This is a genomic window from Flavobacterium erigeronis (assembly GCF_054075165.1).
In genome coordinates, this window is record NZ_JBSKGP010000002.1 from 115,343 (window position 1) to 173,013 (window position 57,671).

37 protein-coding genes (1 of these 37 cut by a window edge) are annotated in these 57,671 nt (G+C 42.4%); 17 read left to right on the forward strand and 20 right to left on the reverse strand.

The genetic code is table 11. The features are described 5' to 3' along the window. The 5 genes from ACWA1F_RS04600 to ACWA1F_RS04620 form a co-directional block, all read right to left on the reverse strand. A protein-coding gene (locus ACWA1F_RS04600) for a hypothetical protein (RefSeq protein ID WP_456891970.1) crosses the window boundary here: on the reverse strand, positions 1–320 show its 5' portion. Its footprint begins 70 nt before the window's first position; only the first 320 of its 390 coding nucleotides appear in the window; the start codon lies at positions 318–320; the stop codon falls past the left edge of the window. Positions 321–595: 275 nt separating this feature from the next. Continuing rightward, positions 596–2,368 carry a chloride channel protein gene (locus ACWA1F_RS04605; protein WP_456891972.1) on the reverse strand — a complete coding sequence of 591 codons (1,773 nt, stop codon included), beginning with the start codon at positions 2,366–2,368 and terminating at the stop codon, positions 596–598. Positions 2,369–2,757: 389 nt separating this feature from the next. Further along, positions 2,758–3,375 (reverse strand): outer membrane beta-barrel protein, encoded by a 618-nt coding sequence (locus tag ACWA1F_RS04610; RefSeq protein WP_091490971.1) that lies wholly within the window; start codon positions 3,373–3,375, stop codon positions 2,758–2,760. 303 nt (positions 3,376–3,678) lie between these two features. Beyond that, positions 3,679–3,804, reverse strand: coding sequence for a hypothetical protein (locus ACWA1F_RS04615; protein WP_262489164.1), 126 nt, complete (start codon positions 3,802–3,804; stop codon positions 3,679–3,681). Between the two features lie 595 nt (positions 3,805–4,399). Continuing rightward, the gene (locus tag ACWA1F_RS04620) at positions 4,400–5,449 is read right to left on the reverse strand and encodes a M14 family metallopeptidase (RefSeq protein WP_456891975.1); all 1,050 of its coding nucleotides are present in this window, start codon (positions 5,447–5,449) and stop codon (positions 4,400–4,402) included. 1,294 nt (positions 5,450–6,743) lie between these two features. On the opposite strand from ACWA1F_RS04620, the gene nhaA reads away from it, so the two are divergent. Next, a complete protein-coding gene (nhaA, locus tag ACWA1F_RS04625; RefSeq protein WP_167365382.1) occupies positions 6,744–7,925 on the forward strand; it encodes a Na+/H+ antiporter NhaA in 1,182 nt (393 codons plus the stop codon). 9 nt (positions 7,926–7,934) lie between these two features. Here nhaA and ACWA1F_RS04630 read toward each other — a convergent pair whose 3' ends face one another. Then, the gene (locus ACWA1F_RS04630) at positions 7,935–9,245 is read right to left on the reverse strand and encodes a DUF389 domain-containing protein (RefSeq protein ID WP_091491538.1); all 1,311 of its coding nucleotides are present in this window, start codon (positions 9,243–9,245) and stop codon (positions 7,935–7,937) included. 249 nt (positions 9,246–9,494) lie between these two features. On the opposite strand from ACWA1F_RS04630, the gene ACWA1F_RS04635 reads away from it, so the two are divergent. Next, positions 9,495–11,675 carry an HAD-IIB family hydrolase gene (locus tag ACWA1F_RS04635; protein ID WP_456891977.1) on the forward strand — a complete coding sequence of 727 codons (2,181 nt, stop codon included), beginning with the start codon at positions 9,495–9,497 and terminating at the stop codon, positions 11,673–11,675. A gap of 1,197 nt (positions 11,676–12,872) precedes the next feature. Here ACWA1F_RS04635 and ACWA1F_RS04640 read toward each other — a convergent pair. Continuing rightward, positions 12,873–13,253, reverse strand: a complete 381-nt coding sequence (locus ACWA1F_RS04640) for a DUF1573 domain-containing protein (protein WP_456891978.1) — start codon at positions 13,251–13,253, stop codon at positions 12,873–12,875. Between the two features lie 181 nt (positions 13,254–13,434). Here ACWA1F_RS04640 and ACWA1F_RS04645 point away from each other — a divergent pair, with 181 nt between their 5' ends. Both ACWA1F_RS04645 and ACWA1F_RS04650 read left to right on the forward strand, forming a co-directional pair. After that, entirely contained in the window at positions 13,435–13,938 is a 504-nt protein-coding gene (locus ACWA1F_RS04645) for a hypothetical protein (protein WP_091490962.1), read from the forward strand. A gap of 375 nt (positions 13,939–14,313) precedes the next feature. Then, complete coding sequence (locus tag ACWA1F_RS04650) at positions 14,314–14,553, forward strand: hypothetical protein (protein WP_244165318.1); 240 nt, start codon at positions 14,314–14,316, stop codon at positions 14,551–14,553. 226 nt (positions 14,554–14,779) lie between these two features. Here the strand turns inward: ACWA1F_RS04650 and ACWA1F_RS04655 are convergent, their stop codons facing one another. Further along, complete coding sequence (locus ACWA1F_RS04655; RefSeq protein WP_091491537.1) at positions 14,780–15,991, reverse strand: OprO/OprP family phosphate-selective porin; 1,212 nt, start codon at positions 15,989–15,991, stop codon at positions 14,780–14,782. Positions 15,992–16,576: 585 nt separating this feature from the next. Between ACWA1F_RS04655 and ACWA1F_RS04660 the strand changes: the two genes are divergently transcribed. Genes ACWA1F_RS04660 through ACWA1F_RS04670 form a run of 3 tightly spaced genes read left to right on the forward strand, consistent with a single transcriptional unit; the run spans position 16,577 to position 34,389 of the window. Then, entirely contained in the window at positions 16,577–31,501 is a 14,925-nt protein-coding gene (locus ACWA1F_RS04660; RefSeq protein WP_456891981.1) for a DUF7507 domain-containing protein, read from the forward strand. Between the two features lie 35 nt (positions 31,502–31,536). After that, positions 31,537–32,454: a PorP/SprF family type IX secretion system membrane protein gene (locus ACWA1F_RS04665; protein WP_091490957.1), complete on the forward strand. Its 918-nt coding sequence runs from the start codon at positions 31,537–31,539 to the stop codon at positions 32,452–32,454. Positions 32,455–32,466: 12 nt separating this feature from the next. Next, positions 32,467–34,389, forward strand: a complete 1,923-nt coding sequence (locus tag ACWA1F_RS04670) for an OmpA family protein (protein ID WP_091490955.1) — start codon at positions 32,467–32,469, stop codon at positions 34,387–34,389. A gap of 14 nt (positions 34,390–34,403) precedes the next feature. Here ACWA1F_RS04670 and ACWA1F_RS04675 read toward each other — a convergent pair whose 3' ends face one another. From ACWA1F_RS04675 to ACWA1F_RS04690, 4 genes are all read right to left on the reverse strand, one after another. Then, a complete protein-coding gene (locus tag ACWA1F_RS04675) occupies positions 34,404–34,976 on the reverse strand; it encodes a hypothetical protein (protein ID WP_143102039.1) in 573 nt (190 codons plus the stop codon). Between the two features lie 39 nt (positions 34,977–35,015). Next, a complete protein-coding gene (locus ACWA1F_RS04680; RefSeq protein ID WP_091490952.1) occupies positions 35,016–35,960 on the reverse strand; it encodes a hypothetical protein in 945 nt (314 codons plus the stop codon). Between the two features lie 109 nt (positions 35,961–36,069). After that, positions 36,070–38,514 (reverse strand): arylsulfatase, encoded by a 2,445-nt coding sequence (locus ACWA1F_RS04685; protein WP_208610229.1) that lies wholly within the window; start codon positions 38,512–38,514, stop codon positions 36,070–36,072. A 388-nt stretch (positions 38,515–38,902) separates the two neighbouring features. Continuing rightward, complete coding sequence (locus ACWA1F_RS04690) at positions 38,903–39,400, reverse strand: hypothetical protein (protein WP_317043561.1); 498 nt, start codon at positions 39,398–39,400, stop codon at positions 38,903–38,905. Between the two features lie 52 nt (positions 39,401–39,452). On the opposite strand from ACWA1F_RS04690, the gene ACWA1F_RS04695 reads away from it, so the two are divergent. The 7 genes from ACWA1F_RS04695 (at position 39,453) to ACWA1F_RS04725 (ending at position 45,609) form a co-directional block, all read left to right on the forward strand. Beyond that, positions 39,453–39,989, forward strand: a complete 537-nt coding sequence (locus tag ACWA1F_RS04695) for a DUF6515 family protein (RefSeq protein WP_456891985.1) — start codon at positions 39,453–39,455, stop codon at positions 39,987–39,989. A 91-nt stretch (positions 39,990–40,080) separates the two neighbouring features. Continuing rightward, the gene (locus ACWA1F_RS04700) at positions 40,081–40,500 is read left to right on the forward strand and encodes a response regulator (RefSeq protein ID WP_091490948.1); all 420 of its coding nucleotides are present in this window, start codon (positions 40,081–40,083) and stop codon (positions 40,498–40,500) included. An 80-nt stretch (positions 40,501–40,580) separates the two neighbouring features. Continuing rightward, positions 40,581–41,645 carry an HAD family hydrolase gene (locus tag ACWA1F_RS04705; protein WP_091490947.1) on the forward strand — a complete coding sequence of 355 codons (1,065 nt, stop codon included), beginning with the start codon at positions 40,581–40,583 and terminating at the stop codon, positions 41,643–41,645. Between the two features lie 151 nt (positions 41,646–41,796). After that, positions 41,797–42,603, forward strand: a complete 807-nt coding sequence (locus ACWA1F_RS04710) for a DUF2490 domain-containing protein (RefSeq protein WP_456891988.1) — start codon at positions 41,797–41,799, stop codon at positions 42,601–42,603. A gap of 54 nt (positions 42,604–42,657) precedes the next feature. After that, entirely contained in the window at positions 42,658–43,245 is a 588-nt protein-coding gene (locus tag ACWA1F_RS04715; RefSeq protein WP_091490943.1) for a hypothetical protein, read from the forward strand. Between the two features lie 129 nt (positions 43,246–43,374). Further along, a complete protein-coding gene (locus tag ACWA1F_RS04720) occupies positions 43,375–44,157 on the forward strand; it encodes a DUF2490 domain-containing protein (protein WP_091490942.1) in 783 nt (260 codons plus the stop codon). A 312-nt stretch (positions 44,158–44,469) separates the two neighbouring features. Further along, complete coding sequence (locus tag ACWA1F_RS04725; RefSeq protein WP_456891991.1) at positions 44,470–45,609, forward strand: formylglycine-generating enzyme family protein; 1,140 nt, start codon at positions 44,470–44,472, stop codon at positions 45,607–45,609. A gap of 112 nt (positions 45,610–45,721) precedes the next feature. On the opposite strand, the gene ACWA1F_RS04730 is transcribed toward ACWA1F_RS04725, so the two are convergent. Then, a complete protein-coding gene (locus ACWA1F_RS04730) occupies positions 45,722–45,922 on the reverse strand; it encodes a hypothetical protein (RefSeq protein WP_456891993.1) in 201 nt (66 codons plus the stop codon). A gap of 559 nt (positions 45,923–46,481) precedes the next feature. On the opposite strand from ACWA1F_RS04730, the gene ACWA1F_RS04735 reads away from it, so the two are divergent. Further along, a complete protein-coding gene (locus ACWA1F_RS04735; protein WP_456891995.1) occupies positions 46,482–46,994 on the forward strand; it encodes a response regulator in 513 nt (170 codons plus the stop codon). Positions 46,995–47,009: 15 nt separating this feature from the next. Here ACWA1F_RS04735 and ACWA1F_RS04740 read toward each other — a convergent pair whose 3' ends face one another. Beyond that, positions 47,010–47,228, reverse strand: a complete 219-nt coding sequence (locus ACWA1F_RS04740) for a hypothetical protein (RefSeq protein WP_143102038.1) — start codon at positions 47,226–47,228, stop codon at positions 47,010–47,012. 136 nt (positions 47,229–47,364) lie between these two features. Beyond that, a complete protein-coding gene (locus tag ACWA1F_RS04745) occupies positions 47,365–48,873 on the reverse strand; it encodes a PAS domain-containing sensor histidine kinase (RefSeq protein ID WP_456891997.1) in 1,509 nt (502 codons plus the stop codon). Positions 48,874–49,425: 552 nt separating this feature from the next. Here ACWA1F_RS04745 and ACWA1F_RS04750 point away from each other — a divergent pair. Further along, a complete protein-coding gene (locus ACWA1F_RS04750; RefSeq protein ID WP_091490931.1) occupies positions 49,426–49,608 on the forward strand; it encodes a hypothetical protein in 183 nt (60 codons plus the stop codon). Positions 49,609–49,739: 131 nt separating this feature from the next. On the opposite strand, the gene ACWA1F_RS04755 is transcribed toward ACWA1F_RS04750, so the two are convergent. The 3 genes from ACWA1F_RS04755 to ACWA1F_RS04765 all read right to left on the reverse strand — a co-directional run bounded on the left by ACWA1F_RS04755 (position 49,740) and on the right by ACWA1F_RS04765 (position 53,601). After that, the gene (locus tag ACWA1F_RS04755; protein ID WP_091490930.1) at positions 49,740–50,129 is read right to left on the reverse strand and encodes a response regulator; all 390 of its coding nucleotides are present in this window, start codon (positions 50,127–50,129) and stop codon (positions 49,740–49,742) included. 63 nt (positions 50,130–50,192) lie between these two features. Then, entirely contained in the window at positions 50,193–53,438 is a 3,246-nt protein-coding gene (locus ACWA1F_RS04760) for a PAS domain S-box protein (RefSeq protein WP_091490928.1), read from the reverse strand. Positions 53,439–53,448: 10 nt separating this feature from the next. After that, positions 53,449–53,601 (reverse strand): hypothetical protein, encoded by a 153-nt coding sequence (locus ACWA1F_RS04765; RefSeq protein ID WP_456892000.1) that lies wholly within the window; start codon positions 53,599–53,601, stop codon positions 53,449–53,451. A gap of 213 nt (positions 53,602–53,814) precedes the next feature. Here ACWA1F_RS04765 and ACWA1F_RS04770 point away from each other — a divergent pair, with 213 nt between their 5' ends. After that, positions 53,815–54,060: a hypothetical protein gene (locus ACWA1F_RS04770; RefSeq protein WP_456892599.1), complete on the forward strand. Its 246-nt coding sequence runs from the start codon at positions 53,815–53,817 to the stop codon at positions 54,058–54,060. A gap of 1,837 nt (positions 54,061–55,897) precedes the next feature. On the opposite strand, the gene ACWA1F_RS04775 is transcribed toward ACWA1F_RS04770, so the two are convergent. Together ACWA1F_RS04775 and ACWA1F_RS04780 are read right to left on the reverse strand one after the other, a co-directional pair. Further along, on the reverse strand, positions 55,898–56,350 hold the full coding sequence (locus ACWA1F_RS04775; RefSeq protein WP_091490926.1) for a carboxymuconolactone decarboxylase family protein: 453 nt from the start codon (positions 56,348–56,350) through the stop codon (positions 55,898–55,900). Positions 56,351–56,418: 68 nt separating this feature from the next. Beyond that, entirely contained in the window at positions 56,419–56,994 is a 576-nt protein-coding gene (locus ACWA1F_RS04780) for a Crp/Fnr family transcriptional regulator (protein WP_091490924.1), read from the reverse strand. Between the last annotated feature and the right edge of the window lie 677 nt (positions 56,995–57,671).

The window sequence follows — 57,671 nt, forward strand, 5'->3', positions numbered from 1 at the left end:
ACTTTTTGGGTAAAAGCAGTTGCGGAAACGGCAAAAGGACTATTGCGGTGGAAAGTTAAAAAGTAGTTGTTCTTAGCGATCTGTTTTTGGACTGTCGAAAAGTGTTCTTCATTTTCTTCGTTATCAAACAGGCACATTTTTCTTTTAAAAGTTTCAAATGAGTGGCCTGTTCCGAGTATTTGCTGATGTTCAATTCCATGAAAGGTGGCGCAGAAAGAGAGCTTCTTGTACGTAATGATAGAAGTATGTGCGTAACCGCTGCCATATCCGCTTAAAAGAATGACAATTGAAAGTAAAAGTTTGGTGCACCAGTTTTTCATAAGAGCCACAAATTTAATTAAATGATCCCATAAAAACAATGGTACGGATTTATAAATTAATAATAATCCTGTTTTATTAGTTTTGCCCTGCCATATTTTAGAATCCTGTTTTTTACGATGGTAAAAAGAGGCAATTCATTATTACTAGATGCCTTCTTCCAGGCAAATTTATCCTTAAAGACAGAAGAATATAAATGGTATTGGATACTGAGACTTCGTTGAGGCATCTGAGTGCGGTGATGCCGTTTTGCTTTCAGGTCGTGGGGCTTATTCTGCTATTCAAAAATCATCGCTTTAAGCTGGTTTCGATAAGCTTCAAGGGCTGCTCCTTTCTCTATGTAGCCGATATAGACGCTGCCTTTTACAACAGGCAGATAAGCCCTGCTGCTGTTTTCCAGCTTCTGCATGACGGTTTCCATGCTTTCATCGTAGAAGATAATATCTTTTGGAGGTGTCATTAAGTCCCGGGCGGCTATGCGGTTGTCGCTGAAAATGATCTCTTTGATGTCACTGAAATAAATCACCCCCAGCAGTTTTTCTTGTTCCGTGACGGCAAACATACCCTGATCGGAACTCTTTATTACGCTGCGCAGCTCTTCCAGATCAGTTTCTGGGGAAAGCGTTTTGGGATCTGGATTCAGTATGGAGTCCATTTTAAGTGTCCAGAGTATATTTGTATCCTTGTTGGAGGTAAATACATTTCCTTTTTTTACCAGACCCTTTACGTCAAGGGAATGCTTTTCAAATCTTTTTGAAATGGCAAAGCTTACAGAGGCCACGATCATTAGGGGAAGGATCAGGTCATAGCCTCCTGTTATCTCAGCAATAAGGAAGATAGCCGTAAGGGGTGCATGAAATAGGCCGCTTAATATGCCTGCCATGCCCACTATTGCAAAGTTGCTTACCGGCAGCTGGCTTAGTCCGGAGAGGCTTATAAGTTTTGAAAAGAAATAACCCGCATAGGATCCCAGGAAAAGCGATGGAGCGAAATTTCCTCCGTTGCCGCCGCTTCCAAGGGTTATGCCCGATGCAAAAGCTTTGAGCATCATGGAGCATCCCACAAAGGCAAGCAGCACCCATTGGCTGCTGCTGAAATCTTTAAAGAGTGTATTTTCCAGAAGCTCGCCGGGATTTCTATCTGCCAGTACTTTAATGCTCTCATATCCCTCCCCGAAAAGCGTGGGGAATATAAAAATCAGCATTCCCAACAGCGATGCGCCTATAAAAGCTTTCTGGTAAGGAGGGAAATTAAGACGGGAAAAGTAATGTTCGGTTCTCAGAAAATTACGGGAATAATATACGGAGATCATTCCGGTGAAAAGTCCCAATACAATGTAAAAAGGAATGTTATGGTAATCAAAAGTCTGTTTTCCACGAAAGGAAAGCAGGATTTCTTCATTAAGAAGCACGGTGGATACCAAGGAGCCCGTTGCAGCGGCAATCATGATGGGTGTGAAGGCAGAGATAGTTACATCTACAAGCAGCACTTCAACTGCGAACAGCACCCCAGCAATTGGAGCATTAAAGGCAGCGGAGATGCCTGCCGCTACCCCACAGCCCAGAAGCAGCGTCCGGTCCTTATAGCTAAGGCGGAACTGCTGGGCGAAATTAGATCCGAAAGCCGCGCCGGTTACCACAATTGGGCTCTCAAGACCTGCCGAACCTCCCAGACCGACTGTTAGTGAACTGGTCAGGATCTGGGCATACATTTGTTTTTTAGGTACCATGCTGGATTTTCGGGCAACCGCATAGAGGATCTGCGAGGTGCCTTTTTCAATAGAGCCTCCCAGAATTTTCTGCACTACCAGAACAGTCAGCAGTATGCCTATTACCGGAAGGATTGAGTTTATGAAGCTGAGCTTTAAAACGCTGTTGATGTATGATGCGGAATAATACACCCAGTGTGCAAAGTACTTTAAAACGATAACGGCAAATGCCGCCATGATGCCTACAAGAACACTGGAGAGAAAGATAAACTGTTTTGGAGGGAGTTTTTTTCTTCCCAGGACAAGCAGGGCTTCAATCTGTAAAATTTTTTTTCTAAACATAGGGGCAACGTAAATTATAAAGAGCTAGACTTTGGTAAATTTTTTTTTTGAAGATTTTTTTATTCTCCTTTTTACGGGAAAAGAATCTTTCTCTTGTTTTGAGTTTTTTCAAAGATACGCCGTCATATTGTTTTTTCCGCAAAATTTAACATGTATTGCGGCAGCTGTCTCCATCTGTGTATTTTATTTGAAGAATAATTGTCTCGCTGATGGCTGACTTAAAGAGATTTATGTGTTTTAATGGTTGCGTCTGGATAGTGGCTAATTTTAATTTTATCTGCAGTCTAGTATTTGTTTGAAATAATAAAATATTTAAAAGAAAGCCAGTTCCTGTTTTGCTGCAGGGACTGGCTGTTTGTTTTCTGCTCGCCTGTTATTTCTCACGTTACCTAAAAGCGGTACAGGAGTCCGAATTGAGGCTGGTCGAAGATATTTTCAAAGAGGTTTATGTTGAGCTGGAAAGTGTCCGATGAGGGGCCGTTTTCAGGAGACACGCTGTTAAAGGACAATACATTGGCCAGAATAAAGGTGACTGCAATATTTCGGGTCACAAAATAGTTCAATCCGATATTGATGTCAGCAGTAATGCTGTTGTCGGTGTTGCTGCCCAGCACTGGGGTCTCCACCTTGTTTCTTCCGTATCCCAGGCCTGCTTCCGCATAGGATTTGAAACGTTTTTTGTCCAGTTCAAGGAAATAATAACGCGCAAAGCCTCCGATGCCGAAAACATTGGTTTTAGTGCCTGTAGATTCTATTTTGTTGCTGGAGTAGTCCAGTTTTGCACCAATGGCAAATTTATCTCCCAGCAGGTAGCCAAACTTAGGGCTAAACGCGTAAAAATCCTGGTCGCCCCCAGTACTGATCTTTATGGAGCCTTCTATAAACATGTCACCGCTTTTAAAGGTGATTCCTTTAGCAGAGTCCATTTCATCGTCAATCTCCTGCTGCTGTCCGTAAACTGCCAGAATAGAAAAAAATGCCGCAATAATGGTAAATAGATTTTTCATAATAAATGAGTTTAAAGTTACACCGCATAAATATATGAAAATTATGTAAGAAAATTTGTCTTTTAATATTTTTAATTGATTAATAGTTAGATTGTTGTCTTAAATAAAAAAGGAATTTGAACATTCACGGCGCGATAAATTAGTACTTTTTCCAGTAAAAAAATGAAACAAAAAAAGCAGAAATGCCCAGAAAAGCATTAAACTGTAAAGCTTAAGTTTAGTTTCAAAAATATGGCGGAAAGTATAATGGGTCAGGAGATAAGTTAAGTCATTCCCCATCGGTTCAGCATCATGGCGGTTTATTTATAATCTCTTGAGTTCTTTCTTTCTTTCTTTCTTTCTTTCTTTCTTTCTTTCTTTCTTTCTTCTGATGTGCAGTACAGAATCGGAAACGGTTTTTAAAGATCCAGGCGCTTTATCCTCACTCATTGGTTGGAGTAGTCTCTACATTTAATAAGTAAGGATTTTATGATATTGCTGCCGAGGCTGTCTGATATAAGAATCGGACTGTGACAAAATTTTGTAATGTCCGTTTTTAGTTTCATATATACAAGTATTTGGATTAGGAAAATAGATTGGTTTAGCGCTATAAAAATAAACTGCGGTTAAGGATTAAAAAAAACAGCTGTTATCCGCCCAAGACGAATGATGAAATCTTCAGATCTTTACTATTTGCTGTTAACCGCTCTGCCTGTTTGGGAAAAAGACAGCAAACCAAAATGAAGCCTTATACGACTTTTTAACGGCTTCCGAATATCTCTTTATGCCGCCTCTCTAGGTGCGAAAGCCGTTAAGAAAAGATATGATCTTCCGTATATTCTTCCGCAATTTGAGTCAAATATTTCTTTCAGCTGTCAGATTAGGTCATCAATTATTTATATGCCGGTTTTAACAGCGGATCTAAGCATGGTCTGAATTAAATCGTTGGATTTGAAAATCAATTTCATCTTTATCAGATTTAGAACCTACCTATTTTTCGGGATCGAGAAATAGAATTAAGCAGATCGTAACTGCAAATGCTTCTTTATTTTTCTCTGCGGCCTATGTAAAATAGTATTTCGCCGTCATCAACTGCAAGTCCCATATTTTTTTTCAGTATTGTGCCGCTTAGGGGAGCAGTTATTATTCTTACGTTCCTGCCGAAAACATCAGTTATATAGCCTATTTCCTCATCTTTTGTGACAATTCCTCCAGCCTTAAAGCTGCTGTGAAATAATCCTCTGCCTGGACTGGAGACAGAAACCTGTTTCGTATATCTGTGCTTAACTGGGGAAGCTGCCGCAACCTTTTTATTTTCATACATTTTCAATTCATGCATCATACGGTAAACAGCATTTTTGGCAGACAGAATATCTGTTTTTTCATTGCTGCCCAGTTTTCCTATGGCTATGCTCAAAGCTGGTATTCCCAGCCTTACAGCCTGCTTAAAAGCCTGACGTGCAGGTTGGCCTGAAGCCTGGGTATAAGGCTGGCTGACCACCGTGCTCAGACCGCTGATTTCGCTCAGACGTGCTGCAAGCAGCGTCTGGTTCTGAAACTCTTTATTATCATAATAGCAGGCATGTGCTATAAGGTTCTCGTTGACGCCCCCGCCATGCATTTCCAGAAATATATCGGTTGCGTCGAAAATTCCTGTTGTGATAAAATCGGCAGTAACTTCAGTAATGGTGCCAGCCGGTCTTCCAGGAAAAGCCAGATTTAGATTTAATTGGTCACCAGGACTTACAAACGGTGTCCGATTGTAAAAAGACTCCAGATTCATAATGGGAATTATGATCAGGCTGCCGCTTAGCTTTTCGGGATCTATTTCCCTGCGGAGCTGCAGCAAAGATGCGATTGCCGAATACCCCATGCCGTAAATCCCCGCCGAAATGGTAAAAGTCGGGCCTTTGTGTCTGCCGCTTATTAATGTAGCAGGAATATAAGCGAGGGAACTATCGGCAGCGGTCAGACGGAATATGGTATCTGTTATTGCTGACTGTTTTTGTTCTAAAATCATTTTTAATGTTTTTTTTTGAGATTCTGCTGTCTGGCATATAAAAAAGGATAATAAATAGAAGAGTAAATGTTTCATGAACTATGTTGTTTGGATGCTGATAAACTGGAAAAAAAAGAGATGCTTGAAATTATGTTTCCCCGTTATATACTTGCTGTTTTACTATAATGAAATAAAGCTGATAAATGAATGCCTTTAAAGCCGGCAGAATAGAACCAATAATTGCAGCCACGGCATATTGCCCGCATCGAAATGCATTAGAATTTAAAGCTGTTTTTTATGTTAAATGATTATGAAATAAGACGCAGAAAAGTGGGCAGCTAATACTATAAGGATAAGAGTATGAAAAACCCCGGCCTTAAAATGCTTCCTGCTGCATATAAGAAGATCGTAAACGTCTTGCAGTCTCCTTGTCAAAAAATGAAGCAGGAATAATTTCCAAGTTCAGAAAAGATGAAAACGATATAAAAGACTGCAGCAGCCCAATGAAAAAAAGTTCTTTTTCCTAAAATATGAGGTCTTCCTTCTCTGGCTTTCTGTAACTGCGCCAAAGCGGCAATTTTCATTTGTCGGTACAAAGGCAGTTGCCTTAAATTTATTTTTCCTCTCTTGGAGGGAAGAGCTTATGCGTACTTTTTTTTTGCTGTGCGTCGCAGTAACGGATGTTGTTTCTGAATTTAGAGTTGCTAAGATTTCCAGTGCTGATCCCGTGAAAACTATTGAATAAATCTTATCAGCTTCACTTCCGTGCAGCACGCGAAGCGAGAACAGGAAAAAAATCAGTATTTTTTTTAAAAGACTCATCAGTGGGTCTGGAATCTGAATTTATTAAGTTTATTTCTAATAGAGGCCAAATATACTTCTAATATGGCAAAAAACAGCATTTAGATTTCAGAATATCGTTTAATGCATCAGACCGTCTGAAAGAAGGCCCTTCATTATTTCAAATGGCGGGTGATAAATTTTTGACTTTTGCAATTCAACCCCAGCTCAAAATATTTAAATATGGCGCTATTTTAGCGGTGTTCGCCAGACAAGCTCTTTTTAGAAATAGAAAAGGGGACCTGTAACTGAATATTTATTATTTTTCGGCTGCAGCGTCATCCATTTTTTTTTAAAAGCTGTTTCCAGGGGGTATGTAACTTTGATAAGCAGATAAAAGTCTTGGGAGTACCATCATGCTGGGCATTTAAGCCATTTTTTTAATCACCCGATTGCAGGTCCAACGAATAAAAAGTCTCGGCTGGTTACCAATTTTATGATTCTTTTAAAATTTGATTGCCTGCACTTAAGAGGGAGCATTCTGCGGTAGCAACGGGTAATTTACATGGATGTTCTTGGCTTTTCACACTGTAATGCCTATTTTTGTGAAATGGCAAAACTGATTAACCTTAAAATTTTCGCACATTTTTTTCAATCATCCTCATCGGGAGGCATACTGCTTCTGGTATGTGTTTTTGTATCGCTTTTGATAGCAAATACAGGATTGGGAACATATTTTAATGATTTGCTTGCCTACCCGCTGGGATATGAAACTGGGGAAGTGCATCTGCAGTATCCCATTCTGTTGTGGATCAATGACGGACTGATGGCTGTTTTTTTTCTGCTGGTCGGCTTGGAAATAAAAAGGGAAGTCATAGAAGGCGAGCTTTCCTCGCTGCGTCAGGCAGCCCTGCCTGTATTGGCAGCACTTGGAGGAGTTGCTGTTCCGGCGGCAATTTACTTTCTTTTTAATGGTCAAAATCCTCAGACTGCTAAAGGCTGGGGAATACCAATGGCTACCGATATTGCCTTCGCCCTTGGCATACTCTCGCTGTTAGGCGATAAAGTGCCATCTGGACTTAAAATATTTCTTGCCGCTCTGGCAATTGTGGATGATCTGATTGCCATACTGGTTATCGCTATTTTTTATTCTTCGGAGCTTCATTTTCTGTATCTGGGCTATGCGGGAGCTATATTTATTCTGCTTATGGTTTTTAACCGAATAGGGGTCAGGAATTTACTGTTTTATCTGCTTCCTGGCGCTGTAATGTGGTATTTTATCCATCATTCTGGAATTCATGCCACTATAGCAGGAGTGCTTGTGGCACTGACCCTGCCGACAAATGAAGAGGATACTGATTCGCCCCTGGAAAAACTCGAGCATGCCTTGACAAGACCGGTAAATTTTATCATTATGCCAATTTTTGCTCTGGCCAACACCAATATTGCTTTTGAACCGGAAATGCTCAAGGGGCTTACCGGAAATCTTGGTCTGGGCATAATCCTGGGGCTTTTTCTTGGAAAACCAGTTGGTATTTTTTTAATGTCGTGGTTCTCGGTAAAGATAAGGGCTGCAGACCTGCCCGCTGAAACAACATGGCTTCATGTCCTTGGGCTGGGGCTTTTGGGAGGAATCGGGTTTACCATGTCGATATTTATTGCCTTACTGTCCTTTTCCCAGCAGGCATTTCAGAATGAGGCTAAATTTGCAATCCTGATTGCTTCTATACTTGCCGGTGTATCGGGCTTTCTGCTTTTGAGCCTCTATAATAAAAAACAGCAGAAGAATTGATCTTACAGTTTACTGCCTTTTGAAAATTGCCGCATCTTTTACCGATAGGCGTGTATTGAGCCATTTTCGGAGTTTTTCATTTTCCTGCGGGGTAAGGCTCTTTGATCCGTCATAAATGACAGCGGTGATCGTTGCGGTGCTGTCCTTGTAATTTATCAGCGAGCTTTTTGCAATAGAAAGCGAATTGACATTGGGAAATAAAGTTCGTATTTCGCTTAAAATCTGTCTGCTGTCAAATTTGTTTTTTTTCAGCTCTTTTTCCAGCTGCACGATTTTTACGTCTTTCACATTCATTTCATTCTCGCTGCTCTTGATCTGGCTTAAAATATCGCCTTTTATGTCGTTGAAGCGATCCGTGCTGTCCTGCCTGATCTGAAGCTTGGTGCCCATCAGGTATTTATTGCGGTTCAGCCTGTTTTTAAGGTCTTTTATTTCTTCAGGTGAGAACCGTTTGGACAAAAAGGCGAGTTCGAGTTTTTTATTCGGAGAGTTAAAATCGGTTTTTTTATACACAACAGTATATCCCTTACTGCCGAATTCATCGTCAATAAAAAGATTCACGTTCTTTTTGAACTGCTGTTCGCGGTATAGGGAATAGGCCAGATAGCTGCTGGGCGCCAGCATTGCGGTAATTAGAAAAGCAATAGTGTATTTTACCCGTTTTTGGTGCTTCTCGTCAATTTGTTTGACTGCAGGATAGTTAAGGTATTTGATGATTAGAAAAGTAGCAATTCCGATAAAGACGCAATTGATGCAGTACAGGTAGAATGCTCCTAAAAAAAAGGACCATTGCGCGGTGGCAATTCCATACCCCGCCGTGCACAATGGAGGCATTAATGCCGTAGCGATAGCCACACCCGGAACGGGGTTGCCTTTTTCTGATCTGGTAACGGCAATAACCCCTACAACACCCCCGAAAAAAGCAATAAGGATATCATAGATATTGGGCGCCGTCCTGGCCAGCAGTTCAGACTGCACCTCCTTGAAAGGGCTCAGGTAAAAATATAAGGTCGACACCACAAGGCTTACCGCAGTGGCATTCAGAAGGTTTCGAAGCGATTTTTTAAGCAGTGAAAAATCATAAATCCCAAGAGCAAAACCAGCCCCTACTATCGGTCCCATAAGGGGGGATATGAGCATTGCGCCGATAATGACCGCAGTGGAGTTTACATTAAGCCCAACCGAGGCCACAATAATGGCGCAAGCTAAAATCCAAAGATTCGCTCCTTTAAAAGAAATGTTTTTCTTAACGGTCTCCAGGGTCTTTTCCCTATCGTCTTCCCCTTCCTTAAGATTTAGAATATCTGTAATTTTTTTCATGTTTTTTCCAATTAGCATTATCAAAGTATTGCAGGCGTCTTTTTTACTAAAGATAAAATTTATTTTTATACTGGCGGATAGTTTCAATAGAGTTTTACGATTTCCTGATCAATTCATCCTTTTTTGACAATAATAAACTCCTGACGGCTTCCAATTGACGGTATTTCAATGCCTGTTTTTACATTTTTTTCATCTTTTTACCGATCTGGCTTATTTTTTTGTATATTAAAAATCTAATCAGTAAATAAGATGATGACAAAATTACGAATTTCAATAATCAACATTCATGGACTATTAAAAGGTTCAGGCTTGGAGATTGGTAGAGATGCCGATAATGGAGGACAGACAAAATATGTATATGAGCTTGCTGAATTTTTATCACAGCACCCCAGCGTAGAACATGTTGATTTATTTACCAGAATGATAGATGATCCCAGCCTTTCACCTGAATATGCCCAAGAGGTCGAAGCTGTAAATGAAAAACTGGATATACGCAGAATTCCATTTTTAGGAAAAAGATACAGGCCGAAAGAACAGCTATGGGAAGGCCTGGACACATTTGTAACCGGTATGGTGCAGCACATTAAATTCCATGATATATTCCCCCATTGGATCCACTCGCATTACGGGGATGCTGGATATGCCGCGGCAGAATTATCGGTGATTTTGAATATTCCCTTTGCCCACACCGGACATTCCCTGGGTTTTTATAAAAGAAAAAAACTGGCAGAAAACGGTATCTCGCAGCAAGAGATGGAGAAGAAATTTAAGTTTGAAGCCAGGATTGCAGCTGAGGAAAAGACACTGGAATTGTCAGAATTTATCATTACCTCCACAGAGCAGGAAATTGAAACCTATAAGCCTTATAAAAATTTCGCAATGGCCAGATATCATGCCATTTCCCCAGGCATCGATACACGTAAATTTGCCGCCTATTACCATCAGGAACAGGATTCAGAGAAGCAGATGCAGGAAGAGCAGCGGAAATATTGGGTGGCCGAAACGATTTCTAAATTTTTGATCAATCCCCATAAGCCTTTTATCCTAGCACTTTCAAGACCCGACCGCCATAAAAACCTGCATACTTTAATAGAAGTCTATGGAAAAGACAAGGAACTTCAGGCTATGGCCAATTTGGTTATTTTTGCGGGAATCCGTAAAGATATTTCAAGAATGCCGGAATCTGAAAAAGATGTATTGACCGATCTTCTTTTATCAATGGATAAGTATGATTTGTATGGAAAAATGGCAATTCCCAAAAAGCACGATGTGGAGAATGAAGTTTCCATTATTTATCGTTATGCAGCTGAAAAGAGAGGTGTTTTTGTGAATTTGACCCTGCATGAGAATTTCGGGCTCACCGTCATTGAATCAGCAAGTTCGGGTCTGCCTGTTGTGGTAACCAAAAATGGAGGGCCATCGGAGATTATCCCAACCTGCCAGAACGGAATATTGGTGGATCCCTTGGATGCGGCCCAGATAAAGAAGGCTTTACGCACTGTACTAACCGATGAGAACCAGTGGAAATATTTTTCCAATAACGGCGCCATCAACATTCAGAAACATTACAGCTGGCTGAGCCATGTCAACCATTATGTGGATCTAATAAATGAGAATTTATCACTTTCTTCCGGCGCAGGCATTAAAAAACAGCATTATCCCAACATTAATATTTCGAGATTAAAAAGAAAAGTGGAGAATTTATTGGTTTCTGATATTGATGGGACCCTTATAGAACCTAAATTAAACAATCCGGGATTAAAGGAGCTAAAAGCCCATTTGGTAAATCGTACTGGAAAAATGGCATTTGCACTGGCATCAGGAAGAAACTTAAGGCTGATAAAAAAGGTAATTGAAGAAGAGCGTTTTCCTGTACCTGATTTTATAATTTGTTCTGTAGGAACCGAAATCTATTACACCAATGGCAAGGATTATATCTTAGACAAGGGATGGTCCACTTTTTTGTCGGGCCGGTGGAAAAGAGAAGACGTGGAAAACCGCTTAAGAACCATTTCGTGGATAAAGCTCCAGGAAGAAGAAGCGCAAAATCCTTTTAAGATCTCTTACTGCTATGATAAGGACAAATACAATTATGACCAGCTTGTTGCCGCTTTGGGAAAAGGATGGTATAAAATCAATATTATTGCCAGCCACGGACAGTTTCTGGATATTATTCCAAAGAGGGCCTCTAAAGGAAATGCCATTAAATTTTTATGCCGTAAGTGGGCAATCCCCTTATCCAAGGTAATTGCAGCGGGCGATTCAGGCAACGACATTGATATGTTCAGGGGAGCCATCAAGGGTATTATTGTAGGCAACCGAAGTACTGAATTAGAGCATTACAAGACCACCAAAAGTATTTTTGTCGCAACAAGTCCGGCTTCCTCCGGAATATTGGAAGGATTAAAACATTATAAGATAATTAAGTAAATATGGGTTCAGGATCAGATTTAAAAGCTGGGTATTTGGTGATACCAATCTTTTTTATTGAAAAAACAGGCTTCTCATTAGTTTCGCCTGATTATTTCCAATCACAATTATATTGTCCGCGAAGTCTCACGGGATGGCCTTTTATGGAAGAGTGCTAAAGACGCTTTCTCTGCAGGGATCCCGGACAGTGGAATGATAATATGCTCTAGAAGATGAATGTGAGTGAAAGCAGAGTACCGGAAAGCTATGAAACCTACTATATATCAGCCAAAAGCGCAGTGATAAAGAAATTATCCAAAAAGAGTGAAGGGCAGTTTCGCAGCCTTTGATCATTGGGCAAAGGAAAATCAGTAGGGGCTTCCTTTAAAAAGCTGGACACCATATTGTAAAAGCAAATGGAGTTTTGATGCCCAAGCGGTTATGAAGTTTTTTATTTTGAAAGACCATCCCGCGATTTTATATGGGAAGCGCTCCTGGCCATTAAAACAATGGGGAAGGCTGGATTCGCAATCAAATGTGACCAGATGGGAGCGGCCTATTATATTTCAATCGATTTGAAAATATCTGCAGTTCAGGGCATTATTTAGCGAAAAGGATTTCAGGAAGAATTTTATTTTTGAAAATATTCAGGGCAATCAGCTGAAATCGTGTAAACTAAGGAGATTTATTTTAAGATATTCTGCCATGGCAATTATTGTGCGCTGTCAATCAATGGATGGGTAAAATTGACTTTACCTGATTTTAAATGCAACGATGGAAAAATTAGCGCATATTTCTGCTCGGCAATTATATCGGCGGAGAATTCAAAAATTCACATTATCCCTGAACCGGAAAATGAATATTAACTTCAGATCCCGATAAGGCATTTGAGAAGTTCTTAAAAAGGAAATTAGCAGAGGAAGAAGCGGCAAAGAGGTAAAATTTACCGCATCATTGAGTTCACTGCTGGGTTTTTAATTTAAAGTCTTATATTTGCAGAGAATGAAACAACCCGCCTTTATTTTCTCCCTTGCGGCTTCAAGGCTTTATAAGATAAAATAAAGAAGGTCTGCAGCATTTAAAGGTTAAATTATTATATCAAAAAAATATTAGAACCCGGACATTCGCTTCGGGTTTTTTTTATTGATTCAGTAAAGACCAGCTTTTCATCAGGCAGAAAAACGCAATCCTTTAATAGCAGAACTCCATAAGGAGGTTTTATAAAACCTCTCCCTTGATTTTCAGGCCAACCCTGCCGCCGGGCTGATTTACGGCATTGCTTTCAACTATAATGGTCTTGCGGACCGGGCCTGCGGGAATATTGCTGCACTTAATGCTGATCTTTCCTTTTTTACCCGGCATAATAGCCATGGAAGGTTTAGTGACCACAATATAGCTTGCCGTGGATTCTGCCCCTGTAATGAGTAAGGGTTCATCTCCTGTATTTTTAAATTCAAATACGCCTTCTGTGATTTCTGCTTTTGAAACCTGGCCGTAATCGATAGTGTTCTCTGGGGAGGAAAACTCAATTTTAGCGCCCTTTTGGCAAAAAGCAGCTGTACTTAACAATATTAGAAAAAAAAGCATGATGTTTTTCATTTTGAAATATTTAAAGTTTTGTCAAATATACTTTTCTTAAATTAAAATCAAACTATTATTTTTTCTATGCCATTATTTTAAGATGTTTTCCTACTTTTTATTGGAAATCTTCGATTTATCGAGTCTGTTATTGAATATCAAGCAGTATTTTGAGTAAATTACAGATTTAAAAAAAAAAGCTATGAAAAAAATGCCAATAATGGTGCTTCTTATCTGTGTATGTATTTCGTGTCAAAGAAAAAAGGGGGCTGAAGGACAAAATATTGAGGAATTTGGACACTTGAAAGATTCGATATCTGGCAATTTCCAACCATTCAGGCAGCCGGATGCATCAATATTGGGGTTTTGGAACAGTGAAATGCTCTGCAGTAAAGCTGATTGCGGGCTTTATGTAATCGGAGACCGGCGAAATGAAATCTGGGAGTTTATGGAGGACTCCGCCAAGGTATATGCCCATGCGCTGCACGGCAAAAAACTGCTGACTGTGTTCAGGGCAGTCTACAATGGGGATCAAATAGTGCTTGAATCCTGCAGGGACAGCCTCTCTGAGAATACCTTAAAAATCAATATTCTTTTAGATGATCTAAAAGACAATGTCATTAAAGGCACCCAGAAAATAACCATAGAGGATAACTGCATTTCCGTATTTGACGTGGAACTTACAAGGGCAGAAAAAGGCATATAGTATTAATGATAGTGCTCCGGCTGGCAAATTAAACTGCCGTGCTGCAATAAATATTTACGTATGATTTTGATGAACTTTATTTCTTTGCATAGAAAATACCCCTTTTGGTTTGAAAAAAATGCCTGCCATATTTAATTTTGCCAATAATGCTGAAGGACTTTAGTATTTACACTCGATTTTCTGCTTATGATGCCGTTTCAGCACTTAATAATGGTCAAAGGGCTCTAAAGATTTTCAGATGACTTCATGATTGGAAAAGGAAGCAATTGTAAATATTTGTGGTTTCATTTTATAACTTGAAACCTATTTTTTAAACATAACATTTTTTGTATTTGTAATTTAGCGGCAGTAAATAACGATGTAATTTTTTCAATTATGGCTATTCCTAATGAATTATACAATGTAAAATTTGCAGAATGGAGCGAATCTATTCAGATTTTATACCTTGTGGATGATAAATTTAAAAAAATCTGTGATGATTACTGTGCTGCTAAAACTGACACAATTAAGTTTGAAAAAAGATTGGCGAGTAATTTTGACAAAAAAACTAAAAGTAAAAACTTAGAAAAGGAACTTGAGGAAGAAATATTGTTTTATCTGATAAGGAAAACGTAATGTAAATCATGCTGTTGGCAATTCAACAATCTGCTTCTTCGAAATCGGACGATTACAAACATTATCTGTAATAATATGAACTGCATCCGCAATTTAATGGGGAGAATATATTTAAAAAAGATTTTTTTCTGTTTATTTAAGTTTATGCCAAAAGGTTACGCCAATATGATTAAAATGCGCAAGGTAAATTAGTGGTAAGCTCATAGCTTTCAAATCTTTGAATTTTTTAAAATGAAATGTCCCATTGTATTCTGAACCGCCAGCCGCCCTGAAGAGGTAAGGTCTTATCTTGAAAATGGAAATTACTGACTTCGCCTGTAAGTTTGTTCTTATGGCCGTTAAAAAACCAATTGAAAGCCAGGGTTGATTCTGTTTCCAGATTTTCAGTAAGGTTTTTATCGGGTCTGTAGAGCGAGTGCCTGCCTGCGACTTCCAGTTTTTTAGGAAACCAATCGGCAATGGTATGAAAAAAATAACCGGCCTGGACATAATAGCCCATTAGTGTTGTTGTTTTATTTAAATTAAGTTTATCTATAATGCATTTGTGGTGCCATTCGCTCTGCCAGGAAAAACCTCGATACATTAAAGCAGTTTCCAAGTTGTATTGGTTTACCCTGTACTGTCCTGGATTTTCTTCTTCGAAACCATCGAGATGTCCTCCCCCTGATTGCGAAAAACGTGTATATGGGCTGCGATTTGTAACGGCGGCCAGTGCAATTATAGCAGCGGGCTTTTGATGAAATTCTAAATCACCGCCTTCAAAATCCAGCGTTCTTCCCAAAAAATTCCATTGGGCACGCCCAAAATACATTAGATTTTTATCATCGTTTAGAGTGCTTCCTCTTCCGGTTCCGGTTAAGGCCGCCAGCCAATAATTAAAATCCGCTATTCCTCTGCCTTTCAAATGGCCATAAATTTCAATCCCTATCTGCCTGTCAACGGTGAAATAGCGGTTCAATAGTGAGCGTTCCACCATTTGCTGTTCCCCGCTGCTGATAAAGCGCTCCCGGGTAAATTCAACTTTCCACTGGCCTGCTTTAAAACTCATCCATTTCCATTTCTCGACCATAATCCTAAAATCAAGCAGATTGGACTGGCTCAGTTCGTATTCCCAATAATAGCTTAGCCAGGGTTCGTATGCATGTCCTCCAACTTTAAGCCGTGCCCTGTTTATTTTGAATGTTGTTTGATTTTCCTGATTAAAATCATCATAGGTAAGAGGATCAGTATCAAAAGGACTGGAAAAGCGAAACTGCAGCCTGCTCTGCAGCTGAAGCGAGAATTTATTGTCTTTTGTCGCTAACTGGAATCCTTTCTTTCCATAACTTAAATCTATTGCTTTGGCAGTATCTTTTGGCGCTTGGCAAATGGCATTTGAAAAATAAAACAGTGCTAAAATACTTATGATAGACTTTCGAATTTTGCGGATAATTCTCATAGGAAGCAAATTAAGCATTAAAAAAAATCGATTACAAAATCAATTTTATCATATTTTTAACTAACTTAGTAAAGGTAATTCTTTCAAATTTAACTTTTTATTTTATATAAATAAATTTCTATTTCAATAAAAAGGTTGAATTGTGCGTCTGTAAAATTTAAAATGCAGCCAGAATTTAATCCGCAAAAAGCTAATTTTAGTAGTTTTTATAAAAGAACATATCTCTTTTATACGAATTGCTTTTACGGCGTTTTTGGAATTTGTCTTTTAAGAATACATCAGCAGCTATCTGTCGGAAGTTAATTGAAAACCAGAATAATAATATTTAAAAAGGCTAATAAAAAGTTTGTTTCAAATTATAACTTGCAACAAGTTCTGTGATTGTTTCGCTTGGGATTTTTATAATTTTATAAAAAAGCTGCTAGGAATGCAGCACTGCAGCTTTTGGTTAGCGCTGCGCATTTACAAGATTGATTATAAGCCATCTGCCAATATATTTCAATAGTATCTCTATTGTAAGATTACATTACGGATCAAAATTATTAATAATATCTGAGTTGTTTATACATTTAAATGAAAGGATTTATGAAATTATTTTACGCGCTATTTAATTATAAAAATCTATTCTTTTTTCTATTCTCGCTTTTGTGTCTGCTTCCGTTTTCAGGCTTCGCCCAAAACTGCACGGTAAATGCCAACGTCGACAGAATTATATGTCCAGGAGGAGAAGGCGGACTGCCCTATGATCAGTTTTTATTATTAGGAACAGCTAACGCAGATTCTGGATTAGGCTATCTGCAAAATCCCAAGTGGACACAAATATCCGGTCCGGCAGTTGTTATTGATGATCCGGGAAGCCTTCAAAGTCTGGTAAGAGGAGCCAGTGCTGGAAATACATATGGCTTTAGGCTGACTGCCCAATGTCAGGACGGTTCAACTGTCTTTGATGATTTTCAAATAACCATTAAGCCCATAACCCAGGCAAAAGCAGGAACGGACCAGACTTACTGCCAGGGCACGTACGTATTAAATGCAAATGCTGCGGGCGCATCTGAGACAGGAACCTGGACTATTCAAGGCAGTAATAATGCAGGGATATCGTTAATTAACCCCAATTCGCCAAATGCTTCAATTACAGTTTCAGGCGCTACATCCGGCACAACAACACTAAGATGGACGATAGTAAACAGCGCTTCGAGCTGTGAAAGTTTTGATGAAGTGGCAATTAGTGCTTTAGGAGGTGTTGAACCGGTAACGGCAGGTGCAGATATTACACTTTCAAACTGTTATTCCTCGACACAAAATGTTAATCTGAGCGGAAGCTTTGGCGGAAATTCTCCGGGACAGCAGCAGGGAACCTGGACGGTAGTTTCGGGACCAAATGTTCCGAATTTTTCCAACGCTAATGCCAATAATACAAATGTTAACGGTCTAATAGAAGGAACCTACGTTTTAAGATGGACTGTGGCTGGAAATTGTGCCAACGGAACTGATGAAGTAACCATTACAGTTCCAGCGCCAACTGCTGATGTAACCAACGTTCTTAATTCAAGACTAACCTATTGCGACGGCAGAACCTCAACCGTTTTACAAGGCACAATACCTTTGTACGTGAATGAAACTGTCCAATGGACTCAAACCGGTGGGCCGGTTACAGCGGTAATTGAGAATCCAACATCATCCTCTACATTAGTTACAGGAATGACAGCATTGGGTACCTATAATTTTTTATATACTTTAAGCAATACTCTAACAGGATGCAGCTCTACAGGAACTTACAGCGTTACCTTAGAGCAGACCATAGCCATCTCAGGCGGCCCGGATCAGACTTTGGGATGTAATGAATTTACAGCGACCATTCCCGTTACTGCATCAGGCAATGGGCAGATGAGCTGGCAGATTGTAAGCGGGCCTACACCTTATACGGCAACATATCCTTCATTTCCTACCCCTTTGGTTGATTTTCTGGGATCTGCTGTCACAATTGACAGTTTAAGAGTTTCAGGTATCTATGTGATCAGATTAGTGAAAGCCCCAAATCCTGAAAGCCATTGCGAAACGGTTTATGATGATGTTTCTATAGTCATTTCAGCAACGCCTTCGGCATCAAGCGGAGGGACAGTTCAGAATCTGGCCTGTAATTTAACAACAGCCCAATTGGCAGGGAATACACCGACCAGAGGACGCGGAACCTGGTCGCAGGTTTCAGGACCCTCTACAGCAGTATTTTCAGATGTTAAAAATCCTGAAACAACCGTGTCGGGTTTAATTAGCGGTAAATACAGGTTTAGGTGGACAATTTCTGGGGGTGCTGCCTGCGATATAACCCAAAGCATTGCCGAAGTTATTGTGTCCAGCGAGACGCCTACGCCCGCACAGGCAGGAAATGACCAGTCCATTTGTTTTGGCGCGCCTGTCCAGTTACAGGGAAACGCAGCACAGGCAAGTGAAACGGGAACATGGACTGTTTCTCCAAGTGCAGGAATAACGTTTAATAATGTAAACGCCCCCAATGCAATCGCTTCCGGTCTGGCGCAAAATACAACTTATACCTTTACATGGACCATTGCAAATGGCTGCGGAAGCTCCTCTGATACGGTAGATGTAACCACCAATGCATCACAAGGTGCAACAGCAGATGCTGGTCCGGATCAATGCCTTGCTGCGGGAACGACATCGATGACCTTAGCTGCAAATGATCCGTCTCCGGGAACGGGGTTATGGATACAGACATCGGGAACGGCAGCTGCAATTACCAATCCAGCCCAATACAATACAACTGTAACGGGACTCACTGACGGAAATTATCAATTTCAATGGACGGTAAGCAGCGTTGGCTGTACAGATGCGCAGGATAGTGTTGCCATAACCATAGCTCCATCCATTACAGTTGCGCAGGCAGGAAATGATCAAAATATTTGCGGATCCACAGCCACTCTTGCAGGAAATGCTCCGGCAGCAGGAGAAACAGGTCTATGGGAATTTGTAAGCGGGGGAGATGGGCCCGTAATTGCAGATCCTACCAATCCTACGACGACCATTACAGGCTTGACGCAGGGATCCTGGGTATATAAATGGACCATTTCTAAAGGTGCATGTGCTTCCTCTTCAGATTCTGTACAGCTTAATATTAGCCAGGCGCCATCAGCTGCGGCAGCAGGACCAGATCAGACGGTTTGCAATCAGACAAACGCAACACTGGGAGCTACAGCGCCAGAGGAAGGGACAAATGGTATATGGACATTAGTCAGCGGGCCAAATTCTCCCGTTTTTTCTGATGTAGATGAGCCCAACTCAGTTTTATCCGGACTGGTAACAGGAGAATATATTTTAGAATGGATAACCTATACGGGCATAAACTGCCCTGTCAGTAAAGATCAGGTAAGCATAAAAGTGACAGAAGCTGCGGCCGCAGGATCAGACTATTCTACTTGCCTAACAGGGCCGCTTTATCTGGTTGGAAATCCAACCAGTACAGGAACCTGGAGCTATGTTTCAGGAGGAATCGGAGCACCGACAATTACGCCGACAGGAAATAATAGCGCAGCGGTAACAGGTTTAGTTCCTGGAGCATATGTTTTCAGATATACAATTGCAGCACAAGGTTCGTGCCCGGAATCTTCAGATGATATTCAGGTAACAGTTAACGGCCAGGCCTCAACTGCTGATGCAGGACCGGATCAGGTTTTGTGTAGCGCTGATCTGCCGGTGCAGGAAATTCAGCTTTCTGCGGCAAATCCAATTCAGGGAACGGGATTATGGACAGTACTTTCAGGCCCTTCGGGAGGAGCTTTTGATGATGCGGCGCTTCCAAATGCCAAATACATAAATCCGGGATTTGGAACTTATGTTTTCAACTGGACAGTAAGTTCTGGAAGCTGCAGCAATTCGGATCAGGTCAGGGTTGAATATGCCGCGTCTCCATCACCTGCCATTGCAGAAGGCAATAAGGCCATTTGCGGTTCGGTAACAGAACTTGCAGCTACACCTCCAGATGTTGGAACAGGAAAGTGGGCCCAGGTTTCAGGTCCTACAACGGCTGTTTTCAGTTCTGAAATTTTACCAACAACAACAGTTTCCAATTTAACCCAGACAGGAGGCGTATATGTATTTAGCTGGACCGTTGCAAACGGGAACGTTTGTACGCCAACAGCCACTACTGTCCAGATTACGGTTACAGCAGATTTAACGGTCCCTGAAGCCGGACCGGACCAAACAATCTGCCAGTCTTCCACAGCAGCTTTAGCAGCCAACGCAATTTCAGCAGGAAGCGGGGAATGGTCGCAAGCCAGCGGACCGGCATTAGGATCTTTTTCTAATGCATCGAGTCCAACTTCTACTTTTACCCCAAACGGGGCCGGAACTTATGTTTTACGATGGACAGCCACTAATCTGTCCTGTTCCTTCTTTGATGATCTTAGCTTAACTGTTGACGCATTGCCAACAGCTTCTGCGGCGGGAGCGCCAATTTCGATATGTGAATTTCAGCCTTTAAACTTAAATGCAAATGCGCCAGTAGTAGGAACGGGGCTTTGGACACAAATTTCTGGCCCCTCAGCTGTAGTTTTTGAAACGCCATCATCTCCTGTAACCGCTGTTTTTGGCACTGTTCCTACAATCAGCGTTTTTGGACTCCCGGTAGAGGTGTATGTTTTTCGATGGACCATTTCAAACGGGTCATGTCCCCCAAGTTCCAGCACAGTATCTGTTACCATAGATCCTCTGCCTTCTTTGGCAGATGCCGGAGCTGATCAGACTATCTGTAATGCAGCTGCAGCAGTACTTTCAGGAAATGACCCCTCAGAGGGAACAGGAGAGTGGAGCTTTGTATCGAATGCAGGAAACACGGCAGTAATTACAGATCCAAACGCTTTTAACACAACAGTAACGAATATATCCATAGGTACAACAAGATTAAAATGGACCATCAGCAACGGTTCCTGCACACCATATTCAGATGAAGTGAATATCGTTCGGCCGGCAGATTTGACCACTTCCGCCTTAACAAGTGATGCTGTTATTTGTGAAGGAGGCACATTAACATTAAATACTACACCTTCAGGAAGCATTGCCCCCTATACCTATCAATGGCAGTCATCAGCAGACGGAACAACTGGCTGGGCAGATATTTCAGGACAGACCAGTCCATCATTTGCATCAGATAGTTCTTTACCCGCTGGCGAATATTATTATAGAGTAAATGTTTCCAGTACGTGCGCCCAGATAACCAGTAATGCTGTAAAACTTACCATAATTGAGGATCCAGCTGTTACCGCTCAGCCCGTAGGAAATACAATCTGTTCAGGCGGCACCCATACTATGAATGTTGCTGCGAGCACTGCAAATGCTGCTGCCGGAACAATTGCTTATCAATGGCAAAGCTCTGCGGATGGAATTTCAGGATGGACAAATGTTTCAGGAGGAAACGGGGGAACTACAGATACTTATACAACTGCTTCCTTAACTTCAAATTTATATTTTAGAGCGAGAATAACGCAAACCGGAAGCGGCTGCGAAACTTTTTCTAATGCCGCATTAGTGAGTGTGGCTGCCATCACAACGCAGCCCTCAGTTCCGCAGCCCGTTTGTGTGGGAGGCATAGTAAATTTAAGCGTTGCCGCTTCCTTAAATGGCGGTTCGGGAACATTGAGCTACCAATGGCAGAGTGATTCAGGTTCAGGATTTGTAAATGAATTGAATGCTTCGGCCACAACTCCAAATTTCACCTCAGATCCTTTAACGGGGAATACTAGTTTCAGGTGTTTGATTACCTCATCAGCAGCAAATTGCACGCTCACATCCAATGCCGTTACAGCGGCTGTTGCCGCTGATCCGTCAATTACAGTGCAGCCAGAAGGAGGATCGGTTTGTACAGGTGGAACCTTTACCTTGACAGTTGCAGCAGCTGGCGGAACTCCTGGTTTAAATTATCAATGGTTCAGCAGTTCAGATAATGTGAGTTTTGAATTAATTTCCGGAGCAACATCAAATACTTTTTCAACTCCGGCCCTTACTTCAGATACGTATTATAGAGTAGAGGTTTCGGCAGCAGGAAACGGTTGCGGTCTTACTGCATCGAATAGTGTTTTAGTTGATGTAATACCAGATCCAACTGTTACGCAGCAGCCAGTCGGAAATACGATCTGTTCGGGTGCATCCCACACCATGAATGTTACTGCTTCTGGCGATGATCAGGGAGGAACCTTAATTTATCAATGGCAGAGTTCAGCAGATGGAGCATCAGGCTGGGCAGATGTAACAGACGGGACAGGAGCTGCTACAGCTTCTTATACAACTGCGGCATTGAGTTCTACTTTATATTACAGGGTCAGAATCACCCAGGCTTTAAACGGCTGCGAGGTTTACTCAGAGACAGCTCCGGTATTTGTTGCCACCATTACAGCGCAGCCAGCCGATCCTGCGCCAATTTGCGTTGGAGGCATCGTAAATGTAACTATTTCGGCTTCCTTAAATGGAGGTGCCGGAACATTGAGCTATCAATGGCAGAGCTCGCCCGATGGTACAACCTCGTGGGCAGATGTGGACGATGGAACGGGGGCGGCTACAAACTCTTATACATCGGGAACATTGTCAGCGGATACTTTTTATCGCGCTATAGTAACTTCATCAGCAACCAATTGTACGCTAATCTCCAATGCTGTACAGGCAGCCGTGGTGGCAGATCCTGCAATAACAGTCCAGCCGGCAGGAACTACAATTTGCTCTGGCGGAAACTATACCTTATCTGTTACTGCAGCCAATGGCACACCGAATTTAACCTATCAATGGTTTAGCAGCACGGATAATAGCGCATTTAGCGCCATTTCAGGCGCTACAGCAGCAACTTACACAACACCGGCTTTAGCCCAGACCACCTATTACAGAGTTGATGTCGGTGCCGGCGGAAATGGCTGCAATACCATCACTTCTTCTGTTGCGACGGTTGTTGTTCTATCAGATATTTCGATTACGGTACAGCCCGCATTACGCACTAATATCTGCAGCGGGCAGGCGGCAGCTCTAAATGTAGCGGCAAGCGGAGGTTCAGGAAACTATACGTATCAGTGGAAAAATTCAACAGTATTGGCGGGTCCTTACACAGATATTCCTGGAGCAGATGGGGCATCTTACACAACTCCGGCTTTAACCCAAAACACTTATTATGTAGTGGCGATTTCTGAAGGAACCCAGGGCTGCGACCCGGTAACGTCAAATGTTTCGGCCGTTATTATTCCAAGCATTACAACCCAGCCAAATGTTCCGGCTCCGGTTTGTTCGGGGGGGACGGTTTCATTATCAACAGCGGCTTCTGCCAATGGAGGTTCAGCTGCATTTGCCTATCAATGGCAAAGTTCGCAAGACGGCACAACAGCATGGACGGATGTTTCTACCGGAACCGGAGGAGCAACGGCAAATTACACCACAGCACCATTATCGGCCTCAACCTATTATCGCGCTGTAATAACAACGTCAAATCCAGCCTGCACCCTTGTAAGTAATGCTGTTATGGCAGCAGTAATCCCGGACCCGGTTATTACAGCCCAGCCAGCGGGAGGAAATATTTGCGAAGGAGGAATTTTTACAATGTCATCAGGGGTTGCAGGCGGCTCTGGAAATTTCACTTACCAATGGCAAAAATCATTGGATGGAACAGCCGGATGGGCAAATGTAACCGATGGCACAGGTGCTAATTCAGCAACCTATACAACGGGCAATATCAGTATAAATACTTTTTACAGATTGCGGGTAACGGATTCAGGAGCAGGCTGCGGGATTGTTAATTCTGATGCAGCAGAAGTAAATGTTTTTGAATCTCCTCTAATAAGCACCCAGCCAATGGATGGCGAAGTTTGCATTAACCAATCCAATACTTTTACGGTGGCGGCTTCGGGAAATATCCCGCCTGGCACTATATCCTATCAATGGCAGACGGCATCAGTCTTATCCGGGCCTTATACGAATGTAACCGATGGCGGCGGCGGAACAACAGCTTCTTACACCACCCCAGAATATTCAACTGCTGGCAATAGGTATTTTAGAGTTTTAGTTTCCCAATCTCAGGCAGGCTGCCAGACGATCTCAAACACTGTAACCTTAAATGTTTTTGATATGCCTGCCGCCCCAATTGGTGCAGTAACCCAGCAGCCTTCCTGTGCAAATGCGACAGGAACCATTGCCGTTACGAATCCTGATTTAGGAACCGGTTTTGAGTACAGTAAAGATGGAATAGCTTTTCAGGCGAGTAATATCTTTAGCGGACTGCCCTCAGGAACTATAACTATATATGTGAGAAGGGTCGGGTTAAATGCCTGTATTTCTTCCGGTACGCCTTTTAGCGTTTTTAATAGAATTTGTGCTGTTGCAGAAACTTTTGCTTCAATCTCCGGCGATCTTGGAGGAAATACGGGAACGCAGACTATTTTAGACAGCGATACATTGAATGGACTTCCGGTAACTGCGTCCAATGTTCAGGTTACCATAAATTCTATTTCAAGTTATCTGGCCTTTGATTCTTTAACCAACACGATTTCTGTAGCGGCAGGAACTCCGGCAGACGATTATACTTTAACGTATACCATCTGTGAAGCCGGAAATTTAAGCAGCTGCTCAACAGCAACTGAAACTGTAGCGGTGACAACTGCTGGGATTGACGCCAGAATTGATGTTGCGGTTCCTGCTGTTAATGGTTATACGGGAGCAAATAATGTTATTAATGCTTTAACAAATGACAGACTGGCAAGCGCGCAGGCTACGCTTTCCAATGTAACGCTTTCAGTGACCAGTCCGGCATCGCCAATTGATCCTGCTGTTTTGAACGTGCCGGTTTTAGATACTGCTACAGGAAATGTAAATGTGCCGGCAGGAACTGTAAAAGGGCTTTATGAAATTAAATACAGCATATGCGAAATTGCCAGTCCTTCCAATTGCGATACGGCAAGTATTTTAGTGCAGGTTGAGACTACAATTATTGATGCTGATGATGATACAGCTCAAAATATTAATGGTTATACGGGACAGATAAACGTGGTTAACGCCTTAACCAATGATAGTTTAAATGGAGTTCCAATTACAGCTGCAAATCTTAGTGAAATAATAGTTACACAGGAAACAGCCGCGGATGAAGCATATCCTGGAGCGAATGTTCCAGTTTTTAGTCCAGCAACGGGCTGGGTAAGCGTGCCTGCAGGAACGCCGGCTGATACCTATTATATTAAATACCACATCTGTGAAAAATTAAATCCGGCTAATTGCTCGGATGCCAGTATTGCAATTGTTGTCGATCCTGCTCCAATTGCAGCAAATGACGATTTGGTGGCAGATGTCAATGGTTACGAGGGGGCGGTTAATATAATTAATGCCTACACAAGCAATGATACTTTCAACGCAGCGCCAGTAAATATTAATTTAGCGGGACTTCTTACACCTTCAATTTTAATTCCTGCAGCACCAAAAACTCCCGGAGCTCCAGTTCCGGAACTGGTTGCATCTTCCGGACGAGTTACTATTCCGCCGGGAACACCTGCAGGCCAGTATCAGATAAAATATCAAATCTGCGAAAATCTTAATACGCCAGCAGTTCCTCCAACTGCAGGAGATTCACGAACTGGCAATTGCGATGATGCCGTAATTATTATAAATGTTATTGCGCCGCCAATTGTTGCTAATGATGATTCGGCTTCTGGAATCAACAGTCATGAAGGTGCAGCAAATGTTCTGAATGCTTATGATAATGACTCCTTAAACGGAGGAACACTTGATCTTAACGATATAACAGCAGCAGTTATATCAGCTCCAGGTTCAATAGGAGGAGGTCCAATTCCTTCATTCGATCTGGCAGGCGGTTCTGTCAGTGTTCCGCCTCAAACTCCTGCAGGAGAATATAAATTTGTCTACAGGATTTGCGAAACCCTAAACCCCGCCAATTGTGATCAGGCCGCTATAACAATTACGGTTGTTCCGGCACAAATTCTGGCAGCCGATGATATTCCTTCTGCTTCGGTAAATGGATTTACAGGAAACCCAAGTGTTATTAATGCTTTGGACAATGATACTTTAGATGGTGTATTAGTAGATCCTGCAGAGGTTGAAATAAGTGTCCTAACAGCGGCAACCCCTATCAATGGAAGCCCTGTGCCGATTTTAGATGCTTCAACAGGAAATGTGAGCGTTCCGGCCGGAACAGCCGCGGGCAGCTATTCAATAACTTATCGTTTAAGAGAAATTCTAAACCTCAGCAATAGTGATACGGCAATAATTTCAATAGAAGTTATTGCTCCGGCTATTGAAGCCAATGACGATACGGCTGCTAATATTAACGGCTATCTCACCACTGCAGATGCCATAAATGTTTTAGCAAATGATAATCTTAACGGGGCCTTAACCAACCTGAATCAGGTAACAGTTACAGTTGACACCCCGGCATCTTCAATTAATGGCGGACCAGTTCCAACATTAGAACCGCTTACCGGGATGGTGAATGTTGCGGCGGGAACTCCTGCCGGCGACTATGAAATTAGATATCATATCTGCGAAAAGCTAAATGCAGCAAATTGTGATGATGCTGCAGTATTTATTAACGTAATTTCAGCCCCAATTGATGCCGTTGATGATACAGCAGGCAATATTAACGGTTTTCTGGGAGCAAACAATGTGGTTAATGCCTTAACAAATGATAAATTGAACGGAACTGCAGCCGTTCCTTCACAGGTAACAATTGGAAATATTGTTGCGGCAGCCCCAATTAATGGAGGACTGGTTCCTGTCTTAGATCCTTTAACCGGAAATGTAAATGTTCCGTCAGGCACAGCAGCAGGCAGCTATACAATTGGATATACATTAAGTGAAAACTTAAACACGGCTAATTCAGATACTGCTGAAATAACAATTATCGTAACAGCGCCAGCTATTATTGCCAATAACGATTCAGCGGGTAATATTAATGGCTTGGCTGGTGCCAATAATGTGCTAAATGCCATTGCAAACGACAGATTGAATGGTATGGATATTCAATTCAATGCAATTGATATTACCTCGGTGAGTACAGTAACGCCTGCAGGTTATGCTGCAGGAAATCCAGTACCGCTGTTAAATACTGCTGCAGGAACTGTTGATGTGCCCGCGGGAACATCAGCAGGAACCTATACAATTCATTATAGAATCTGTGAAAAACTCAATCCGTCCAATTGCAGTGAAGCTGATATTGCAATCACTGTTTTGGCTGCGGGTATTATTGCCAAAGATGATTTTGTGCAGAATATTAACGGATATGGAGGAGCAGACAATGTTGTAAATGCCCTGGCAAATGATTTGCTCAATGGCGCAGCGGTTTCATTCGCTCAGGTTAATATTGCCCATATCGGCACTACTGCCCCTGTAACTTCCACTAATGGAAATGTTCCTGTATTGAATACCATTACTGGAACTGTAGATGTCCCGCTCTTAACGCAGTCGGGTACTTATGTAATACAATATGAAATTTGCGAAAAACTGAATCCCGCCAATTGCAGCCAGGCTTCAATTTATGTTGTGGTGGACAGGCCTCAAATTGAAGCTGAAGATGATTTAATTACCAATATTGACGGATATCTTGGCGCACCAGAAGTATTGAACGCCTTCACCAGTAATGATAAATATGACGGGGGTGCTTTGACAGATATCAATTTGGTAATAAGAACGGTAGTTTCTCCGGCAGCTCCCATAGGCGGAGGGGCGGTTCCTTTCCTGCTGCCGGCAACCGGACAGGTATCTATTCCGCAGCGCACACCGGCAGGAACCTATCAAATCAGGTATATGATATGCGACAGGCTGAATCCTTTAAATTGTGACCAGGCCACTATCACTATTCTTGTTTTGGCTCCGCCAATTGCCGCCAATGATGATTTTGCAGACAACATTAACGGAAACACGGGGGCAGCCAACGTATTAAATGCTTACAGCAATGATACTTTGGATGGTTTGCCGATGGACTTTTCAGATTTCAGCGCAAAACTCATAACCCCTGCAAGCTCAATTAACGGAGCTCCGGTTCCAGTATTAAATGTTCTTACAGGAAATGTGGATGTTCCGGCCGGCACTCATGCAGGAACGTACTTTATTACCTATGAAATTTGCGGAAGCTTAAATTCAGGTAATTGCGACCAGGCAGTGATCACTGTGAGAGTTGCCGCCGCAACAATTGATGCCGTTGATGATAATGCGTCCGGAATTAATGGTTTTGCAGGCACTGCAAGCGCAATCAATGTTTTGGATAATGATACCTTAAACGGGGTTTTGGTAAATCCGGCTGAGGTTCTCATTACTAATGTTGTTCCTGCGGCTTCTATAAATGGAGGTACAGTTCCGGTATTAAATGCAGCAACAGGTGTGGTAAGCGTTGCTGCGGGCACCACAGCTGGAACCTATACCATTAGTTACAGATTAAGAGAAGCATCAACTTTATTAAATTTTGATGATGCCGTTATAACTGTTGTTGTGGATGCTCCTGAAATAGCTGCCAATGATGATGCTTTAGCCAATATCAACGGCTACATAGCTACTGCCAATGCTATTGATGTGTTAGCAAATGATACCCTTAATGGAGCAGCAGCAAGCTTAAGTAACGTTACCATTACTGTTGATGAGGCGGCAGCACCAATTAATGGCGGGCCAGTACCGACATTAGAACCCCTTACCGGAATGGTGAGTGTTGCGGCGGGAACGCCGGCAGCGGATTATGAAATTAAATATCGTATCTGTGAGAATTTAAATCCGACGAATTGCAATGATGCAGCAGTTTACATTACAGTTATCGGACCGACAATTCTTGCTGCTGATGATACGGTAGCCAATGTGAACGGTTATGCCGGTGCAGATAATGTAATAAATGCAATTGCAAATGATTTACTAAACGGCACCGCAGTTCAATTGGCTCAGGTAGCGATTACTTCGATGGGCACGGCAACGCCAGCAGATTATACTGCAGCAAACCCTGTTCCGGTACTTAATGCTGCAACAGGCAATGTTGATGTTCCGGCCGGAACTTCAGCAGGAATATATACAATCCATTATGGTATATGTGAAAAACTGAATCCAGGAAACTGCAGTGAAGCTGATATTACAGTTGAGGTAAGTGCAGCTGCCATTATTGCAAACAATGATATTAATTTAAATGTAAACGGTTATGTCGGATCGGCAAATGCATTGAATGTGCTGGATAATGACTCATTTAATGATTCATCAATAGAGGCAAAAAAAGCAAAAGCTGCCGCTATTAACATAAGTCAAATTACAATAACAGTTCTAAATCCGGCAGATCCGATCAACGGAAATCCAAATGTGCCTGTTTTGGATGCTGCAACTGGAATTATTAGTGTTCCTGCTAAGACTCCGGCTGGATTGTATACCATTCAATATCGAATTGCGGAGAACTTAAATCCATCTAATTTTGATGATGCAGCCGTATTTATTACCGTTACGGCCGCGGCAATTGAAGCCAATAATGATACCGTTTTAAATATAAATGGTTTTGATGGCCAGGCCAATATTGCAAATGCCATTGCAAACGATAATTTGAATGGAGCACCAGCGCAACTGGCAGAAATTGCCATTGCAGTGGTTACGCCTGCGGCACCGATTAATGCGGGTCCGGTGCCAGTATTGGATACTGTTTCAGGAAATGCAAGTGTTCCGACAGGGACTCCAAGCGGAACATATGCCATTCGCTATTCGATTTGTGAGAATTTAAATCCAACGAATTGCAGTGAAGCTGATATTATTGTTACGGTAATTTCCGGACCCATTATTGCCAATGACGATGCGGCAGGCGGAATCAATGGCCTGGATGGAGCATCAAATGTCGTAAATGTCTTAACCAATGACTTACTGGATAATGCCGCTCCAACTCTGGCGCAAATTAAAATAAATGTACTCTCGCCGGCTGACCCGATTGCGGCAGGAGCAGTGCCTGCGTTGGATCCAGCTACCGGATTTGTAAGTGTTCCGGCCGGCACATCATCGGGAATCTACACGATTGTTTATTCAATCTGTGAAAATCTGAATGCTCTGAATTGCGATCAGGCCGTAATTAAAATTTCAGTTTCACAGCCTGGAATTGCACTTGTTAAACGAGGAGTGTTCTCTGATACCAATGGTGACGGCTATGCGCAGCCGGGAGAGCTTATCCGCTATTCATTCCGAATCACCAATACCGGAGCAATAGACCTTGCTAATGTTACCGTTACCGATCCAAAAGCAGTAATTACCGGAAACCCAATAGCAGCATTAGCAACAGGGCAGTCAGATACAACAAGCTATACTGGAAGTTATGTCTTGACTCAGACTGACATCAATGCAGGTTTCGTAGTGAATCAGGCTTTGGTAACTGCTCAGCCAGCTGTAGGGGCTGCTATTGAGGATTTGTCTGATAGTGATGATCCAGCGCTTATCGGTGATGATGATCCAACGGTGACTCCTGTTATTCAGTTTAAAGATTTGACATTGGTGAAAGGCGGACAATTATCGGGCAGCGGCGGGGTCGGCTCTGTAATCAATTATAGTTTCACCGTTCGAAACACCGGAAATGTACCCCTTACAAATGTTGTAATAGCAGACCCGATGCTGGCAGCGGCTTCAATAGCTGTAACGCCAAGTACATTGGCTCCGGGTGCAACAGGCACCGCGACGGCATCTTATACCGTTACCGCTGCTGATGCTGCCAATGGTGCAGTAATCAATACTGCTGTGGCTATTGGTGATGATCCGCAGGGAGGCTCTGTTACAGATGTTTCTGACAGCACAGATCCGGCTTTAACCGGTGATGATGATCCGACTGTTATCGATTTAACGCTAAGGCCATCAATAGCGCTTGTTAAAACTGCAGTATTCAATGATGAAAACAAAAATGGCTATGCCGAAATAGGAGAAACCGTTACGTATCATTTTGCTGTTACCAATACCGGAAATGTTGTTTTGGTAAACACTGTAATCAAAGATCCAAAACCTGGGTTAAGCATAACCGGAGACCCAATTATTCTAAAACAAGGCGAAACGAACACTGCTGCATTTGTAGGCACCTACGTCCTTACTGCTGCAGATATTGAGGCAGGCCTTGTTGAGAATCAGGCTGAGGTTACCGCCGTAAGTCCCGATGGATTAACAGCAAGCGATCTTTCCGACGATAGTTCTACGGCAGAGAATGATCCGACAATTCTTTCTTTAAACGCTTGTAAGATAACTATTTATAATGCCGTTTCACCAAATGGCGACGGTCGAAATGAGGTCTTTAAAATTGATAACATTAAATGTTACACCGATTCTTACGTACAGATTTATGACCGCTGGGGCGTTCTGGTTTATGATGCTTACGGTTATGATAACGAATCGGTCGCCTTTAGGGGAATTTCTGAAGGAAGGGCAACGGTTAACAAGCAAAAACGACTGCCAGATGGAACTTATTTTTATGTGATCACCTATAAAACCTATCTCAATGAACCAATAAGCAAGACAGGTTATTTATATCTGTCGGGAAATTAATCTTAAAGATTCATGATTTAAATACACAATCTGCTATGGGAACTAAATTATTTGCCTTAATGACCATGCTCGTAACAGTCTGCAGCTATGCCCAGCAGGATGCCCAGTTTACGCAGTACATGTACAACACCATTACCATTAATCCCGCTTACGCGGGTTCACGCGGAGCGCTGAGCATTTTCGGCCTGTACAGAACCCAGTGGGTAGGTTTGGACGGTGCTCCTGAAACGAGCACTTTTTCCATAAATACGCCCTTAAACAGCAGCCGTTTGGGGATTGGGGTTTCGCTGATTAATGATAAAATAGGTCCGACAAATGAAAATAATTTCTCGGCGGATCTTTCCTATACGGTTCAGACCTCGGCAGATTTCAAGCTTTCCTTTGGGATCAAGGCAACGGCAAACCTGTTCAATCTGGATATTAGCAAACTCAACCCTGAAGATCAGGGTGATGCCCAGTTTCAGGATCTGGATAATAAATTTTCGCCGAATCTGGGGGCAGGAATATACTGGCATTCTGATAAGGCTTACCTAGGCTTATCGGTTCCGAATTTTATTGAGACCAATCGTTATGATGACAACGATGTAGCCATTTACAAGGATAAAATCAATTATTATCTGATGGGCGGCTATGTCTTTAATTTGGACAAGTATGAGTATTATAAATTCAAGCCTGCCGTACTGGCCAAGATGGTAGAAGGGGCGCCGCTGCAGGTTGATATTTCGGCCAATTTCATGTTCTTAGACAAATTTGTGCTGGGTGCGGCCTATAGATGGAGCGCTTCTGTGAGTGCAATGGCCGGATTCCAGATCACAGACGGCCTTTACATTGGATATGGATATGACCGGGAGACCACCAGACTCAATAATTACAATTCGGGATCCCATGAGATATTCCTGCGGTATGAATTTATCAAAAACAACAGTAAAATGACCACACCTCGTTTCTTCTAAAAACAAATGAGCATGAAAAAGCATCTATTTTTTTATACAGCCATTTTGAGCCTCTTGGGATCTGCCGGTTCTGCGCAGGAATCAAAAGTTAAGGGCGCTGATAAAAGTTACGGCAGCCTTGCCTATAAGGATGCGGCCAAATCCTATGAAAGGGCCGCAGAAAAAGGCTATAAGTCTCAAGAGATGTTTAAAAAACTGGGCAATTCGTATTATTTTAATTCAGACTATGAAGCCGCTGCAAGATGGTATGGGGAACTCTTTGCAAAGGATAGTGCAGCAGGGTCTGAATATTATTACAGATATGCCCAGTGTTTAAAATCAATTGGCGAGCTGGAGAAGGCTGGGAAAATTATGGATGAGTTTGCGGCTCTCTATAAAAATGACAGCAGGGGCAAACGCTATAAAGAAAATGCAGATTACCTCGAACAGATCAAGGCCAATTCGGGCCGTTATACGGTAGGCGATGCCGGGTTTAATTCAAAATATTCGGATTACAGCACCATAGTTCATGATAACAAAATCTATTTCGCTTCTGCCAGGGATACAGGGAATTTTGCAAAGCGGAAGCACAAATGGAATAACGAATATTTTACCAATTTATATGCGGCTGATCAGGACCCATCCGGGGCCGTAAAAATCAAATCGGTACTGAATTCAAAATTCCATGAATCCTCGCCGGTTTTTAGCAAAAACGGCCGTACGGTTTATTTTACAAGAAATAATTATGCAGAGGGGAAAAGGGGCTGGGATGAAAATAAAGTGACTTTAGTTAAGATTTACAAGGCAGAACTTGAAAATGGCAAATGGGGCAATATTGCCAGTCTTCCTTTTAACAGTGACACGTACAGCACCGCACACCCTGCCTTAAGCGATGATGGAAAGACGCTTTATTTTGCCTCGGATATGCCCGGCAGCTTTGGGCAGTCCGATATTTATAAAGTCAGCATAAACGCTAATGGAGCATACGGAATTCCCCAGAATATGGGACCAAGCATCAATACTGAAGGCAGGGAAACTTTTCCTTATGTTACCAGTGAGGATGAAATTTATTTTGCCTCTGACGGGCATCCCGGCCTTGGCGGATTAGATGTCTTTGTGGGGAAAATAGAGGACAATGGCACCATTAGCGATATCCAGAATCTCGGATCAGATATTAATTCCCCTAAAGATGATTTTGCCTATGTAATCGATCCGCTTACACGAAAAGGGTATTTCAGTTCCAATAAAGAGGGTGGGCAGGGTTCTGATGACATTTATAAGTTTACAGAAACCAGAAAACTAAAATGCATTCAAAATTTGGAAGGAATAGTAACCGATGCTCAGAGCGGTGCTTTTCTGCCCGATACAAAATTGATTCTATATGAAAAAAATGAAATCAAATTTACTGCATTCTCTGATGCGTCGGGCCTTTATAGCATACCCGCGCAGTGCGGTAAGACGTATACGATACGTGCTGAAAGGAGAACTTATGACAAAAAAGAAATAAGCGTGGCTGCAGCGGCCCTTAATGGAAAAACCAATGTTCCCATTGCCCTTAATAAAGCAGCCTGCCAGCTGGCTGTGGGCACTAATCTGGCCAAATGCTTTGGAATTAAAGTAATTTACTTTGATTTAGACAGATCCGATATTGTTGACCGGGCGGCAATGGATTTGGAAAAAATTCTGGCTGCCTTAAAGGAAAATCCCACAATGAAACTCGATATCCGCTCCCATACCGACAGCCGCGGTTCTGATAAATACAACGAATCCCTATCGCAGAGAAGAGCCAGATCAACAATGCAGTGGCTGGTTTCAAAAGGCATTGATTCCGATAGGCTGAGCGCTAAAGGATATGGGGAAAGCCAGCTAATAAATGCATGCTCGGATGGGGTGAAGTGTTCTGAAGAAGAGCATCAGGAGAATAGGCGAAGCGAATTTATTATCACTCACATCTAATTGTTTTATGATGGCTATTTTCTTCCAAAACTCTTTGCAATGCCAATTCCGATGGTCCATGTATCATAAGCATTCCATTTAAAGTCATAGCCAAAGCTTCCAAGCACTTCCCAGCCTTTCGGGAGTTCATATCCGTATTCGGCGCCTGCACGGGTGAGCAGAAAATCTTCCTCTTTGGCAAATTCACCGCCCATTCCCAGCAGAAAACTCCAATGTCCATTGAGTTTGTAAATTCCGACAAGGGCAGGAGCAATTGGATAGCTGCGCTCAATGGTTTGTTTTTCCTCACCGCCGGCAAGATTCTTCTCGACCGCAAATTTCTCAATTATAAAGTCGGTGTGCAGGCCGGCTGCCCATTTAGGGCTGAAATGATAAGTATAATCAATGCCCCAGGCAGGCAGAGAAAGCACTTCTCTTTCACCGTCCTGGTTTCTTCCTTCAAAAACATGGGCGTGGCTAAGCACTAAAGCCAGCTGGTGATGAGGGGTAAATGATTCTTCACTCTGCTGGGCCAAAGATTTGAAAGGCATTAAAAAAAGGTTTAGGCAAAAAAGAAAAAAGCCTGTTTTACTTGATTTAAAGAGCATCTGTTTTATTTTTAGGGGTTTTAAAAAAAAATGTACTGCTTACTGGAAAGGGTGCCTTGGTCCGAAGGAATATGATACGGTAAGCGAGGGTCCGTTATAGCCCCATTTAAAATACCCCTGAAGCCTTTCTTTTTGGGCATCGACCTTAAAATTCAGGCCTGTATAACCCAGAGCCAGCTCCAGATTTGGAATAACCTGATAGAGGACTGATAGATTGTAGCTGATAATCTTGCCGCTTATGTCATTTATTTTCAGCGAGAGGTAGCTCACATTTCCCGTTAAGGCCAGCTTGTCGGTAAAGGCATAGCCTCCCCATATTCCAACGTCAGGCAGGGGCGCGGTAAAATCAAATCCGTCATTATAGCCCAATTCTGCTGTGGCTCCTGCAAGGCTGATCCCGACATCGCTTCTCAGGATATGGGCACCTATCATCAGTCCAAGCTCATATTTTGGATCCAGAAGCAGGGCGTAGCCGTATGAAAAACGATAGATGCTGGTTTCAAAGAAAGAGTGTACACTGGCATCCACCGGATAGGTATGGTCCCCGAATTCAATATCCCTTTTGAGCTGGTAGGAAGTTGTTCTTTTCAGATGAAAATAACTCAGGTCAAATCTGGACCGCCGAGAGGCACGCCACTGGATGTCACTTAAAAAAGTACTCGATGATTTTCGAAAACCCAGATCATCTTCAAAATCAATCTCGGTGCCGAAGGTGCCGTTTTGGCTGCCCACCTCGATAGTGGTATTGTTGACCGGAATAAAAAGCCCGACAGTTGCCTTTATGCGTCTGGCAAACCAAGGGGGGACAGGTTTTGTTCTTTGGTATAAATAATCGTCTGCCTTACTCTGCACAGAAATGTTATTTTCGGACAAGTAAAAGCTGCTGCTGTCGGCTAAATGGTCTGTCTGCTGCGCAGCTGTTTTAAACGGCAGGAGCCACACTCCAATGAGAAGCGCACACATTGTTGCATATTTAAGTTTCATAAGTTTTCATTAATTATTACCAGTTTGAATTTTCAACACTGTCTTTATAAAAATAAAATGGAGATATTCATTGCTATTGAAATATCTCCATTTTACCCACTAACTTAATCTAGTCTCTTTTCATAGCTCTTTTTGCTTCGCTGTTTAAATCAGTATATTCGATTTTGCCCACGTTAATGCCTACTCCAAGAATTTCACCTCCTTTAAATTCTCCTGGAGTTTTATATTCGCTGCTAACGGCATCGCCGCTGTCAAATCCGACACAGAGCCCGTCTCCTGATAGCGTGAATTTACCGCTTTGGGTTCTCATTGGACCGGAAGCCACTTCTTTTCCGTCAATGTATAGTTTCATTGTTCCTAGTGATTCGCCGTTTGGGCCTGCTTTTTCACGGGTAAATTCCATACCGAAGACATGTTTTCCAGGCGTAATATCAACATTTGAAACGAATTTCTGTTCTGGCGGGATTCCTAAGAAATTGTACACATAATATAATTTTTTGTTTTTCAAAAACAGGGAGTGTCCTCCAAAACGGGATCCGTGAGCAAAAATTACTCCCGAAGCATTCGCATCTTTTACATCGACATCGGCAACAATTTTATAATTGCGGCCTCGCACATTTACCGCAACGCCTTCAGGCACCGGTGCGGTTCCAGGATAGTAAACGTACTGGTCGCGTGGAGCTTCTGAGGAAGGTCTCTCAATTCCCAAAATTTCGATGGCAGCGCGGTCATCCAATGGCAATACAAGATTTTTAGCCGCTTCTGTATTCCAGTCGGCAATCAATTCTTTTAATTTTTCAGGATTTTTCTTAGCTAAATTGTTGCTTTCAGCTCTATCGACATCGGTATTATATAGCTCCCAGACGTCATTATCAAAGTTCCCTTTTCCAACAAGCGGTGCGTGAAGGGCAACTGCTTTCCATCCGTCTTTCCATAAAGCGCGGCTTCCCAGCATAGCAAAATACTGGATGTGTTTTTGGGTTTTTGCATCGGGAGCAGCGTCAAATGTATAACGCATAGACACTCCAGATAATGGGTACTGCGGAACTCCTTTGTAGACTTTAGGCATTTCTACGCCGCAGATGTCAAGCAATGTCGGAACGATATCCGTTGAATGGTGAAATTGATTTCGGACTTCGCCTTTTGCCTTAATCCCTTTAGGCCATGAAATTACCAGCGGGTCACAAGTTCCTCCTGCATACTGGCTGTATCTTTTGAACATTTTAAAAGGAGTTGAGAAAGCGGCCGCCCATCCTGTAGGATAGTGTTCGTAAGTATCAGGACCTCCTAATTTGTCAATGAGCTTTAAATTTTCTTTCAATTCGTCCGGATATCCATTGAAGAATTTGTTCTCGTTTACAGAACCTGAAGGAGAGCCTTCTCCCGAAGCTCCATTATCTGCGGCATAAATGATAACGGTGTTTTCCAGCTGACCGGTTTTTTCCAAATAATCAATTACGCGTCCCACCTGGGCATCGGTATATTCTGAAAATCCGGCGTACACTTCAGCCAATTTTGAGAATAGTCTCTTTTCGTCGGCGCTTAATTTATTCCATTCTAGAACAGCGTCGCCTTCATTGGCAACATTCTTAGGCAGAGGATTAAATGGAGCGTACTTAGTCCCGGCAGGAATCACTCCTTTTGCTATCATACGAGGCAGAACCCATTGTCTGTACGCTTCATAACCGTCATCGAATTTTCCTTTGTATTTATCTATATATTCCTGCGGGGCATGGTGCGGCGCGTGATTGGCACCTGGACAGTACCACATAAACCAAGGCTTGGACGGATTGGTTGCCTGCTGGTCGCGAAGATATTCTAAAGCATGGTCTGCTAAATCTTTAGACAAATGATATCCTTCTTCCGGGCTTGCCGGAGCATCAACAAAATGATTGTCCTCCACTAAATCTGGATACCATTGATTGGTCTCTCCTCCAAGAAATCCGTAATATCGGTCAAATCCCATCTGCAGGGGCCAAGTGCTGCGATTTCCTCCAGATGCTACATCCTGCTCTGGAACGTTATGGTCTTTTCCGATCCAAAAAGTGCTCCAGCCGTTATCCTGCAAAACCTGCCCGATAGTAGTTACCTGTTTTGGCAGCCTGCCGCTTGCTCCCGGGTATCCTGCCGCAGTTTCGGTAATTGCCGCCATTCCGTTTAGATGGTGGTTGCGGCCTGTTAATAATGTAGAACGTGTTGGCGAGCATAAGGCAGTGGTATGCCATTGCGTATATATCAGACCGTTATCTGCCAATTTCTGCATGGTGGGCATATTAATAGCTCCTCCATATGGGGACCATGCAGCCAATCCAGTATCATCGTATAATATAAATAAGATATTCGGGGCGCCCTTTGGGGCTACCTTGGGCGTATAAGGAGCCCAGTCTTCTTTAGAATCGCGAACATCAAGACTGATTTTTCCTTTAAATGTCTCCTTAGTTACCTGCTGGGGATCTGCCTGTGCCAGTATTCTATAAGGCACGCTGAAGAAAAATAGGCATAAAGCTAAAAGCATTGCGCTTTTTTTAGGTTTGGTATTTTTTTTGGCGTTCATAATGATTTGTATTAGTTAATATTAAATCTATTTCATTACTGAGAAAATAACAGCCCGGGAAAAAGGTCTTTTTACAATACAGCAGAGCCATCTATGGGGCTTTCAAAATTGCTTGGGCTGGTAGAACAAAAAAATGTAAGGCAGGTAGTTTTTTAAAGCATAAGCTAAGTTAAGTAAAAAAAAATAAGTAAATGCATTGATATTTAAATATTTGATGTTTTTGTTAGCAGATTGTTCCTGTTAATTAAAATTTAAAAAAAAAGATCTCTAAAAATTGATTTTTATTCTTAATTATTTTATTTTTAATGTTTTATGTAAGTTTACGGTTTTAAGGAACTAGCAGGCAGATAAATTTTATTTGTAAGAAGTAAATTTTCCGTATCGGGAATTATACATAGATAATTCCTATAATTAACAAAGGGTGTATGTTTTGTTTTTTTATTAATCTAAAATCATTTATAATGGAAGACGTAAATAGAACAGTAAGAAAAGCCGCCATATGGTGCCTGTCGGGAATTTTATTAATTTCCTTTGAAGCCGCAGCGCAGCGCCATCGAGGGGGAGCGAACAGGCCAGCTGCAGGCGCCCATTCCAGACCCGCACCAAAAGCAAGACCGTCTGCTGCTTCTAGGCCAGCCGCTTCAAGGCCGGCCGCTTCAAAACCAGCGGCAGCAAGGCCGAAAAACAGCAGTGCGGCAGTGACAAGAACCAAGCCTGCTGCGGGCGGCAATTCCAAAATAAACAATAAGAAAAGCACGGTAAACCGAAATTCGGGGATTGCAAAGAATACTTCAGGCAGAAATGTGAATGGGAAGGCAGGCACCGCCAATAGAAATAAAAATACCAATATCAGCGGGAACACGGTCAATAGAAATAGAAATAACATCAGTATTGACAGGAGCAGGGATATTAACATCAACCACAATAGAAATACCGTAGTGAGAAGAAATACCGTTGTTTATGCGCGTCCTCCTTACCGTTATGGCGGTTACAGGTACAATACGTACCATCCGTATTATTTCCATCCCTACAGGCCTTTCTATTGGGGGCCGGTCTGGCATCCGTGGGGATTTTTTGTAACCACGTTGGCCGTCACCGCCATTGTGGTGAGTGTTGAAAACAATCAGTACCATTATGATCAAGGGGTATGGTATGCACCTTCCAATGGGGGGTACACCGCTGTGCCGGCACCCGTCGGGGGAACGGTAAACAATATTCCCAGCGGTGCTGAAACGGTCAATACCGGGACAGTCAACAATTATTACTATGGAGGGACGTATTATGAAAAAGAAGGGAGCACTTATAAAGTGGTAGCTCCAACAGCGGGCACACTGGTGGATAATCTGCCCGATGGAGGTGAAGAGGTTACCATTGGAGATGTGAAATATGTAAAATTTGGAGAAACCTATTACCAGCCCGTACAAGTTGATGGCAAAAACAAATACGAAGTTGTTTTGGTCGAAGAAGACAAATAATTTTATGCACGGACGTTTTTCTGTGAAATATGTCTGGTCTGGGAATAGATAAGATGAAAACGTAATAAATTAATGCCTTCAAATTAAGAGAATGAACAGAAATGGAGAAATAATAGTGATAGAGGACGACGAGGATGACAGGCTTATGCTTGGGGAAATTTTTGAGAGCCTGGATATTCCCAGTAAAGTGACCTATTTTTCTGATCCAACTAAGGTTATGGGGTATTTGTCCGGTACAAAGGTGAAGCCTTTCCTTATATTGTCGGATATCAATATGCCGGGGCTCAACGGCTACCAGCTCAGGGAAAAAATTCTCAGTGATGGGGAATTGGAAAAAAAATGCGTGCCGTATATTTTTCTGTCCACCTCAAAGGCTCCTTTGGATGTGGAAAAGGCATTTTCGTATCCCATACACGGCTATTTTGAGAAAAAATTTGATTTTAAGGAGTATCAGAATATTATCAGTGGGATTGTGCAATACGGGAAGAACAGCAGCACGCTTAATCTTTAATTTAAGCAGAGCCGGGTTAAAAGGCGCGGCGTTGCATTAGAATTTTTAAAATAACCAGCGCATAAATAAAATCAGATAAGATGAAAAAAACAAATAATGCAAGACCTTCCAAACTGCTACTGTTTTTTGCTTTGCTGATCCTGGTGGCGGGCTGCAAAAAAGACAGCCTGAAACAAGAAAATCCTGCCCCAGACATCAGACAGCCTTCAGCATCGGGCATGGATCCTCTGCCTTCATGGAACGACACTAAAGTAAAAAAACAAATTCTGGCATACATCGCAGATGTGACCAATTCGGAAAGCTCAAATTTTATCCCGGTAAAAGACCGTGTTGCCGTTTTTGACAATGATGGAACCTTATGGGCTGAACAGCCGTTTTATTTCCAGCTTTTCTTCGCTATGGACCAGGTAAGAGCCGCCGCTTCCAAACATCCTGAATGGAAAAATAAACAGCCCTTTAAGGATGTTCTGGAAAATAATATGCCCGGGCTTCTTAAACAAGGCAAAGCAGGGCTGCTTGAGATCATTGCCGCAAGCCATTCAGGAATGACAACCGACCAGTTCGAATCTGACGTAAAAAAATGGATCAGCACAGCGCAGCATCCCACAAAAAAGAAATTATACACTCAGCTCATTTATCAGCCGATGCTTGAGCTGGTAAGATTTCTGCAGGCCAGAGAGTTTAAGGTATTCATTGTTTCAGGCGGGGGAATTGATTTTATGCGCGCATGGGCAGAGGATATCTACGGCATTCCCAAAGACCAGATTGTGGGGAGCACCCTGCAGGCTAAATATGAGTATAACAATGGAAATCCTGTAATTACCAAGCTTGCCGCTCTTGATTTTAATGATGATAAAGAAGCAAAACCTGCAGCAATAGAAAAGTATATAGGCAGAAAGCCCGTATTTGCGGCGGGGAACTCTGACGGTGACCTGCAGATGCTGCAATGGACCGCCTCCAATAAATATAAAAATTTTGAACTCTATGTGCATCACACGGATTCGGTTCGCGAGTGGGCCTATGACAGGAAATCTCCCATCGGAGCTTTGGATAAAGGTTTAGATCAGGGGAAAGCTGAAAACTGGGCTTTTGCAGATATAAAAACGGACTGGAAAGCCGTTTTTGCGGCCGATCAAAAAAAATGATATGAAATGGTTTGTATATTCCATGCCGTTAAAATATTTGGCTGCAGCAGGGTCTTCTTGATAAAGGCCCTATAGGATTTCTTTATCTCTGTTAATGGACCGCTGCAAAAGTAGCGAGATCTGCATATTCATTTTAACACCTATCTTAATTATGAGCCGGTTTAGCAAGTTTTTTATTTCATTCTGCACCCTTAAAGCATTTCAGGCAGCAAGCGGCCAGCAGGAAGCACCCTATACGGTCGGATTCATTCCGGCTTCAATATCGGAGGCCGATATTGCTTTTCCCGTGTATGAAAAATGGCACCTGAGCGCACAGGCCGATATGCAGCTGGTAACCCAGGGCTCTTATGATACAAAGAATCCCTTTGAATATACCCAGCGGGTGGTACTGCGGCCCTGGCTTATCTATTCGGGGTTTAAGAATATAAAGCTGTGGCTGGGATACGCTCACAACCAGAAATATGCCGTGCGGGAAATGGGCAATTATGAAACCTTGGAAAACAGGCTGATCCTAATGGGCACTTTTTCCCAGGATATGCCCAGAGGAAATATTTTTGAGCAGGTTCGTTTTGAAACTAAATTTTTTGATGACCGCAATGGGGTCCATCAGACTGTTCCCAGGATCAGAATGAGGTTTGGAGTGAACCATTTTTTACCCCAAAGCAAAAGCAAACCTCTTTTTTTGGCTCCAAACATTGGGTATTATGCCGAATTAATGCTCAAATTTGCTTCCAAGGATTACGCCACGGAGCATTTTGACATCTTTAGGCTCTCGGTGTACTACACCGCCGGGATTACTCCCAATATCCATTTTTTAGCGGGCATTATCGGGCAGATGCAGCTTCGCACAAACGGGACACAGTTTGATGTTTATTACGGTCCGATGGTGTCGATTAAGTATACTGTCAAACCCAAGGAAAGGGAGACTTTTGACAGTGTGGACGGTGGAGCGGACTGATTGTTTTGTTTTGGTTGGTGAAAATGTTTTACTCTAATATTAAACCTTATTGATATGAAAAAAATTTTAAGGCAGGTGGAGCGCAACTGCATATCGGGGGCTCTGGTGCTGCTCCCTCTGGTTGTTTTTTTTATGATACTGAAAAAAGTCTGGTTCTTTTTCCAGAACTACGGAGAAAAAGCCGCCCATCTATTCCGCTTTGATCAGATTCTGGGCGTATTTGCCAGCGACATTATCGGGGGTATTCTACTGCTGCTGCTCTTATATTTCAGCGGTTATCTGCTGCACCTGACCTATATCAGAAAATTTACCGGATGGATCGATGATAAGCTGATGGTCTTCCTGCCGGGATATGAAAAGAATAAAAAAATAGCAGAGGATAAACTAAAGGCAAAAGAAAAAAAAGCAAGCACCGATCTGCCGGTGCTCTTAAAGAATGGGGATTATTGGCAGCCTGCGCATCTGATAGAAGAAGGTGAAGGGGGAAGCGCGGTTGTTTTTGTCCCTGCAGCGCCTTCTAAAGAACATGGGCAGATTTTTCTTGTAAGCGCTAAAGATATAAAACGCCTTCCCAACAGCACGCTGGCAGAGATTGACGGCAGTATAAAATCACGCGGAAGAGGACTGATAGATTTAAGTTAGTGATGCCTCACAGACTAAGGTCCCGGCATAATGCTGCAATAGTCAGCCATAACAGTTCAGAGCAAATAACAGCAATAAGCATGCTGCAGATAAAATGTAACTTGGCATAAACTTTAGCATGGAAGAATTATGGGAAAGAAAATAGCGTTAATGTTCCTTATTGGGTTTTCGCATAGTTACAGCCAGTCAGATAAGCTGAATCAATTCTGGAACGAATATGCATTTACTGCAGATCTCAGCCAGAATTGGGTTCTTGAACTTGATGCGGGCTTAAGTTCGAGCAGTATTCCGGATAATCCGAATATGTTTCACAATATTACGCAGGTCTATTTCAGGGCCTGGGCGCATTATTATCCGGCCCAGAGATGGAAACTTTCTATTTTCTATGCTTATTTCGGCAACAGGAACGTTCCGGAATTAAGCCAGGAAAATACTCCTGAATTACGAAGTGCAGTTCAGGTCACCTATAGTTTATTTACCCAAAAAAGCTTTAAGGTGAACCTTCGTGGCAGGTTTGAGGACAGGCATCTTAAAAACGAATCTTCAAATTTTGAAGCTGTAGAACGTTTTCGGTTTCAGGTCAAGGCCGTATATCCGCTTAACTTTTTAAAAGTAAATAAAATTCCAATTTATTCATTTGCATCTGACGAAGTTTTTTTCAAAACCAAAAGCGCGGTAAGCGGACCTGATTTTTTTGACCGCAACCGCTTTACCGTGGGGCTCGGCATATCACTCAATAATGATATCCAGATTGAGCCTTCGTATGCGCGCGAGGTAATGCCTAGAGAAACTTCGGATCAGCTTGTCAATGCCTTTCAGCTTAATTTTATTTTTAATAATTTCTTTTCTAACCTTACAAAATCATTTAAGCGGACCAAAACAAGCGTTGATGACGGAAGCAGCGGAATTTAAGCAAAAGGGGCATGAAAGATCACGTTCTTACTTTCTTTTGCAAAACCCTGAAGATGTGCAGTCCGTTGGGGCACCTATTATGAAAAAGACGTTAATGTCTGTAAAGTTGCAGTTCCGGCAGCCAATGCAATTCCAGAAAGGCTGCCAAAAAAGGGAGGCAAGCAGCTGCCATCGGAGATGTTAAGTGCATCAAATTTGGAGAAGCATATCAGATCGTACATGCAGAAGACGGAAAAACAAGTGCGAAGCGCTACAAGCTGAGAAAGAAATCTGATTTTTAAAAAACATTAAACAATACCAAAATTATTGACCATGAAGAATAAACCCTTTTGGCTTTTTGCGGCCCTGGCACTTTTCATTATTTCACTTGCTTACGGTTACACTAAATTAATCGTGCCTAAAAAAGAAACAGCAGATGCTGTGCAATGTCATGAAACTCCAAATATAGGATCGCCTTCTACATTTCAACCAACCATTGAAAACAAGCACAAACCAGCAGGAAAAGCGCCCAAAGGCATGGTCTGGATTCCCGGCGGAGAATTTTCTATGGGAAGCAGTGCTGAAGATGAAAGTTTGTGCAGCATCAAAGGGGTTACAAAAGATGCCGCGCCAATACACCGCGTGTATGTTGACGGTTATTATATGGATGAATCCGAAGTAACTAACGAAGAGTTTGAAAAATTTGTTAAAGCAACCGGATATGTAACTGTTGCAGAACAAAAACCGACAAAAGAAGAGTTTCCTGATGCAAGCGAAGAAGATTTAATTACGGGTTCCGCGGTATTTACCCCTACTGCATCTGCAGTTAATTTGAATAATTTTCTGCAGTGGTGGCGCTATGAACCCGGCGCTGACTGGAGGCATCCTGAAGGACCTCAAAGCACTATTAAAGGAAAGGGAAATTATCCTGTAGTTCACGTAGTTTACGAGGATGCTGCCGCATATGCAAAATGGGCTGGAAAAAGGCTTCCGACAGAAGCAGAATGGGAATTTGCCGCACGTGGGGGGAAAACTGGAAATTTATACGCTTGGGGAAATGATTTAAAACCTAAAGGGAAATTTCAAGCCAATATTTACCAAGGGCATTTCCCAATAAAAGATGGCGATACGGGAGAAGACGGATTTAAAGGAATTGCTCCAACAAAACAATACGCTCCAAATGGATATGGTTTGTATGATATGGCTGGAAATGTTTGGGAATGGGTAAATGACTGGTACAGCATAGATTATTACAGAACCTTGGCAGAAAGCGGCAAAACAGCCAAAAATCCGCAAGGGCCAGACGCTTATTATGATCCCAGCGATCCCACACAAATAAAACGCGTGCACAGAGGCGGCTCATTTTTATGCACAGACCAATATTGCACCAGATATATGGTTGGAACCAGGGGAAAAGGGGAAATCAGATCTGCAGCAAACCATGTTGGTTTCAGATGTGTGAAAGACAAATAGCATTTATCGTTCTGCTTCATCGAACCGGCTTGAGAGCTGTTATTTTCTAAAGTAAGCCGCTTTGAAAAAAATAAGCAGTAATTTAGAAAACTCAGCTGTGTTATAAATGGCATTATTTGTTTTTTAGGCTCAAATCATATAGAAAGGTAAATAAGATGGCAACTAGAGTTAAAATAATTCCGAGATGTAAATTATTGCAGAGGTAATGAACTCCGTTTATTTTAAAAATTAATAGAAAATTTGCAGGAAACAATAGTCCTGCAACTGTAAATACAGACCCTGAAATCATTAAAAGCAGAATTAGGTACTTCATGAAAAATTCTATTTGCGTGAGTTGCAAATATAGAAAATAAGTATCTCTTTTTGGGTTAAAATATTGTTTTTTAGATTTTTAGAGTGTGTTTTTTTTGTTTTTAAAATGAACCGGGCTCTTAAATGAGAATGCAGCAATTTAAAGATGATAAATTTATAAAGTAATAATTCTGGGCCGTATTTTGAAGAGCGAATGCACTGCGATTTTCAGTAGGCAAGAATTTGATCTTAATGATTTAACAGGCATATAGAAAGTTATCCGTCACAAGTATGCCACAATAGTTGGAATGGCAGATTTTTTGAAATAATGCTAAATTTTTTGCAGCAGAAATAGTATCAGCTCCAAAGAACAGGTGTCAGGTTTTTGTCGCAAAATTAGGCTGTCCAAAAATCTTTAAAAGACCGCTGATTTTCTTTCGGTAAAATTAAAGGCAGCCCCAACATGGGGCCGCTGCCGGCAAGATCTATAGGAAGAAAATTATTTATCTTAAATTTATGGAATGGCTGAAATCTTTTTGGCATTTATGCACTACATTTGATAAGCATATAACCGATTCAAGATGATAAGTTCAGAGAATTCCCGCCCGTCCGCTGAAGGGGTAAATGAAAAAGAGCCTGTAAAGATTATACTGGCCAAGGATGATAAGGACGATCAGGAATTATTCATCGATGCCTTGGATGAGGCGCAGGTGCCCTCAGAGGTAACGACCGTTGAAAACGGGCAGCAGCTCATGGACAGCCTTAGAGACAGATCCCAGCCAGATCCCGATATTATTTTTATAGATGTCAATATGCCCGTTAAGGGGGGCAAGCAGGCGCTGGAAGAAATTAAGCGAGATAAAAAGCTGAAGGATATTCCTGCCGTTATGCTCTCCACCTGGAGCCATCCTTTGGATATTGAAGAGAGCTTTGAAAAGGGGGCGGACCTTTATGTCCAGAAACCTAGTTCTTTTGCAGGCTTTGTGATGGTGCTAAAGAAAGTGTTTTTTCTGCACTGGGCAAAAGCTTTATTGAGGCCGGCCATAAATTTATTTTTTGTTTCGGAAAAGAATAGCTCCGAGGGCGGCTTCTAAGGGCTCCTGCCTGCGTTATACGTCTATTTTGCCCTTGTGATGCTGCTTTAGCCATTTTTCCATTTTCTGGAGCAGCTGGATCTGCTCTGGATCCCCTGAGGGGTCGGAAAGCCCGGTGATGGTTCTCTTGTAATTGAATCTTTTATCTTCGAAAAGGCAGGTGAATTTCGGAAACTCGTTGTGGGATACCAGCCAGGTGTCCTTTCCTGCATTTTCAATTTTAAATTTTTTCATTTCCGTCATCTTTTTAATCTCTGCAGACAATCAGCTGCGAATGCATCTGGGCTGTTTTTTGCCGCTCAGTTTTGAACTGCAAAAATAGAATATTATTGCAGGTGATGGATAGTAAAGAATGCAGAATATTTGAATTTTATATGGTATCTGCCTTCTGTTCTAAAGGCAGGGTAACGGTAAATTCCGCCCCATTGCCATTTTCTCCGGCAGCAGTTATTTTTCCATTATGCCTTTCGGCAATTTTTCTGCACAGTGCCAGACCAAGTCCGTTTCCCTCGTACTGGTCTTTGGAGTGCAGCCTTTCAAATGCCGTAAAGATCTTTTCAGCGAACCGGCCATCGATTCCAATGCCATTGTCCTTTATTTTTATCTGCACAAAATCTTCCCCTCCAATATGGATTGTGCTGTTTGTTATGGTCACCCTGGGCGGCTGGTCCGCTTTTGAAAATTTTAGGGCATTCTGGAGGAGGTTATAGAAAAGCTGGCTGATTAGAATCGGCGCTCCCTGAATCTGCGGCAGGTCAGAAGCAATTAAAACAGCGCCTTTTTCTTTTATGACCAGTTCCAGATCTATTTTTATATTTTCAATAACCTCATTGAGATCTATGGCTTCGATATGCTGCAGGGTTTTATCTACGGTCGAATAGGCCAGGATCCCTTCAATAATATTCTCCATCCTTTGGGCGGACTGGGCTACTTTATGAAGATATTTTTCAGATTTGCCACTGGCGCTTCCTTCTATATCATCTCTTAAGAGGGTATTGAAAATTTTAATTTTTCGCAGCGGTTCGCGAAGGTCATGGCTCACCACGCTGGCAAAATGCATAAGGTCTCTGTTGGAGCGGTTGAGTTCATTTGTGCGGCTTTGGACCTGCTTTTTTAATTCTTCCTGAAATTCTCTGTGCTCATGGATATCCTGCACAATGCCTATTATGGTTTTGGGGCTGCCTTGTTCATCCTTGATAATCCTGCCGTTAATTTTGGTCCAGCGGTGCGGGCGGCCGTCATTTAAAATTCGGGCTTCGTAGCATATTTTCCCTGTCACTGCCGCTTCTTTATGCGCCTTTTCCCGCGCCGGGAGGTCATCGGGATGCAGTTTTGCAATTAAATCTTCATTGGTTGCATCACCTGAAATGGAACAAATGGCATCGAAGCTTCCCGATGTTTTGATTTTCTTTGTGGCAAGGTCTATTTCGTAGCTCCCTATGCCCGAACTCTCAATGGCCATCTTAAGTTTTTCATTGGAATGCTGCACTTCCTCTTTGGCCAGCTGCAGATCCGTGACATTAGTGCCCGTATTAAGTACTCCGTATACTTCTCCCTTCTCATCAAAGAGGGGTATAAAGCTGTAATTGAAGTAATGTTCAGTCATCACGCCGTCTATCGCCAGATCTACTTTTTTGGCTGCGGCATGAAAGGCGGTGCCGGTTTTAAGCACGCCCAGCGCCTCATCGAGAATCTGCTGCTTTTCAATTTCTGGAACAACCTCAAGATAGGTTTTTCCAATAACATCATTCCCTTTTCCATAGGTTTTGATCATGGCGGCATTGGCCAGTTCAATTTTAAGATTATCTCCCACATATACCCCTACGGGCATTGGAATAGCGTCAATTATACTTTGCAGAAGCCTTGGATTATGGTGCATAGCGTTGGGTTTTATTTAGTTCTTATGGCTAATCTAATGTTTTCTAATATTTTACTGTTATGCTGGCGGCGTATAGTGTATCATAATTCCAATAATTGAAAGCTGAATTGCAGGTGCTTTGACAAGAGCCGCTTCCATTATTTCATGACGGATCTTTCTCTTCAATGATCACAACTGAAAAAACCGTCAGACAGATTGCATATCAGACGGGCATCCATAATAAATCTTCCATTTTATGTCCGCTTAAAATTTCTCCGCAAACCGCAGGGAATTAAAAGATAAATAAGCGCAGAATTGGTGATGGAATGAACGGTGCCGTACTATTTATATGATATGGTTTTTTGTATTTTGTATCGTAAAATTATATTCTGCCAAAGCACAGCCTTAAGGCTGAGGATTGCAAGCAAATATGAGGCTTAAGATGGTTTTTCTTTTTATATGAATAAGATTTGTTTTTACATAATTCGCATTATATTGATTCATAGCGGATACGGGAAGGCTCACAGCAGCTGCCTTAAGAAGCTTTTAAGATTTTTTAAAACGCAGATTCATATGGGGCTGGCGCAAAGCCGCCACTTTCAATTCTCTTTTCGTTTTGAAAGTTTTCCACTTGCCATTCTTTTGCCTGCGCATCAGGGACTAAAAGTTTTGAATCGGCAAGAGAATTCTAATTGGATTGAGGTGGTGCAGATGCCAGCCAACTATCATTATGCAAATTGGCCGACCAGCTTTTAAATTTCTTATATTTAATTCTGATCGATGCGCTAAAGCCTGGCAGCTAAGGAATCATAAAAAAAAAGCAAAAAGGAGCTTTTAATCAGAGTTCCCTTTTGTTGATCCAAAAAAATCACCGGACCTATGGAAAATCAGGACAGAAAATTTTCCACTGCCGCGTTCAAGTCTTTGCGCAGCAGCTCAATGGAATACTGTTTGGTCAAGAACTGCGCCGCCAAGTGATCCTGAGCAAATGCTTTGTCTATTTCGCTGGATGATGTACTGTATATAATTACCGGAATATCCTGCAGCGCCGCTTCTTTTTTGATCTGCTTTAGGAAGCTGCGTCCGTCCATAACGGGCATATTGAGATCAAGGAAAATCAGATCAGGCTTTGTAAAACTGCCGGATCGTAACTTTTCAAATGCCGCTGCGCCGTTTTCGGCCTGCTGAAATGCAATTAAGGGATGCTCCTGGCTGAGAATTTCCTCAAAAATTTCGCGGTCGTCGGGATCATCATCAATTAAAAAAATGGTTTTCATCTAGGGATTGTAATGGGCAGCAAAGATATAGTTTTCCGTTTCATTATCTTACAATTCCTTATTTTATTTTTCATGAAGCCTTGGGAAAATCAATGTAAAAGCGGTTCCGACCCCTTCCTGAGAGGAAGCGGTGATCTCACCTTTGTGGTTCTGCATGATCTTGCGGCACATGGCCAGTCCGATCCCCGTTCCGGAGTACTGGTCATTGCCGTGCAGGCGCTGGAAGATATTAAATATCTGTTCGGCATGCTGCTGGGAGAAACCTATCCCGTTATCGCGCACCTCTATTTTTATGTGCTCAAGTTCCAGATCCAGGGCGTGGAGCCTTTTTTCGGATTCTGCCATCGGCTGGGCCGTAATGCTGATCTGCGGCGGCGCATCAGGTTTGGTGTATTTCAGGGCATTGGATACCAGATTGCCGAAAAGCTGCGACATTTGAAGGGGGATTGCTTCCACAATAGGGAGCTCTCCAATCTGCACCACGGCATTTTTCTGTTCAATAATAAGCTCAAAGTCCGTCAGGACATCGGCTACTGCATCATTAAGGTCTACCGGTTCAAACTGCTGGGTGATATTGGCCAGTTTGGAGAACTGCAGCACATCCTTGATCAGGTTTTCCATTCTTCGCGATGAGGTCAGGATTTTGTCGATGTAGAACTGCACCTTCTGGGGATTTTTATCCAGATTGCTTCTCATCATATCGGTAAAAATGCTGATTTTCCGTATCGGTTCCTGCAGGTCGTGGGAAGCGATATAGGCGAATTGGGAAAGCTCGCGGTTGCTGGCTTCGAGTTCAGCATTTGCTGACACGAGCTCTGCAGTCTTCTCTTTTACCTTAAAGGCAAGTTCCTGCTGCAGGCTGCGCTGTTTGGTCACATCCTGTGCCGTGCCGCTGAGCGCGGCTACAGATCCGTCCTTACTGTAGAGCACCTGCGCATTGGCATGGATGATGCGCTGCTGGCCGGTTATCTTGTTTACGATCTCAAATTCATAATCGTAAAAATGCTCGGACGATCCGCTGAGTGCCTCTTCCAGTGCAAGGGACACCTTATCGCGGTAGGGCGGCGAAATACGCTCCAGGAACTGCTCGCGTGGGGCGGTGCTGGTGTCCATTCCAAGCCAGTTTTTAAAACGCTCAGAGCAGGTGATGGTTTTTTCCCCGGCGTCAAGGGTCCAGGTGGCGAGTTCGGCCAGTTCTATGGCGCCGGTGAGCGCCAGTCTGGTCTCTTCGAGTTTTTTGGAAGCCATGACCTGATCTGTAACATCGACGGCAATGTCCATTATTCCGTAAATTTCTCCCTTTGAGTCTCGTATCGGGGTATAGGTGAATTCAAAATAATAGGTGCCCAGCTTTCCATTGACTTTCAAATCGGCAGGCACTGCGTGTCCATAGTAGGTTTCTCCTGTACGGTAAACTTCCTGGAGCAGGTCCATAAATGGCTGCCCTTTAAGCTCGGGGACCGCTTCTTCCATGGGAAGGCCGATAACGGAGCGGTCCTTGCCCCAGTAGCTGACCATAATGTCGTTGGCAATCTCTATTTTCATGTCCAGACCCGTAAAGAGGCAGATCCCGAACGGTGACTGTTCGACCATGGCACTGATCTTATGCTGGCTTTCAGTAATGGCTTTACGCCCGGAGATGATCTCGTCCATATCCATACAGAATCCTGCATAACCGCCGTAATTCCCATCGCTGTCAAAGAACGGATCTCCTGCGGCCCTGCACCAGATGAGTTCGCCTGTATTTTTTTCGGCCCTGAACAGCACGTCAAAATGTTTCCTGCTTTGGATAGCGTCCAGAAATGCTTTTTTAGCCTGCAGATAGTCCTGTTCATAAATTACGCGTGTCCATCTGCCTGCCAGCAGTTCCTCGTACGGAAGTCCTGTAAATTCAATAAGGGTCTTATTGAAATAGGTCATCATGCCCTGGGTATTGCAGAGCCATAAACCGGTCGGTGAGCTGTCGGTCACATTTTTGAAAAGCACTGCGGCGTCCCGCTGCGCCTGCTGCAGGCGTGACTCGGCGAGCCTCAGCGCATCACGGTTTTTCTCCTGCTGGGAGATATCGGCAATGGTGCCTGAGAATGCCGATGTTTTTCCATCCGAAGTAAGGATTCTGGCTGCCGACACGGCAATGCGGTGTATGCTGCCATCGTCCCAGATGACCCGGGGCGTGTAGAAAAAGGAGCCGTTTTCGATTCCGTTCTGGATAGCCTGGGACCGCAGCTGCAGGTCCTCGGGATGAAGGTATTTGAGGAAATCCTTCCTCTTGCAATTCTTCTTGATGCTGCCTGTGAGCAGCAGGCTGAATTCGGGGGAATAGTCTATGGTGTTGTCGGCGAAGTCGATGTTGAAAAGCCCAAGTCCCATACTTTTTATGGTAAGGTCGGTGAGCTGTCTTGATTTTTGGAGTTCCTCGGCCGCTTTTTTATGCTGGGTAATGTCCTGCAGTGTGCCGTTAAAACGGTAGGCCGTTTTGTTTTGGTCAAACCATGCTTTTCCCAGGGCATGCACAATACGGCGCTTTTTAGTTTTAGGATGTACGATGGTATATTCAATATCATATTTGCCGCCTGACCCATAATCCAGGGCCTTCCGGATGCTTTCCATTACGCGCTGCCTGTCCCAGTCGGCAATGGATTCAAGTGCTATGGGCAGCTGTATTTCCTCATCGGATTTAAGGCCGAACCATTTTTTGAGTCTTGCATTTGCACCAAAGCGGTTTGTGGCCGGGTTCAGGTCAAAGGTCCCAAATTCGGCAGCAGTGATGGCGAATTCCAATTCGTCCCTGTTTTCCTTAAGTATACGGCTGTGGTTTACTTTTTCAGTAGTTTCATTGCAGATCACCAATACGCCTTTGATCTGCCGCTGATCGTCCCTGATGGGGCTGTAGCTGAAAGTCCAATATGCGTCGTCCATTTTTCCGTTGCGCAGGATCGGCATCAGCAGGTCATCGTACCACACGCTTTCCCCAGTGCTGAGCACCTTTGTGATAAGAGGATAAATAAAGTCCCACATTTCCGGCCAGCAGTCGATGCCTTTTTGTCCCATGGCTTTGGGGTGTCTGCCCTGCGTGCCAAAAATGGGGCTGTAAGAGTCGTTATAGAACTGGATCAGGCCATCCCCCCACCAGAGGAACATCGGAAATTTTGAGGATACGATGGTGGCTATTGTATTTTTGAGGCTTTCGGGCCAGTTTCTGGGACTTCCCAAAGCATGGTTTTCCCAGTCTATATTTGCAATAAGCTCGGCAGATTCTCCTCCGTTCTGAAGAAAGTAATATTCGGAATTCGTAAAGTCTTGGTTCAAGTCTGTGGTTTTAGGCAGGGGCGCTGCAGGGCAGCAGCCTTAGCTTTTCTGTAAAAGTAAGCAATTTATTTTTCCCAGTCGTTTTCGGCAAAAAGCAGGTTTTCCTGCTCATCGGCATCTTTTCCCAGTCCTTCGGGCGCATAATTTTTTTTTCGTATTCCATGATTTTAGCAATTTTGATGCGTCCTTGATCAGGAAGATTTTTTCTAAAATTAATTTTTTTGCTTCCCTTGGTTTTATACAATTCTATTTGAATCTTCTAAAATTTTCACATTGCGGAGTCTGTTTTTTAACACATCCGTGTTTTGAATATGCTTTCTAAATAATTATATTTGATTCAGGAAATATGCCAAAACAAACAGGCCAATCTTTTACAATGGAAAAAGCGATACAGCTAAAGGTGAGAAAAGATTTGGATGCCAAAATGCAGCACACCATTCTTAAGCTCAAGGGCAGCCTGATATCAAAGGGCTATACTGAGATCATCCATATCCTGGACCAGGATGAGGAGTATCATCTCAACACTTTTGAAACGGCCGCTGAAAAACGCAATGAAGCCCGGCAGTATATTGCCGCCTTTATCGACAGGGAAAACCTTGCCAATACTATAGAGGTACGATAAATTATGTTTAAAGAAGCATCGCAGAGAAAACAGCGCCGGCAGCGGGCAGTTTTGCTCATTGCTTTTTTTTTTAAAGAGGCTGCATGCTGCTATCGGTTTATTTTTTCCGTGTGGTGCTGATAGAGCCATTTTTCCATTTTCTGGAGCAGCCGGATTTCATTTAGGTCCCCTGCAGGGTGGGACAGCCCTGTGATGGTCTTTCCATAGTTGTATCTTTTATCCGCAAAGGAGCAGGTAAACTTGGGGAACTCGTTATGGGATACCAGCCATTTGTCGTTGTCTTGTTTTTTAATTTTAAACTTTTTCATTTTGCCATAATTTCCCAGACAGGCGCTCCGATTAGAGAAGACTGCTGTTTGAGGCTGTCTGCGCGGCCGGGTTTTTAAACTGCAAAATTAATGGATTATTGCAGTTATTTTGTTATATAATTTATAGATGGGGATGTTTTTTGACGCCGTTTATTATCGCTGAGATACATCAGCCGGATTTTGGCAGGTCCCTTTTTTTATGGCTGTCTGCATAAAAGCAGGCAGAGTTCTGTAAGGTCTGGATTAATCGGTATTGGGAAAATTGCTGTGGAATTTTATTCGGAGCAGTCATCACTGTTAATTGTAAATTATGCTTTTTTTTTGGAGCTTTTTCCCGCTATCCGTTGCACCCGAGCGAAAGCGAACTGGCGAAGCAATCTTCTGCGCCGAACCCAGGCGCAGAAGGATTTCCACTGCTGTCGGGGCTTGGGACTCTGAGGAGCCCTGTTTTGTTTTGACAACTATCTGTCAGTCCTCCCTTATTTTGTCACGGTGGTTTTTACCCCACTAAATCATTTCTGAGATCATATCGTGCAGTGTATAGCAGTACACAGAAGCTGTGCACTCAACTGTTAACTGTTGGAGGTAAGTTTTTATACATCCTTGGTAAATAATGTATTAAAAAAAAACACGACAAAAGATGATGTTTTTCTTTTGTCCCGACTAGTGACCCAGACGGGACAAATTTCAACAAAATTTATGGAAGATTTGAAGAGATTGGCTTACTGGAAGTAGAGGCTGTCTTTCATTGACTTTATAAATTTGGTTTGGCTATCCTGCTGGGGATCGATGGAAAAGTTATTGAATAGTCTATTTAAACAGAACAAACTGTATTAATTTTTTAATCATAAAATTTGATGGCAGCTCCAGTATTGTCGTTTATCTTGACCCGCCATTTATCGGAATTATGATAATTTGAAGGAGTAAGTTGTAAATGTTTCCCGCCTATGAGCTATAATTTTGCACTTATTCAAAATTTAACTATATAATGAAAACGCACGAAAAGAAAAGAATTAATGAAATAGATAAAGCGCAGGATTCAATAAATAGAAAAAGCATGATGATAAATGTGATGTTTTTTTCGATACTGTCGTTTATAGCGGTGCTACTCATTACAATTATCGTTTAACGGCATTTGCCTGCGATTTGTTTAGCTTTAGTTTGCTGATAAAAGAATTTTACAAAATTTCTGACTTTCAATAGACGCCTTTAGGCGGCAAGGGCTGCTAATGGCATTTTTTAGGAGCTTTTTCCGCTATTCCGTTCTGATCTTCTTGGACCTGAGTGCAAAAGGATTTACGCTGCTATCAAAGCTAAGCAGCTGACCGGATAGTTTGGTGACAAATAGCGGAATATGCAATATGCTGTTCTTTGGAAATATTAAATAGTTTACCAATTGGTAATCCTAAATGAGTTTTTAGTAAAAGCAGTGAGCCCGAAATAAATCGGGCCCCTTATAATCAAATTCAATTGCAATTCTAAACCTTTGGAATCATTCGTGATTAAATCCGTTTTTTTTTTTTGCTATCTTATGCTAAACTTTCTCCTATAAGAAGGCGGGTGCTGAGAACAACCCTGTTCCAAAGATTGATGGTAATTACGGCCGTTATTATATCTGCTATCTGGTTTTCGCTGAAATACAGCAGAGCCTTTGAATAGGTTTCATCCGTTAGTCCATTCTCATGGATCAGCGTTATTTCTTCGGTTACCGCCAGTACTGCTTTTTCCTCTTCTGTAAAAATGTCCCCGGCTTCCCTCCATGCACTCAGGAGAAAAATGCGCTGGTTTGTCTCGCCGTTTTTAACGGCATCTTGAGTGTGGATGTTGATGCAGTAGGCACAGCCGTTGATCTGCGAGGCACGTATCTTTATGAGTTCTTTGGCTGTCTTGGATATGGAAATCTTTGAGAGGTAGCTTTCAAGGCCGATCATCGCTTTTAGTGCATCGGGGGCGGCCTGCTTAATGTTAAGTCTTTTTTGCATGGTATTATTCTTTTAAAATTGTTCCATGCAAAATTGAATAATAAGAAAATAAAAAAACTTAAACTGGTTTAAGAAAGAAGCTTTTTGCGGATTTCGCTTAAATATTCGGGAGTGAATCCCAGGTAGGAAGCGATCAGGTATTGGGGAACACGCTGGATGAATTCGGGGTGGTTTCTGACAGCCTGAAAATAAAACTCTTCCTTAGAGAAAGAGAAAAGAAATTTGATGCGTTTCTGGGCCGCTGCATAAGCCCGCTGATAGACAAAACGGAAATAGCGCTCCATTACCGGAAACTCCTCCAGCAGCTTCTGCTGGTTCTCCGAAGTGATGTAAAGCAGCGTGGATTTCTCTACTGCCTGAATAAAAAATTCTGTCGCGAGCCGGTTCTCGTAGGCGAAGTTATCGGTAATCCACCAGGTTTCTATGGCAAATTCAGTGGTCTGCTCGGTGCCTTTCTCATTAATATAAAACTTTCTAAGCAGGCCTTCCAAAACAAAATAATGATGCCGGCAGATCTGTCCCTCCTTTAGCAGATTTTCTTTTTTACACGTTTCTTTTATGTTGAAGTATTTTTTGATCTGCTCAAAGTCATTGTCTGAGACCTGTGCGAACTTGGCTATATGGTTTTTGAGTATATTGTACATCCGGAGTAAATGACATATTGGTTTTGACTGTTTGGCCAGCTTTTTAATCCGAATGGTGCCGCTGGCGCGCTATCAGACAAATATAGCAATAAAAAGCATAGTAATGTTTCGATATTAAGTTTTACGCGGTATTTTATTACAGTGTCTTAAGTTAATTTTGAAGCTTAATGCACCGATACTGCATTTCAATTCAAATCAGTTTTTTATGAGAAATAAATCAGCATTTTGCCTCAGTCGCGCAACAAGTTCCGGATGAACTGAAAAAGTCGCTTACTGCATTTAGTGTTTGTCCTTAGCGGCTTTGTGAATTTGGTTTGGCTGTACCGCTCGGGGTTTCATTTAAAAAAGCAGTTAGTTTGTGTATTGTATTCAATTCTAAAAAAAAGACAGCCTTTACTTTCTGTGTTAAAACGGTCTACATTAAAACCCGTTTATGAACTATTTTAAAAAATAACTTATAATTTTTTTGGAAAAAAAAAATGAATTCTATTAGAAACTTATTTTCTCCAAATATAAAATAGCATAAAGCTGAATAAAGTTATTATACGATTCAAAATTAAATAGATCCATGGCGCTCATCTAGTTGGAATTATTAAGGTAAGCAATTCTGTTTAAATAAACTCACAAAAAAATGGGAACTTATCGAAGGAATAGCTTCGTACATTATGGGCTTTTGC

What these genes read in the sequence shown, in the direction of transcription:
- ACWA1F_RS04605 (WP_456891972.1), bottom strand. Translation starts at nt 2,368, where the DNA reads ATGTTTAGAAAAAAAATTTTACAGATTGAAGCCCTGCTTGTCCTGGGA.
- ACWA1F_RS04610 (WP_091490971.1), bottom strand. Translation starts at nt 3,375, where the DNA reads ATGAAAAATCTATTTACCATTATTGCGGCATTTTTTTCTATTCTGGCA.
- ACWA1F_RS04615 (WP_262489164.1), bottom strand. Translation starts at nt 3,804, where the DNA reads ATGAGTGAGGATAAAGCGCCTGGATCTTTAAAAACCGTTTCCGATTCT.
- ACWA1F_RS04620 (WP_456891975.1), bottom strand. Translation starts at nt 5,449, where the DNA reads ATGAAACATTTACTCTTCTATTTATTATCCTTTTTTATATGCCAGACA.
- nhaA (WP_167365382.1), top strand. Translation starts at nt 6,744, where the DNA reads ATGGCAAAACTGATTAACCTTAAAATTTTCGCACATTTTTTTCAATCA.
- ACWA1F_RS04630 (WP_091491538.1), bottom strand. Translation starts at nt 9,245, where the DNA reads ATGAAAAAAATTACAGATATTCTAAATCTTAAGGAAGGGGAAGACGAT.
- ACWA1F_RS04635 (WP_456891977.1), top strand. Translation starts at nt 9,495, where the DNA reads ATGATGACAAAATTACGAATTTCAATAATCAACATTCATGGACTATTA.
- ACWA1F_RS04640 (WP_456891978.1), bottom strand. Translation starts at nt 13,253, where the DNA reads ATGAAAAACATCATGCTTTTTTTTCTAATATTGTTAAGTACAGCTGCT.
- ACWA1F_RS04645 (WP_091490962.1), top strand. Translation starts at nt 13,435, where the DNA reads ATGAAAAAAATGCCAATAATGGTGCTTCTTATCTGTGTATGTATTTCG.
- ACWA1F_RS04650 (WP_244165318.1), top strand. Translation starts at nt 14,314, where the DNA reads ATGGCTATTCCTAATGAATTATACAATGTAAAATTTGCAGAATGGAGC.
- ACWA1F_RS04655 (WP_091491537.1), bottom strand. Translation starts at nt 15,991, where the DNA reads ATGAGAATTATCCGCAAAATTCGAAAGTCTATCATAAGTATTTTAGCA.
- ACWA1F_RS04660 (WP_456891981.1), top strand. Translation starts at nt 16,577, where the DNA reads ATGAAATTATTTTACGCGCTATTTAATTATAAAAATCTATTCTTTTTT.
- ACWA1F_RS04665 (WP_091490957.1), top strand. Translation starts at nt 31,537, where the DNA reads ATGGGAACTAAATTATTTGCCTTAATGACCATGCTCGTAACAGTCTGC.
- ACWA1F_RS04670 (WP_091490955.1), top strand. Translation starts at nt 32,467, where the DNA reads ATGAAAAAGCATCTATTTTTTTATACAGCCATTTTGAGCCTCTTGGGA.
- ACWA1F_RS04675 (WP_143102039.1), bottom strand. Translation starts at nt 34,976, where the DNA reads ATGCTCTTTAAATCAAGTAAAACAGGCTTTTTTCTTTTTTGCCTAAAC.
- ACWA1F_RS04680 (WP_091490952.1), bottom strand. Translation starts at nt 35,960, where the DNA reads ATGAAACTTAAATATGCAACAATGTGTGCGCTTCTCATTGGAGTGTGG.
- ACWA1F_RS04685 (WP_208610229.1), bottom strand. Translation starts at nt 38,514, where the DNA reads ATGAACGCCAAAAAAAATACCAAACCTAAAAAAAGCGCAATGCTTTTA.
- ACWA1F_RS04690 (WP_317043561.1), bottom strand. Translation starts at nt 39,400, where the DNA reads ATGTTATTTCTATTTCTATTGACCGTGTTCCCGCTGATATTGGTATTT.
- ACWA1F_RS04700 (WP_091490948.1), top strand. Translation starts at nt 40,081, where the DNA reads ATGAACAGAAATGGAGAAATAATAGTGATAGAGGACGACGAGGATGAC.
- ACWA1F_RS04705 (WP_091490947.1), top strand. Translation starts at nt 40,581, where the DNA reads ATGAAAAAAACAAATAATGCAAGACCTTCCAAACTGCTACTGTTTTTT.
- ACWA1F_RS04710 (WP_456891988.1), top strand. Translation starts at nt 41,797, where the DNA reads ATGAGCCGGTTTAGCAAGTTTTTTATTTCATTCTGCACCCTTAAAGCA.
- ACWA1F_RS04715 (WP_091490943.1), top strand. Translation starts at nt 42,658, where the DNA reads ATGAAAAAAATTTTAAGGCAGGTGGAGCGCAACTGCATATCGGGGGCT.
- ACWA1F_RS04720 (WP_091490942.1), top strand. Translation starts at nt 43,375, where the DNA reads ATGGGAAAGAAAATAGCGTTAATGTTCCTTATTGGGTTTTCGCATAGT.
- ACWA1F_RS04725 (WP_456891991.1), top strand. Translation starts at nt 44,470, where the DNA reads ATGAAGAATAAACCCTTTTGGCTTTTTGCGGCCCTGGCACTTTTCATT.
- ACWA1F_RS04730 (WP_456891993.1), bottom strand. Translation starts at nt 45,922, where the DNA reads ATGAAGTACCTAATTCTGCTTTTAATGATTTCAGGGTCTGTATTTACA.
- ACWA1F_RS04735 (WP_456891995.1), top strand. Translation starts at nt 46,482, where the DNA reads ATGATAAGTTCAGAGAATTCCCGCCCGTCCGCTGAAGGGGTAAATGAA.
- ACWA1F_RS04740 (WP_143102038.1), bottom strand. Translation starts at nt 47,228, where the DNA reads ATGAAAAAATTTAAAATTGAAAATGCAGGAAAGGACACCTGGCTGGTA.
- ACWA1F_RS04745 (WP_456891997.1), bottom strand. Translation starts at nt 48,873, where the DNA reads ATGCACCATAATCCAAGGCTTCTGCAAAGTATAATTGACGCTATTCCA.
- ACWA1F_RS04750 (WP_091490931.1), top strand. Translation starts at nt 49,426, where the DNA reads ATGGGGCTGGCGCAAAGCCGCCACTTTCAATTCTCTTTTCGTTTTGAA.
- ACWA1F_RS04755 (WP_091490930.1), bottom strand. Translation starts at nt 50,129, where the DNA reads ATGAAAACCATTTTTTTAATTGATGATGATCCCGACGACCGCGAAATT.
- ACWA1F_RS04765 (WP_456892000.1), bottom strand. Translation starts at nt 53,601, where the DNA reads ATGGAATACGAAAAAAAAATTATGCGCCCGAAGGACTGGGAAAAGATG.
- ACWA1F_RS04770 (WP_456892599.1), top strand. Translation starts at nt 53,815, where the DNA reads ATGGAAAAAGCGATACAGCTAAAGGTGAGAAAAGATTTGGATGCCAAA.
- ACWA1F_RS04775 (WP_091490926.1), bottom strand. Translation starts at nt 56,350, where the DNA reads ATGCAAAAAAGACTTAACATTAAGCAGGCCGCCCCCGATGCACTAAAA.
- ACWA1F_RS04780 (WP_091490924.1), bottom strand. Translation starts at nt 56,994, where the DNA reads ATGTACAATATACTCAAAAACCATATAGCCAAGTTCGCACAGGTCTCA.